49 protein-coding genes and 2 tRNA genes are annotated in these 57,671 nt (G+C 56.6%); 28 read left to right on the top strand and 23 right to left on the bottom strand.

Annotation, left to right across the window (positions count from 1 at the left end; genetic code table 11):
- Position 1 precedes the first annotated feature (1 nt).
- From ACOTZP_RS19510 to xylR, 3 genes are read left to right on the top strand one after another with little or no spacing between them, the layout of a single operon-like run.
- Positions 2 to 1,543 (top strand): xylose ABC transporter ATP-binding protein, encoded by a 1,542-nt coding sequence (locus ACOTZP_RS19510; RefSeq protein WP_045622145.1) that lies wholly within the window; start codon positions 2 to 4, stop codon positions 1,541 to 1,543.
- A complete protein-coding gene (gene xylH / locus ACOTZP_RS19505; protein ID WP_023307163.1) occupies positions 1,521 to 2,702 on the top strand; it encodes a xylose ABC transporter permease XylH in 1,182 nt (393 codons plus the stop codon). Before ACOTZP_RS19510 ends, xylH begins: the two co-directional genes overlap by 23 nt.
- 34 nt (positions 2,703 to 2,736) lie before the next feature.
- Positions 2,737 to 3,915 carry a D-xylose utilization transcriptional activator XylR gene (gene xylR, locus ACOTZP_RS19500; protein WP_038416899.1) on the top strand — a complete coding sequence of 393 codons (1,179 nt, stop codon included), beginning with the start codon at positions 2,737 to 2,739 and terminating at the stop codon, positions 3,913 to 3,915.
- Positions 3,916 to 3,950: 35 nt separating this feature from the next.
- On the opposite strand, the gene ACOTZP_RS19495 is transcribed toward xylR, so the two are convergent.
- Positions 3,951 to 4,775: a protein bax gene (locus tag ACOTZP_RS19495; RefSeq protein ID WP_022649749.1), complete on the bottom strand. Its 825-nt coding sequence runs from the start codon at positions 4,773 to 4,775 to the stop codon at positions 3,951 to 3,953.
- Between the two features lie 313 nt (positions 4,776 to 5,088).
- Between ACOTZP_RS19495 and ACOTZP_RS19490 the strand changes: the two genes are divergently transcribed.
- Positions 5,089 to 7,119: an alpha-amylase gene (locus ACOTZP_RS19490; protein ID WP_063152811.1), complete on the top strand. Its 2,031-nt coding sequence runs from the start codon at positions 5,089 to 5,091 to the stop codon at positions 7,117 to 7,119.
- Between the two features lie 241 nt (positions 7,120 to 7,360).
- Complete coding sequence (gene avtA, locus ACOTZP_RS19485; RefSeq protein ID WP_023298856.1) at positions 7,361 to 8,614, top strand: valine--pyruvate transaminase; 1,254 nt, start codon at positions 7,361 to 7,363, stop codon at positions 8,612 to 8,614.
- A gap of 7 nt (positions 8,615 to 8,621) precedes the next feature.
- Here avtA and ACOTZP_RS19480 read toward each other — a convergent pair whose 3' ends face one another.
- Together ACOTZP_RS19480 and yiaJ are read right to left on the bottom strand one after the other, a co-directional pair.
- A complete protein-coding gene (locus ACOTZP_RS19480) occupies positions 8,622 to 9,077 on the bottom strand; it encodes a 4Fe-4S dicluster domain-containing protein (protein WP_155019671.1) in 456 nt (151 codons plus the stop codon).
- A 3-nt stretch (positions 9,078 to 9,080) separates the two neighbouring features.
- The gene (gene yiaJ / locus ACOTZP_RS19475; protein ID WP_015572751.1) at positions 9,081 to 9,899 is read right to left on the bottom strand and encodes an IclR family transcriptional regulator YiaJ; all 819 of its coding nucleotides are present in this window, start codon (positions 9,897 to 9,899) and stop codon (positions 9,081 to 9,083) included.
- Positions 9,900 to 10,123: 224 nt separating this feature from the next.
- Between yiaJ and yiaK the strand changes: the two genes are divergently transcribed.
- The 8 genes from yiaK (at position 10,124) to araD (ending at position 17,702) form a co-directional block, all read left to right on the top strand.
- Positions 10,124 to 11,122, top strand: coding sequence for a 3-dehydro-L-gulonate 2-dehydrogenase (gene yiaK / locus ACOTZP_RS19470; RefSeq protein WP_421633769.1), 999 nt, complete (start codon positions 10,124 to 10,126; stop codon positions 11,120 to 11,122).
- Positions 11,123 to 11,132: 10 nt separating this feature from the next.
- Positions 11,133 to 11,600, top strand: a complete 468-nt coding sequence (locus tag ACOTZP_RS19465; RefSeq protein WP_045308999.1) for a YhcH/YjgK/YiaL family protein — start codon at positions 11,133 to 11,135, stop codon at positions 11,598 to 11,600.
- 26 nt (positions 11,601 to 11,626) lie between these two features.
- Positions 11,627 to 12,553 (top strand): DUF4862 family protein, encoded by a 927-nt coding sequence (locus tag ACOTZP_RS19460; RefSeq protein WP_023298859.1) that lies wholly within the window; start codon positions 11,627 to 11,629, stop codon positions 12,551 to 12,553.
- A gap of 45 nt (positions 12,554 to 12,598) precedes the next feature.
- Positions 12,599 to 13,918, top strand: a complete 1,320-nt coding sequence (locus tag ACOTZP_RS19455; RefSeq protein ID WP_038416906.1) for an MFS transporter — start codon at positions 12,599 to 12,601, stop codon at positions 13,916 to 13,918.
- Between the two features lie 76 nt (positions 13,919 to 13,994).
- Positions 13,995 to 15,500: an FGGY-family carbohydrate kinase gene (locus tag ACOTZP_RS19450; RefSeq protein WP_421633768.1), complete on the top strand. Its 1,506-nt coding sequence runs from the start codon at positions 13,995 to 13,997 to the stop codon at positions 15,498 to 15,500.
- Positions 15,497 to 16,150 (top strand): 3-keto-L-gulonate-6-phosphate decarboxylase UlaD, encoded by a 654-nt coding sequence (gene ulaD / locus ACOTZP_RS19445; RefSeq protein ID WP_023298862.1) that lies wholly within the window; start codon positions 15,497 to 15,499, stop codon positions 16,148 to 16,150. The genes ACOTZP_RS19450 and ulaD overlap by 4 nt, the downstream gene beginning before the upstream one ends.
- Before the next feature lie 2 nt (positions 16,151 to 16,152).
- A complete protein-coding gene (locus tag ACOTZP_RS19440; RefSeq protein WP_271074891.1) occupies positions 16,153 to 17,013 on the top strand; it encodes an L-ribulose-5-phosphate 3-epimerase in 861 nt (286 codons plus the stop codon).
- The gene (gene araD / locus ACOTZP_RS19435; protein ID WP_038416909.1) at positions 17,007 to 17,702 is read left to right on the top strand and encodes an L-ribulose-5-phosphate 4-epimerase; all 696 of its coding nucleotides are present in this window, start codon (positions 17,007 to 17,009) and stop codon (positions 17,700 to 17,702) included. The genes ACOTZP_RS19440 and araD overlap by 7 nt, the downstream gene beginning before the upstream one ends.
- On the opposite strand, the gene ACOTZP_RS19430 is transcribed toward araD, so the two are convergent.
- Positions 17,703 to 18,521, bottom strand: coding sequence for an AraC family transcriptional regulator (locus ACOTZP_RS19430; protein ID WP_038416910.1), 819 nt, complete (start codon positions 18,519 to 18,521; stop codon positions 17,703 to 17,705).
- Positions 18,522 to 18,746: 225 nt separating this feature from the next.
- On the opposite strand from ACOTZP_RS19430, the gene ACOTZP_RS19425 reads away from it, so the two are divergent.
- Positions 18,747 to 20,147 (top strand): MFS transporter, encoded by a 1,401-nt coding sequence (locus ACOTZP_RS19425; RefSeq protein WP_022649754.1) that lies wholly within the window; start codon positions 18,747 to 18,749, stop codon positions 20,145 to 20,147.
- 10 nt (positions 20,148 to 20,157) lie between these two features.
- Positions 20,158 to 22,107 carry a glycoside hydrolase family 127 protein gene (locus tag ACOTZP_RS19420; protein WP_023298866.1) on the top strand — a complete coding sequence of 650 codons (1,950 nt, stop codon included), beginning with the start codon at positions 20,158 to 20,160 and terminating at the stop codon, positions 22,105 to 22,107.
- Positions 22,108 to 22,239: 132 nt separating this feature from the next.
- Here the strand turns inward: ACOTZP_RS19420 and aldB are convergent, their stop codons facing one another.
- Positions 22,240 to 23,778 carry an aldehyde dehydrogenase AldB gene (aldB, locus tag ACOTZP_RS19415; protein WP_023307168.1) on the bottom strand — a complete coding sequence of 513 codons (1,539 nt, stop codon included), beginning with the start codon at positions 23,776 to 23,778 and terminating at the stop codon, positions 22,240 to 22,242.
- Between the two features lie 166 nt (positions 23,779 to 23,944).
- Between aldB and ACOTZP_RS19410 the strand changes: the two genes are divergently transcribed.
- Complete coding sequence (locus ACOTZP_RS19410) at positions 23,945 to 24,829, top strand: ROK family protein (protein WP_023298868.1); 885 nt, start codon at positions 23,945 to 23,947, stop codon at positions 24,827 to 24,829.
- Positions 24,830 to 24,832: 3 nt separating this feature from the next.
- On the opposite strand, the gene selB is transcribed toward ACOTZP_RS19410, so the two are convergent.
- The 3 genes from selB to ACOTZP_RS19395 all read right to left on the bottom strand — a co-directional run bounded on the left by selB (position 24,833) and on the right by ACOTZP_RS19395 (position 28,765).
- Positions 24,833 to 26,671, bottom strand: a complete 1,839-nt coding sequence (selB, locus tag ACOTZP_RS19405) for a selenocysteine-specific translation elongation factor (RefSeq protein ID WP_271074890.1) — start codon at positions 26,669 to 26,671, stop codon at positions 24,833 to 24,835.
- Positions 26,668 to 28,053 carry an L-seryl-tRNA(Sec) selenium transferase gene (gene selA, locus ACOTZP_RS19400; protein ID WP_193131662.1) on the bottom strand — a complete coding sequence of 462 codons (1,386 nt, stop codon included), beginning with the start codon at positions 28,051 to 28,053 and terminating at the stop codon, positions 26,668 to 26,670. Before selA ends, selB begins: the two co-directional genes overlap by 4 nt.
- A 103-nt stretch (positions 28,054 to 28,156) precedes the next feature.
- Positions 28,157 to 28,765, bottom strand: a complete 609-nt coding sequence (locus ACOTZP_RS19395) for a glutathione S-transferase (protein WP_063148427.1) — start codon at positions 28,763 to 28,765, stop codon at positions 28,157 to 28,159.
- 436 nt (positions 28,766 to 29,201) lie between these two features.
- Here ACOTZP_RS19395 and ACOTZP_RS19390 point away from each other — a divergent pair, with 436 nt between their 5' ends.
- The 4 genes from ACOTZP_RS19390 to ACOTZP_RS19375 all read left to right on the top strand — a co-directional run bounded on the left by ACOTZP_RS19390 (position 29,202) and on the right by ACOTZP_RS19375 (position 33,369).
- On the top strand, positions 29,202 to 31,109 hold the full coding sequence (locus tag ACOTZP_RS19390) for a PTS mannitol transporter subunit IICBA (protein WP_022649761.1): 1,908 nt from the start codon (positions 29,202 to 29,204) through the stop codon (positions 31,107 to 31,109).
- Positions 31,110 to 31,212: 103 nt separating this feature from the next.
- Complete coding sequence (mtlD, locus tag ACOTZP_RS19385) at positions 31,213 to 32,361, top strand: mannitol-1-phosphate 5-dehydrogenase (protein WP_421633767.1); 1,149 nt, start codon at positions 31,213 to 31,215, stop codon at positions 32,359 to 32,361.
- Entirely contained in the window at positions 32,358 to 32,948 is a 591-nt protein-coding gene (mtlR, locus tag ACOTZP_RS19380; RefSeq protein WP_023307172.1) for a mannitol operon repressor MtlR, read from the top strand. Before mtlD ends, mtlR begins: the two co-directional genes overlap by 4 nt.
- A 58-nt stretch (positions 32,949 to 33,006) precedes the next feature.
- Complete coding sequence (locus ACOTZP_RS19375; protein ID WP_022649764.1) at positions 33,007 to 33,369, top strand: YibL family ribosome-associated protein; 363 nt, start codon at positions 33,007 to 33,009, stop codon at positions 33,367 to 33,369.
- Between the two features lie 31 nt (positions 33,370 to 33,400).
- Here the strand turns inward: ACOTZP_RS19375 and ACOTZP_RS19370 are convergent, their stop codons facing one another.
- Genes ACOTZP_RS19370 through ACOTZP_RS19355 form a run of 4 tightly spaced genes read right to left on the bottom strand, consistent with a single transcriptional unit; the run spans position 33,401 to position 38,276 of the window.
- Complete coding sequence (locus ACOTZP_RS19370; protein WP_023307173.1) at positions 33,401 to 34,495, bottom strand: fimbrial protein; 1,095 nt, start codon at positions 34,493 to 34,495, stop codon at positions 33,401 to 33,403.
- A gap of 9 nt (positions 34,496 to 34,504) precedes the next feature.
- On the bottom strand, positions 34,505 to 37,033 hold the full coding sequence (locus ACOTZP_RS19365; RefSeq protein ID WP_225648659.1) for a fimbria/pilus outer membrane usher protein: 2,529 nt from the start codon (positions 37,031 to 37,033) through the stop codon (positions 34,505 to 34,507).
- Positions 36,990 to 37,664 carry a fimbrial biogenesis chaperone gene (locus tag ACOTZP_RS19360; protein WP_022649767.1) on the bottom strand — a complete coding sequence of 225 codons (675 nt, stop codon included), beginning with the start codon at positions 37,662 to 37,664 and terminating at the stop codon, positions 36,990 to 36,992. Before ACOTZP_RS19360 ends, ACOTZP_RS19365 begins: the two co-directional genes overlap by 44 nt.
- Positions 37,665 to 37,694: 30 nt before the next feature.
- Positions 37,695 to 38,276, bottom strand: a complete 582-nt coding sequence (locus tag ACOTZP_RS19355) for a fimbrial protein (RefSeq protein ID WP_271074889.1) — start codon at positions 38,274 to 38,276, stop codon at positions 37,695 to 37,697.
- Positions 38,277 to 39,375: 1,099 nt separating this feature from the next.
- On the opposite strand from ACOTZP_RS19355, the gene lldP reads away from it, so the two are divergent.
- The 5 genes from lldP to trmL all read left to right on the top strand — a co-directional run bounded on the left by lldP (position 39,376) and on the right by trmL (position 45,025).
- Complete coding sequence (gene lldP / locus ACOTZP_RS19350; protein WP_003860175.1) at positions 39,376 to 41,031, top strand: L-lactate permease; 1,656 nt, start codon at positions 39,376 to 39,378, stop codon at positions 41,029 to 41,031.
- A complete protein-coding gene (lldR, locus tag ACOTZP_RS19345; protein WP_023298877.1) occupies positions 41,028 to 41,801 on the top strand; it encodes a transcriptional regulator LldR in 774 nt (257 codons plus the stop codon). Before lldP ends, lldR begins: the two co-directional genes overlap by 4 nt.
- Positions 41,798 to 42,985: an FMN-dependent L-lactate dehydrogenase LldD gene (gene lldD, locus ACOTZP_RS19340; RefSeq protein WP_022649770.1), complete on the top strand. Its 1,188-nt coding sequence runs from the start codon at positions 41,798 to 41,800 to the stop codon at positions 42,983 to 42,985. The genes lldR and lldD overlap by 4 nt, the downstream gene beginning before the upstream one ends.
- Before the next feature lie 179 nt (positions 42,986 to 43,164).
- Positions 43,165 to 44,505 (top strand): MFS transporter, encoded by a 1,341-nt coding sequence (locus ACOTZP_RS19335; protein WP_063163869.1) that lies wholly within the window; start codon positions 43,165 to 43,167, stop codon positions 44,503 to 44,505.
- A gap of 46 nt (positions 44,506 to 44,551) precedes the next feature.
- On the top strand, positions 44,552 to 45,025 hold the full coding sequence (gene trmL, locus ACOTZP_RS19330) for a tRNA (uridine(34)/cytosine(34)/5-carboxymethylaminomethyluridine(34)-2'-O)-methyltransferase TrmL (RefSeq protein WP_022649772.1): 474 nt from the start codon (positions 44,552 to 44,554) through the stop codon (positions 45,023 to 45,025).
- A 36-nt stretch (positions 45,026 to 45,061) separates the two neighbouring features.
- Here trmL and ilvC read toward each other — a convergent pair whose 3' ends face one another.
- On the bottom strand, positions 45,062 to 46,537 hold the full coding sequence (gene ilvC, locus ACOTZP_RS19325) for a ketol-acid reductoisomerase (RefSeq protein WP_022649773.1): 1,476 nt from the start codon (positions 46,535 to 46,537) through the stop codon (positions 45,062 to 45,064).
- Positions 46,538 to 46,689: 152 nt separating this feature from the next.
- Here ilvC and ilvY point away from each other — a divergent pair, with 152 nt between their 5' ends.
- Positions 46,690 to 47,580 (top strand): HTH-type transcriptional activator IlvY, encoded by an 891-nt coding sequence (gene ilvY, locus ACOTZP_RS19320; protein WP_271074887.1) that lies wholly within the window; start codon positions 46,690 to 46,692, stop codon positions 47,578 to 47,580.
- Between the two features lie 45 nt (positions 47,581 to 47,625).
- Here ilvY and ilvA read toward each other — a convergent pair whose 3' ends face one another.
- The 7 genes from ilvA to ilvL all read right to left on the bottom strand — a co-directional run bounded on the left by ilvA (position 47,626) and on the right by ilvL (position 54,176).
- Positions 47,626 to 49,170: a threonine ammonia-lyase, biosynthetic gene (gene ilvA / locus ACOTZP_RS19315; RefSeq protein WP_120773521.1), complete on the bottom strand. Its 1,545-nt coding sequence runs from the start codon at positions 49,168 to 49,170 to the stop codon at positions 47,626 to 47,628.
- 2 nt (positions 49,171 to 49,172) lie between these two features.
- Entirely contained in the window at positions 49,173 to 51,023 is a 1,851-nt protein-coding gene (ilvD, locus tag ACOTZP_RS19310) for a dihydroxy-acid dehydratase (protein ID WP_022649775.1), read from the bottom strand.
- A 60-nt stretch (positions 51,024 to 51,083) separates the two neighbouring features.
- On the bottom strand, positions 51,084 to 52,013 hold the full coding sequence (ilvE, locus tag ACOTZP_RS19305; protein ID WP_003860182.1) for a branched-chain-amino-acid transaminase: 930 nt from the start codon (positions 52,011 to 52,013) through the stop codon (positions 51,084 to 51,086).
- A gap of 18 nt (positions 52,014 to 52,031) precedes the next feature.
- Positions 52,032 to 52,295 carry an acetolactate synthase 2 small subunit gene (ilvM, locus tag ACOTZP_RS19300; protein WP_063147041.1) on the bottom strand — a complete coding sequence of 88 codons (264 nt, stop codon included), beginning with the start codon at positions 52,293 to 52,295 and terminating at the stop codon, positions 52,032 to 52,034.
- Positions 52,292 to 53,938, bottom strand: a complete 1,647-nt coding sequence (gene ilvG, locus ACOTZP_RS19295) for an acetolactate synthase 2 catalytic subunit (protein ID WP_271074886.1) — start codon at positions 53,936 to 53,938, stop codon at positions 52,292 to 52,294. The genes ilvM and ilvG overlap by 4 nt, the downstream gene beginning before the upstream one ends.
- A gap of 2 nt (positions 53,939 to 53,940) precedes the next feature.
- On the bottom strand, positions 53,941 to 53,991 hold the full coding sequence (gene ilvX / locus ACOTZP_RS19290; protein WP_193941730.1) for a peptide IlvX: 51 nt from the start codon (positions 53,989 to 53,991) through the stop codon (positions 53,941 to 53,943).
- A gap of 86 nt (positions 53,992 to 54,077) precedes the next feature.
- The gene (gene ilvL, locus ACOTZP_RS19285) at positions 54,078 to 54,176 is read right to left on the bottom strand and encodes an ilv operon leader peptide (RefSeq protein ID WP_001311244.1); all 99 of its coding nucleotides are present in this window, start codon (positions 54,174 to 54,176) and stop codon (positions 54,078 to 54,080) included.
- 340 nt (positions 54,177 to 54,516) lie between these two features.
- Here ilvL and ACOTZP_RS19280 point away from each other — a divergent pair, with 340 nt between their 5' ends.
- On the top strand, positions 54,517 to 56,037 hold the full coding sequence (locus ACOTZP_RS19280; protein WP_032626968.1) for a YifB family Mg chelatase-like AAA ATPase: 1,521 nt from the start codon (positions 54,517 to 54,519) through the stop codon (positions 56,035 to 56,037).
- A 27-nt stretch (positions 56,038 to 56,064) separates the two neighbouring features.
- Here the strand turns inward: ACOTZP_RS19280 and ACOTZP_RS19275 are convergent, their stop codons facing one another.
- Entirely contained in the window at positions 56,065 to 56,403 is a 339-nt protein-coding gene (locus ACOTZP_RS19275) for a DUF413 domain-containing protein (protein ID WP_006808641.1), read from the bottom strand.
- 118 nt (positions 56,404 to 56,521) lie between these two features.
- On the opposite strand from ACOTZP_RS19275, the gene hdfR reads away from it, so the two are divergent.
- Positions 56,522 to 57,343 carry an HTH-type transcriptional regulator HdfR gene (hdfR, locus tag ACOTZP_RS19270; RefSeq protein WP_271074885.1) on the top strand — a complete coding sequence of 274 codons (822 nt, stop codon included), beginning with the start codon at positions 56,522 to 56,524 and terminating at the stop codon, positions 57,341 to 57,343.
- Positions 57,344 to 57,443: 100 nt separating this feature from the next.
- On the opposite strand, the gene ACOTZP_RS19265 is transcribed toward hdfR, so the two are convergent.
- A tRNA-Trp gene (locus tag ACOTZP_RS19265) sits at positions 57,444 to 57,519 on the bottom strand.
- A gap of 53 nt (positions 57,520 to 57,572) precedes the next feature.
- Positions 57,573 to 57,649, bottom strand: a tRNA-Asp gene (locus tag ACOTZP_RS19260).
- Between the last annotated feature and the right edge of the window lie 22 nt (positions 57,650 to 57,671).

Here is a 57,671-nt window from a genome sequence, read left to right as displayed (position 1 = left end):
TATGTCTTATTTACTTGAAATGAAAAGCATCACCAAAGCCTTCGGGGCGGTGAAAGCGGTCGACAACGTAAGCCTGCGGCTGAACCCCGGCGAAGTGATGTCGCTGTGCGGCGAAAACGGCTCGGGGAAATCCACGCTGATGAAGGTGCTGTGCGGGATCTATCCGCACGGCAGCTACGAGGGCGAAATCGTCTTTGCCGGTGAGGTGCTTCAGGCCACGCACATTCGTGATACCGAACGCAAAGGCATCGCTATCATTCACCAGGAGCTGGCGCTGGTGAAGCACCTTACCGTGCTGGAAAATATCTTTCTTGGGGCCGAACTCTCGCGCCACGGCGTACTGGATTACGACACCATGACGCTGCGCTGCGAAAAACTGCTGGCCCAGGTGAGTCTCGCTATCTCACCGGATACGCGCGTGGGCGACTTAGGTTTGGGCCAGCAGCAACTGGTGGAGATCGCCAAGGCGCTAAATAAACAGGTACGCCTGCTGATCCTCGACGAGCCAACCGCCTCGCTCACCGAACAGGAAACCGCCGTTCTGCTCCATATCATCCGCGACCTGCAAAACCACGGTATCGCCTGCATCTATATTTCGCACAAGCTCAATGAGGTGAAAGCTATTTCCGACACCATCTGCGTCATCCGCGACGGGCAGCACATTGGCACGCGTGAAGCAGAAGGCATGAGCGAAGATGACATCATCACCATGATGGTGGGTCGCGAGCTCACCGCACTGTATCCCAACGAACCACACACCATAGGCGAAGAACTCCTGCGCGTGGAAAACCTGACGGCGTGGCATCCCGTTAACCGCCACATCAAGCGCGTGGATAACCTCTCCTTCTCGCTGCACCGCGGCGAAATTCTCGGTATTGCGGGTTTAGTGGGTGCCGGAAGAACCGAGGCCGTGCAGTGTCTGTTTGGCGTCTGGCCGGGGCGCTGGGAAGGCAAAATTTATATCGACGGTCAGCCGGTAAAAATCGACAACTGCCAGCAGGCCATTGCCAAAGGCATTGCTATGGTGCCCGAAGACCGCAAAAAAGACGGCATCGTGCCGGTCATGGCGGTGGGAAAAAATATCACGCTGGCGGCGCTCAGCCAGTTTTCCGGCGCGCTGAGCAGCCTGGATGATGCCGCAGAACAGCAGTGTATTCTTCAGTCACTTGCCAGGCTCAAGGTGAAAACCTCCTCGCCGGAACTGGCGATAGGTCGCCTGAGCGGCGGCAACCAGCAGAAAGCGATTCTGGCACGCTGCCTGTTGCTTAATCCGCGCATTTTAATTCTGGACGAACCCACGCGCGGGATCGATATCGGCGCGAAGTATGAAATCTACAAGCTGATCAACCAGCTTGTGCAGCAAGGGATTGCCGTCATTGTTATCTCGTCCGAATTGCCTGAAGTGCTGGGGCTGAGCGACCGCGTGCTGGTCATGCATGAAGGGAAACTCAAAGCCAACCTGAACAACCAGAACCTGACGCAAGAGCAGGTGATGGAAGCTGCCTTAAGGAGCGAACGCCATGTCGAAAAGCAACCCGTCTGATATCAAAGTCGCTGTTCCGACGCCCGGTGCGTTCGCAGGACTTAAATCGCTGAATCTGCAAGTTTTTGTAATGATTGCCGCCATTATCGTCATCATGTTGTTCTTTACCTGGATGACCGATGGCTCCTATTTGAGCGCACGTAACGTCTCTAACCTGCTGCGTCAGACCGCCATCACCGGGATCCTGGCGGTGGGGATGGTCTTTGTGATTATCTCAGCGGAAATTGACCTGTCGGTAGGGTCGATGATGGGTCTGCTCGGCGGCGTGGCGGCAATTTTTGACGTCTGGCTCGGCTGGCCGTTGCCGCTGACGATTGTGGTCACGCTGGTACTGGGTCTGCTGCTGGGTGCGTGGAACGGCTGGTGGGTGGCCTACCGTAAAGTCCCGTCGTTTATTGTCACCTTAGCAGGGATGCTGGCCTTCCGCGGTATTCTGATTGGGATCACCAACGGCACTACCGTCTCCCCGACCAGCGCCTCGATGTCCCAGATTGGCCAAAGCTACCTCTCTGATGGCGTCGGTTTTACGATCGGTGTGGTTGGGCTGATGGCGTTTGTCGCGTGGCAATGGCGAGGACGCATGCGTCGCCAGGCGCTGGGGCTGGCCTCGCCTGCCTCAACCTCGGTTGTCGGCCGTCAGGCGCTTACAGCGGTGATTGTGCTGGGGGCCATCTGGCTGCTAAACGATTATCGCGGTGTCCCAACGCCCGTTCTGCTGCTGGCGCTGTTGCTGTTAGGTGGGATGTTTATGGCCACACGTACCGCATTCGGTCGCCGTATTTATGCTATCGGCGGCAATCTTGAAGCCGCGCGTTTATCTGGTATCAACGTCGAGCGCACCAAACTCGCCGTCTTTGCCATCAACGGCCTGATGGTAGCCATCGCGGGGCTGATCCTCAGCTCACGTCTGGGTGCGGGTTCCCCGTCTGCCGGTAATATTGCCGAGCTGGACGCCATCGCCGCCTGCGTGATTGGCGGGACCAGCCTCGCCGGAGGCATTGGCAGCGTGGCGGGGGCGGTGATGGGCGCATTTATTATGGCTTCGCTGGATAACGGGATGAGTATGATGGACGTGCCGACGTTTTGGCAGTATATCGTCAAAGGGGCCATTCTTTTGCTGGCAGTCTGGATGGACTCTGCCACCAAGCGGCGCGCCTGAGAACCGTATCGTGACTAATTTGGGAAAGTGAGCCATGTTTGAAAAGCGTCACCGCATTACGTTGTTATTCAATGCCAACAAAGCCTATGACCGTCAGGTGGTTGAGGGGGTTGGTGAATATTTGCAGGCGTCGCAATCCGAATGGGATATTTTCATCGAAGAAGATTTCCGTACCCGTCTGGAGAACATCAAAGACTGGCTGGGAGACGGGGTTATCGCTGACTTTGACGACCCCGTGATTGAACAGTTGCTGAGTGGTGTCGACGTACCTATCGTGGGCGTTGGCGGCTCTTACCATTCAGCGGAACATTACCCCCCCGTTCACTACATCGCCACGGATAACCATGCCCTGGTTGAGACCGCCTTCCTCCATTTAAAGGAGAAAGGCGTCCATCGTTTTGCGTTTTACGGATTGCCCGCCACCAGCGGAAAGCGCTGGGCGATGGAGCGTGAGTATGCCTTCTGCCAGCTGGTTGCCCAGGAGAAGTATCGCGGCGTCGTTTATCAGGGGCTGGAAACCGCGCCAGAAAACTGGCAGCACGCACAGAATCGCCTGGCTGACTGGCTGCAAACGCTGCCGCCCCAGACAGGGATTATCGCCGTGACGGACGCCCGCGCCCGCCACGTATTACAGGTGTGCGAACATTTGCATATTCCTGTGCCTGAAAAGCTGTGCGTGATTGGTATTGATAACGAAGAGCTTACGCGCTATCTGTCGCGCGTGGCGCTCTCATCCGTGGCGCAGGGTACCCGTCAGATGGGCTATCAGGCCGCGAAGCTGCTGCACCGACTGTTAGACAACGAATCCCTGCCGCTCCAGCGTCTGCTGGTTCCGCCCGTTCGCGTGGTCGAGCGTCGCTCAACAGACTACCGCTCCCTAAACGATCCGGCCGTGATTCAGGCGATGCACTACATTCGCAATCATGCCTGCAAAGGGATCAAGGTCGATCAGGTGCTGGATTCGGTCGGCATTTCACGTTCGAATCTGGAGAAGCGGTTTAAAGAGGAAGTCGGTGAGACGATCCACGCCGTGATCCATGCGGAAAAGCTGGAGAAAGCGCGAAGTCTGCTGATCTCCACCTCGCTGTCGATCAACGAGATTTCACAGATGTGCGGCTATCCGTCGCTTCAGTATTTCTATTCGGTGTTCAGGAAAGAGTATGACACCACGCCGAAGGAGTACCGGGAACGGTACAGTGAAGTCCTGCTCTAGAAAAAAGAACGCCTTCCAGTGGAAGGCGTTTTTTATTACATATGTGCGGCAATCAGACGCTGGTTATCCTGGTACATGGAGAACAGGTAGTTGTTGTAGCGCTGTCCCTGGGTGGAATAACCTTTCAGCTTGTGGATCATCGCCGTGGCCGTCACTTCCTGATCCGCCTTACGCAGCTGCGCGCGTGACTTACGGAACGAAGAGTAGGCCGGGTGGGTGTTCAGATTCACCACATAGGCATTCACGGAATCTTTCACCGATTCAAACTGTGAATAGCCCTTCACCTTGCCGGGTGCATTAGTACAACGACCTTTTGCGCATTTCATGCCAAACAGATTGTTGTTGTTGCGCGCCAGCTTCGAGGTGCCCCAACCGCTTTCGGCGGCGGCCATTGTCGCGACCATACTGCCTGGAATAATGTCCACACGCTCTAACAGAGTGTTCCACGGCACACGACGCGTGTTCCCGCTCCACTTCACTTTATAGCGTTTGGCGATGTCTTTCAGGCGAGTGCGCTCAGACGGCGACCAGCGGCTATCGTACTGTTTGGCGATCAGCCAGTTACGATCCGCAGTAATCGCGGCATTTTGACTTTTAATGTAAGGCATTACCGTCCGGAGAAACGCTTTTTTCCTTGGTGTCCCGGAAGGGTATTTTCGCAAATCAGGAAGTGAACTACTCTTTGCACTATTGCGAGAATACTCTTGTTTACTGCTAACCTTACTGCTTGTCGTCTTTATTACGTGGGCTTTCTTACTCGTTGTATCCGTGTGCGTCTTTGCAAGCACCTCACCTGAAAATGCCATGGTGAGTAACATGAGTATCGCGGCCCCATATCGTCGAATGGGAGTCGATATCATTAGGTCTCCTGGTCGGATATAAGCATTCCAACACCTTATTTTCTTCAAAATTTGAGAGCGGAATCTCAAATCGTACCAAAAATAGTCTTCAAGAGCACGTCTATAAATAGTCCAATTCCGAAACTATGTCATCCGGAACATGCTCATTAAAGCACCAACACTGGAAAAATGTGCGCGATATCGCAGATAACTGCCTAATTTTGCGCGGGATCACTCATCCCTACGCGTCCTCCCGGCAGAAAGCCTCAGAGGAGGAGTTTTTCCCCTGAGCCGAATGGCACACTGGTCAAAAATGCCGCGACAGGAAAATGGAATGAAACGCACTGCATTAGCTGTTCTGATGTTACCCGCATTCGCGCATGCCGACTGGTCATCGCCGGGATTTGACGCATTCAACGCTGAAGGTACCGGCGTCTTTACCAGCCAGGCAACGCTTGCGAAGGGTACCCGTCCACTGACGTTGAGTCTTGACAACGCGTGCTGGCAGCCGACAAAGGCCATTAAGCTCAACGAGATGCTGTCGCTCAAACCGTGCGAAGGCACGCCACCGCAGTGGCGATTATTCCGTGACGGCGTTTATCAGATGCGTATTGATACGCGCTCTGGAACGCCGACGCTGATGCTGACGGTACAAAGTGCGGCGCCACAGCCTGTCGCAAACGTTACCCGCCAGTGCCCGAAGTGGGACGGCAAACCGCTCACGATCGACGTCGTTAACACGTTCCCGGAAGGCACGGTGGTGCGTGATTTTTACAGCAAACAGACCGCGACCGTTCAAAATGGCAAAGTGACTCTTCAGCCAGCCGCCAACAGCAATGGCCTGCTGCTGCTTGAGCGCGCCGAAACGGACAAACCCGCGCCGTTCAGCTGGCAAAACGCCACAGTCTATTTCGTGCTGACCGATCGCTTCGTGAATGGCGACCCCACCAACGACAACAGCTATGGCCGCCATAAAGATGGTATGCAGGAGATAGGTACTTTCCACGGCGGCGATCTGAAAGGGCTTACCAGCAAACTGGATTACCTTCAGCAACTGGGCGTGAATGCGCTCTGGATAAGCTCCCCGCTGGAGCAGATCCACGGCTGGGTTGGCGGCGGCACCAAAGGGGATTTCCCCCACTACGCGTATCACGGTTATTACACCCAGGACTGGACGAAACTCGACGCCAACATGGGCAACGAAGATGATTTACGCCAGCTTGTCGACGACGCGCACAGGCGCGGTATCCGCGTCCTGTTTGACGTTGTCATGAACCACGCGGGCTATGCGACGCTTGCAGATATGCAGGAATATCAGTTTGGCGCACTCTATTTACAGGGAGATGAGCTGAAAAAAACGCTCGGCGAACGCTGGACTGACTGGAAGCCAGGCGCGGGTCAAAGCTGGCACAGCTTCAACGATTACATCAACTTCAGTGACAAAGCCGCATGGGAAAAATGGTGGGGTAAAAAATGGATCCGTACCGATATCGGTGATTACGACAACCCGGGCTTTGACGACTTGACCATGTCCCTGGCCTTCCTGCCGGATCTGAAAACGGAATCAAAAACCCCGTCAGGTTTGCCGAACTTTTATCAACACAAGCCCGACACCAACGCGAAAGTGATGACGAATTTCACGCCGCGAGATTACCTGACCCACTGGCTTAGCCAGTGGGTGCGTGACTACGGCATCGACGGTTTCCGGGTCGATACCGCCAAACACGTTGAGCATGAAGCCTGGCAGCAACTGAAAGACCAGGCCAGCCAGGCGCTGGCCGCGTGGAAGGCCGCCAACCCGGACAAAAAACTCGACGATGCGCCGTTCTGGATGACCGGTGAATCCTGGGGCCACGGCGTGATGCAGAGCGATTATTACCGCCACGGCTTCGATGCGATGATCAACTTTGACTATCAGGAGCAGGCGGCGAAAGCAGTGGACTGTCTGGCAGATATGGATTTGACCTGGCAGCAAATGGCAGAAAAGCTGCAAAGTTTTAATGTGCTGAGCTATCTCTCCTCCCACGATACGCGTCTGTTCCGTGAAGGGGGCCAGCGCGCCGCTGAGTTACTGCTGCTGGCGCCGGGAAGCGTGCAGATCTATTACGGCGATGAATCAGAGCGTCCATTTGGTCCGACGGGCTCCGATCCGCTACAGGGAACCCGTTCGGATATGAACTGGCAGGACGTCACGGGTAAACAGGCGTTAACTGTCGCCCACTGGCAGCTTCTGGGGCAGTTCCGCGCCCGTCATCCGGCTGTGGGTGAAGGCAAGCAAACAACGCTGTCAATGAAAGAAGGCTACGGCTTTGTGCGCGAGCACAAGGGCGATAAGGTGATGGTGGTGTGGGCGGGTAATCAGTAGAACAGCCCCCTCACCCTAATCCTCTCCCCTAAGGGGCAAGGGGATTGCAAGGTGCGGTCTTTCACCCTCCCCCCTTTGGGGAGAGGGCCGGGGTGAGGAGACATTCATCAGAACGATTCACTGCAATAATCCCTCTCCACCATACAAAACAACAAATCCGACCACATCCGCCGATTTGCACCAACACGGTGCTGGCGTTATGGTTACTGCCTTTCATATTAAGCCCGACAGATCACCTGCTATGACGTTTTCACAATTCGGCGACAAATTTACCCGCCATTCAGGCATTACCCGCCTGATGGAGGACCTCAACGACGGGCTGCGCACCCCAGGCGCTATCATGCTTGGCGGCGGAAACCCGGCTCAAATTCCGGAGATGAACACCTACTTCCAGACGCTGCTGGCAGACATGCTGGAAAACGGTAAAGCAACCGATGCGCTATGTAATTACGACGGCCCTCAGGGTAAAACAGAACTACTGACGCTTCTGGCGGCAATGCTGCGGGAAGCGCTGGGTTGGGATATCGAACCACAGAACATTGCACTGACAAACGGCAGTCAGAGCGCGTTTTTCTACTTATTCAATCTGTTCGCCGGACGCCGCGCCGACGGCACCACGAAAAAAGTGCTGTTCCCGCTGGCTCCGGAGTATATCGGCTATGCCGATGCCGGCCTCGAAGAAGACTTGTTTGTTTCCGCACGTCCGAATATCGAGTTGTTGCCAGAGGGTCAGTTCAAATATCACGTCGATTTTGAACATCTGCATATCGGTGAAGAGACGGGCATGATCTGCGTATCTCGTCCCACCAACCCGACGGGGAACGTGATCACCGACGACGAGCTGATGAAGCTGGATGCGCTGGCGAATCAGCACGGCATCCCGCTGGTGATCGATAACGCCTATGGCGTACCGTTCCCGGGGATCATCTTCAGCGAAGCGCGTCCGCTGTGGAACCCGAACATCATCCTCTGCATGAGCCTCTCCAAGCTGGGCCTGCCGGGCAGCCGCTGCGGCATTATCATTGCTAACGAGAAAATCATCACCGCCATTACCAACATGAACGGCATTATCAGCCTTTCCCCTGGCGGCATCGGCCCGGCGATGATGTGCGAGATGATCAGGCGTAACGACCTGCTGCGTCTGTCGAATGAGGTGATCAAGCCGTTTTACTCTCAGCGCGTTCAGGAAACTATCGCCATCCTTCGCCGCTACTTACCGGAGGAACGCTGCCTGATCCATAAACCGGAAGGGGCAATTTTCCTGTGGCTGTGGTTTAAGGATCTGCCCATTACGACAGAGCTGCTTTATCAGCGTCTGAAAAAGCGTGGCGTGCTGATGGTCCCGGGGGATTACTTCTTCCCGGGTCTGGATAAGCCGTGGCCGCATACGCACCAGTGCATGCGCATGAACTACGTCCCGGACCCGGAAAAAATCGAAGCGGGTGTGAAAATTCTCGCCGAAGAGATTGAGAACGCCTGGCGCGAGGCCGGTTAATAAAACCTCAGGCCAGATTACGCAGCCGTTCCGCGCGTAGTCTGGCGGGGTCTATGCAGCGCAGCGCGTGGGTGGGACAGGCTTCGACGCAGGCGGGACCGCCCTCGCGATGCATGCACAAATCACATTTCAGCGCCTGAACGCGATCTCCCACAACCCGAACCTGCATTGCCCCGAACGGGCACGCCACCATACAGCTTTTGCAGCCGATACAGCGAGCCTGCTCAACGAGCCAGGCTCCCGCAGCACGGTGAATGGCCCCCGTCGGGCAGACATTCGCGCAGGGCGCATCTTCACACTGGTGGCAGCCCACGGCCGTGGTGAAGGTTCCCCCCTTAACCACGCGGATACGTGACGTAAACGCTTCTGGCGTGGCGCTGCTTTGATGCGACATCATGCACGCCACCTCACAGGTGCGGCACCCGATACATTTTTCAGGATCCGTCAGAATAAATCGGTTCATCAGTTACGCCTCGCGCACGTTAAACCCCAGTTCTTTCGAGATAGCTTCCGCCGTGTCACGCAGCGGTTTTAACAAGTTTTTCTCGCCCACCTGCTTCATGCGCGACGTCGACAGCGAAATGGAGATGGCATAGGGCACGCGCCCGTGAATATCAAAGACCGGCACAGCGATACATGACACACCCAGCTCGTTCTCTTCTTTATCCATCGCCATACTGTGATCGCGAATTTCCGCCAGCTCATCATACATCGCGCTCAGTTCGGTGATGGTGTTGCGGGTCAAAGGTTGGATCTGTTCCTGGTGGCTTTCCCAGTAGCTCGCCACGTAATCCTGATGACCAAACGCCATATAGATTTTGCCCATCGCAGAACAATAGAGCGGCATATGCTGGCCGATATATGCGCGCGTGCGCAGCATACCGGTTGTCGGCTCAAGCTTATAAATCAGGATCGCATGATCATCTTCACGGCTGGAGAAGTTGACCGTTTCGCCGGTGGCAATGTTCAGCGCCTCGAGGTGCGGCGCCGCCACGTGAATAATATTGAGCGATGAAAGCGCCTTTTGCCCGACGGCGATAAATTTGGTGGTCAGACGATAGCTCCCTGCCGCCGGCGCCGGCGTCACGTACCCGCACGACTGCAACCCCTGCAATAACCGGTGCACGGTGCTTTTATTCAGCCCCGCCAGTTCTGATAAATGCGCAAGCGGACACCCGTTTGGATAGTTACTGAGGATTTCAATCAGCATCAGGCCGCGAAACAAGCTCTGGCTACCTGCTGGCCTCTCTTTTTCTTGCGTCATTTCGCTCTCTTTTATGCTCATCAAATGGCTCCTGTTTATCGCGCCCTGATGGTAGCGCAAAGTGTGGTTTAGTTCACGATCTCAACAGAAAAAACACAACCATTTGATTTTAATCGATTTTGAAAAACGTGAATGTCGTTGATCTGACAAAATTTGATCGCTATATTTGAAATCAGATTTCGCATAGTGAAATTTAGCGATAAAAAAGCACTCGCACTTGCCCCTAAAAAAACAGGAGAACAGGGATGAAAGTGACCTTCGAAGAGTTGAAAGCGGCGTTCAATCGGGTTCTGCTCGATCGCGGTGTAAAAGCGGATACCGCAGACGCCTGCGCCGAGATGTTCGCCCGCACCACGGAGTCCGGCGTTTATTCACACGGCGTCAACCGCTTCCCGCGATTTATTCAGCAGCTTGACGCAGGCGACATCCTCCCTGACGCCCAGCCGAAACGCGTAACGACATTAGGCGCCATCGAACAGTGGGATGCGCAGCGTTCCATCGGCAACCTGACGGCGAAGAAGATGATGGACCGTGCTACCGAGCTGGCGTCCGATCACGGGATCGGCGTGGTGGCGCTGCGTAATGCTAACCACTGGATGCGCGGCGGTAGCTACGGCTGGCAGGCGGCGGAGAAAGGCTATATCGGCATCTGCTGGACCAACTCTATTGCCGTGATGCCCGCGTGGGGATCAAAAGAATGCTGCATCGGCACAAACCCCCTGATCGTTGCCATTCCGTCGAATCCAATCACCATGGTCGATATGTCGATGTCGATGTTCTCCTACGGCATGCTGGAGGTGAATCGCCTGGCCGGACGCGAATTACCGGTCGACGGCGGCTTTGACGATGAGGGCAATCTAACCAGAGAGCCGGGCGTGATTGAGAAAAACCGCCGCATTCTGCCCATGGGCTACTGGAAAGGTTCTGGCTTATCGATTGTGCTCGACATGATCGCCACCTTGCTCTCTGACGGCGCATCCGTTGCGGAAGTGACCCAGGACAACAGCGACGAATACGGCGTATCGCAGATCTTTATCGCCATCGAAGTGAATCGCCTGATCGACGGCCCAACCCGCGATGCCAAACTACAGCGCATCATGGACTTCATCACCACCGCAGAACGCGCTGATGAAAACGTCGCCGTCCGTCTGCCAGGCCATGAGTTCACACGCCTGCTGGAGGAGAACCGCCGCAACGGCATCACGATTGACGACATCGTGTGGGCGAAAATCCAGTCTCTGTAAGGAGTGGGTCATGATATTCGGACATATTACACAGCCAAATCCATGTCGCCTGCCGCTGGCGATTGAAAAGGCGCTTAATTTTCTGCGTACCACGGATTTCACCACCCTGGCGCCGGGCGTGATCGAAATTGAAGGCCGCAACATTTTTGCCCAGGTTCTCGACCTCACCACAAAGGAACAGCACGAGAACCGCCCTGAAGTCCATCGCCGCTATCTGGATATCCAGTTTTTGGCCTGGGGCGAAGAAAAAATCGGTATTGCTATTGATACCGGGAATAACAAAATCAGCGAATCATTGCTGGAGCAACGGGATATTATTTTTTATCACGACAGCGAACACGAGTCGTTTATCGAAATGATCCCTGGCAGTTACGCCATATTTTTCCCGCAGGATGTTCACCGTCCTGCCTGTATTAAAAACAAGGGATCCGCAATTCGTAAAATTGTGGTGAAAGTGGCCATCAGCGAATTAGATTAATTTTCTGATAAATACAGGAATGCGAAATGACCAACACCGGTTTTATTATTGGTGCGTACCCCTGCGCACCCTCGTTTCACCAGAAAGGGGAGCAGGAAGAACACGCCTTCTGGCGGGAACTTTCCGACACGCCAAATATTCGCGGGCTGGAACAACCTTGCCTTGAAAATCTCCATCCGTTTGGTGATGAATGGCTGTTTCGTCATACGCCGGGCAACTGGCAGATCGTTGTCACAGCCGTTATGGAAACCATGCGCCGCCGCGGCAGCAACGGCGCGTTTGGCCTGGCGTCCGCGGACGAAGAACAACGTAAAGCGTGCATTGAATATTACCGCCATCTGCATCAAAAGATTGATGCCGTTAACACCCGCTTTCCCGGGAAAGTGGTCGCTCTGGAAATGCAGGCCGCACCACAGGCGGGTAATGATTCTGTCGAGCAAGCGACAGAAGCATTCTCCCGCTCGGTAAGGGAAATCGCGAGCTGGGACTGGGGCTGCGATCTGGTGCTGGAACACTGTGATGCGATGAATAGCCCGGCGCCGCGTAAAGGGTTCTTGCCCTTAGAGCAGGTGCTGGAGGTAGTGAGAGAGACCGATATCAGCGTCTGTATCAACTGGGCACGTTCGGCCATCGAAGGTCGCAACACCGCCCTTCCGCTGGAACATGTTCAGGCGGCACTCGCTGCCGGGAAACTGGGGGCGCTGATGTTTTCGGGCACGACCCCTCGCGGTGAGTACGGAGAATGGCAGGATCTGCACGCGCCGTTTTCTTCGTTCTGCGCCGACAGTCTCATGTCCACTGAACATGTAAAAACGCTGTTTACTGCGGCGAGCGCCGCAACATTGAAATTCTCCGGTATTAAATTACTGGAAATAAATGCTAATGCTGACGTCAGCCATCGCATCGCTATTTTGCGCGACGGCATTAGCGCTATGAATAAAGCATCACAATAAAAATAAAGAATACATTTTCCGGTTACCTTCACTGAGATATTAACTATGAATATTTCTTCTAATGCTCTACACGCGGACATTCCGCGCCAGCGCTGGCTAAGGATCATTCCCCCTATTCTTATCGCCTGCATTATTTCCTATATGGACCGCGTTAATATAGCTTTTGCGATGCCCGGCGGTATGGACGAAGAACTGGGCATTTCCGCCACGATGGCGGGCCTGGCGGGGGGGATCTTTTTTATTGGCTATTTGTTCCTGCAAGTTCCCGGCGGCAAAATTGCCGTGCACGGCAGCGGTAAGAAGTTTATCGGCTGGTCGCTGGTTGCCTGGGCGGTGATCTCGGTTCTGACCGGGCTTGTAACCAACCAGTATCAGCTGCTGGTGCTGCGCTTCTTACTCGGCGTGGCGGAAGGCGGGATGCTGCCCGTTGTGCTCACGATGATCAGTAACTGGTTTCCGGATGCCGAGCGCGGCCGCGCCAACGCGATTGTGATCATGTTCGTGCCCATCGCCGGGATCATCACCGCCCCACTGTCGGGCTGGATTATCACCGCTCTCGACTGGCGTTGGCTGTTCATTATTGAAGGTCTGATGTCCGTTGTTGTGCTGGTGCTGTGGGCGTTCACCGTCTACGACCGGCCGCAGGAAGCGCGCTGGATCTCTGAGGCCGAGAAAAACTACCTGGTACAAACACTGGCGGCAGAGCAGCAGGCCATTGCGGGTAAAGAGGTGAAAAACGCCTCGCTCAGCGCAGTGCTGTCTGACAAAACCATGTGGCAGCTGATCGCCCTCAACTTCTTCTACCAGACCGGCATTTACGGTTACACCCTCTGGCTGCCCACCATTCTGAAAGAACTGACGCACACCAGCATCGGCCAGGTGGGAATGCTCGCCATTCTGCCTTACATCGGCGCCATTGCCGGCATGTTCCTGTTCTCTACGCTCTCTGACCGCACCGGCAAGCGCAAGCTGTTTGTTTCCCTGCCATTGATTGGCTTTGCGCTCTGCATGTTCCTCTCCGTGGCGCTGAAAGAGCACACCTGGCTGGCCTATGCCGCGCTGGTGGGCTGTGGCTTCTTCCTGCAATCCGCAGCGGGCGTGTTCTGGACCATCCCGGCGCGTCTGTTCAGCGCTGAGATGGCGGGTGGCGCACGCGGCGTGATTAATGCCCTGGGCAACCTCGGCGGGTTCTGCGGTCCTTATGCGGTAGGCGTACTGATCACCCTATACAGCAAAGACGCAGGCGTTTACTGCCTGGCGGTTTCGCTGGCGCTGGCATCGCTGCTGGCCCTGATGTTACCGGCGAAATGCGATGCCGGAGCAGAGCCCAACCCCACGGTGAACTCGCATAAGCGTGCGGCCTGAGGCCCTCACCTGATTCACTAAACCAAACCGTAGGCCGGGTAAGCGAAGCGCCACCCGGCAATTAAGCGAGAAGAAGATGAGTGAAAAAGAGCCCTTCTGGCTGGGTATCGATTGTGGCGGTACTTATCTGAAAGCCGGTTTATACAACAGCCAGGGCAAAGAAGTCTGTATTGAACGCCGCTCAGTGGCCACGCTCAGCCCACGCGCTGGCTACGCCGAGCGGGATATGCACCAGCTCTGGCAGCACTGCCACAAAACCCTCGCCCTGCTGCTTAAAAATTCAGGCGCTGACGGCGGTCAGATTAAAGGCGTTGGCATTTCAGCCCAGGGCAAGGGGCTATTTTTGCTCGATAAACAGGATCGCCCCCTGGGTAACGCCATACTCTCCTCCGATCGCCGTGCGCTGGAGATCGTGCAACGCTGGCAGCAGGACGGTATACCCGAAAAGCTCTATCCGCATACTCGCCAGACGCTGTGGACGGGGCATCCGGCCTCACTCCTGCGCTGGGTTAAAGAGAACGAGCCGCAGCGGTATCAGCAAATCGGCAGCGTGATGATGGCGCACGATTACCTGCGCTGGTGTCTGACCGGAGTCAAAGGCTGCGAAGAGAGCAACATCTCGGAATCCAATCTCTACAACATGAATACCGGGCAGTACGATCAGCAGCTCACGCGCTGGCTCGGCATCAGCGACATTGACGGTGCCCTGCCGCCTATTATCGGTTCAGCAGAAATTTGCGGGGAAATCACCGCTCAGGCAGCCGCACTGACCGGTCTCACGGCGGGTACTCCCGTCGTTGGTGGACTGTTTGATGTGGTTTCCACCGCGATCTGCGCCGGGCTGCATGACGAAAATACGCTGAATGCCGTAATGGGGACCTGGGCCGTGACCAGTGGGATTGCCCACGGCATCCGCGACAACGAGCCGTTCCCCTACGTCTATGGCCGCTATGTCCATCCGCAGCAGTTCATCGTTCACGAAGCCAGCCCCACCTCGTCCGGCAACCTGGAATGGCTGACGGCCCAATGGGGCGAAATGTCATTCGATGAGATTAACCACGCCGTGGCCAGCCTGCCAAAAGCTGAAAGCGATGTGTTCTTCCTGCCTTTCCTCTACGGCAGCAACGCCGGACTGGAGATGACCAGCGGCTTCTATGGTTTGCAGGCGCTGCATACCCGCGCGCACCTCCTCCAGGCGGTTTATGAAGGGGTGGTATTCAGCCACATGACCCACCTCAACCGTATGCTCGAACGCTTTCCCCACGTGCAGACCCTGCGCGTGACGGGCGGCCCCACCCATTCGGACGTGTGGATGCAGATGCTCGCGGACGTCAGCGGCCTGGCGATTGAACTCCCGCAGGTGGAAGAGACCGGCTGTTCCGGTGCGGCGCTGGCCGCGCTCGTCGGTACAGGTCTCTATCCCGATTTTTACGCCGCTCAGCGCGCCCTCAGGCATGACATCCGGATGATTGAACCTGACATGCGTGCCCATGCCGCCTACCAGCGCAAATATCACCGTTACCAGCTACTGATTTCAGCATTACAGGGCTATCACGCCCGTGTTAAGGAGTACGACCTATGAGCCGACCATTATTGCAGCTGGCGCTCGACCACACCTCACTTCAGGCCGCGCAGCGGGATGTCGCGACGCTTTCCGATCACGTCGACATCGTCGAAGCCGGCACCATCCTGTGTCTGACCGAAGGGCTAAACGCCGTTCGCGCCCTGCGCGCTCAGTGTCCGGATAAAATTATTGTGGCGGACTGGAAAGTCGCCGATGCCGGAGAAACGCTGGCTGAGCAGGCGTTTGGCGCAGGCGCAAACTGGATGACCATCATCTGTGCCGCCCCGCTGGCCACCGTTGAACGTGGCCACGAGGTCGCACTGCGCGGCGGCGGCGAGATCCAGATGGAGCTGTTTGGCAACTGGACGCTGGACGACGCGCGCGCGTGGCACCGCATCGGGGTGAAGCAGGCGATATACCACCGTGGACGCGACGCACAGGCCAGCGGCCAGCAGTGGGGCGAGGCGGATCTCAGCAAAATGAAGGCGTTGTCCGATATCGGGCTACAGCTTTCCATCACTGGCGGTATCACCCCCGCTGACCTGCCGCTGTTTAAGCAGATCAACGTCAAAGCCTTCATTGCCGGGCGCGCGCTGGCAGGCGCCGCCAATCCGCCGCAGGTGGCACAAGCATTCCATTCGCAAATCCGCGACATCTGGGGAGAGTAACCATGCGTCAGCATCCGTTAGGCATTTACGAAAAAGCGCTGCCAAAAGATCTCTCCTGGCCGGAGCGCCTGGTTCTGGCAAAAAGCTGCGGCTTCGATTTTGTGGAGATGTCGGTGGATGAGACCGACGAGCGTTTATCGCGCCTTGAATGGAGTACCACGCAGCGCGCCTCTCTGGTGGAAGCGATGCTGGAGACCGGCGTGGCCATCCCGTCGATGTGCTTGTCTGCCCATCGTCGCTTCCCGTTTGGCAGCCGCGATGACACCGTGCGCGAACGCGCCCGCGAGATCATGACCAAAGCCATCCGGCTGGCCCGTGATTTGGGTATTCGCACCATCCAGCTTGCGGGTTATGACGTGTACTACGAGGAGCATGACGAGGGCACGCAACAGCGCTTTGCCGAAGGGCTGGCGTGGGCCGTAGAGCAGGCCGCTTCCGCGCAGGTAATGCTGGCGGTAGAGATCATGGACACCGCGTTTATGAACTCCATCAGCAAGTGGAAAAAGTGGGACGACATGCTCGCCTCGCCGTGGTTCAGCGTTTACCCGGACGTCGGCAACCTGAGCGCGTGGGGCAACGACGTCACCGCCGAGCTGACGCTGGGCATTGACCGCATCGCCGCTATCCATCTGAAAGACACCCGGCCCGTAACCGAAAAAAGCCCCGGCCAGTTCCGCGATGTGCCGTTTGGCGAGGGCTGCGTCGATTTCGTTGGCGTGTTTAACACGCTAAATCAACTTAACTATCGCGGCGCATTTCTGATTGAAATGTGGACCGAGAAAGCCAAAGAGCCGGTACTGGAGATCATCCTGGCGCGCCGCTGGATTGAAGCCCGAATGCAGGAAGGAGGCATGACATGTTAGAACAACTCAAAGCCGAGGTGCTGGCGGCAAATCTCGCCCTGCCCGCCCACCAGCTGGTGACGTTCACCTGGGGCAACGTCAGCGCGGTTGACCGTGACAGCGGCATGATGGTGATCAAACCATCCGGCGTGGAGTACGACGTGATGACCGCAGAAGATATGGTGGTGGTAAATATCGCCACGGGTAAAGTGGTCGAGGGGAGTAAAAAACCCTCCTCCGACACCCCGACCCATCTCGCGCTGTATCGTCGTTACCCGGAAATTGGCGGCATTGTGCATACCCATTCCCGCCACGCCACCATCTGGTCGCAGGCGGGGCAGGATTTACCCGCATGGGGCACGACGCACGCGGACTATTTCTACGGTGCGATCCCCTGCACGCGGCTGATGACCACGGCTGAAATCGCGGGTGAATATGAATACCAGACGGGGGAAGTCATTATCAAAACCTTCGAGGAGCGCGACATAAGCCCGATGCAGGTCCCGGCGGTGCTGGTACACTCTCACGGCCCGTTTGCCTGGGGCAAAGACGCTGCCGATGCGGTACACAATGCCGTGGTGCTGGAAGAGTGCGCCTATATGGGGCTTTTCTCGCGCCAGCTTGCACCACAGCTTCCGGTTATGCAGCAGGAATTGCTGGATAAGCATTACCTGCGCAAGCATGGCGCAAATGCCTATTACGGCCAGTAATCATCCGGAATTAATATGCTCTTTACAGTACCGCCGTTTCCAGACGGCGGGCGTTAACCCGGTATGTTTCGAGAATATCTGCCGGAAATAACCCACGTCATTAAAACCGCACCGGGTGGCCACTTCAGTTAATGAGGCCGCATCGTTCAGCAACAATTTTTCAGCGGCCCTGACGCGCTGGCGGTGTATTGCCTCCGTCAGGGTTAAATGAAACGTCCGGCGAAATACTCGCCCCAGGTAATCTGCGTTGCAGTGCAGCTCTTTCGCCAGCTGTGAAGTGGATATGGGCAAATGAAAGTGAGTGCGGATAAGCTGTTTGGCCTTCCACGCCATTGCTGCGCCCGCATCATCCGCTTTATCTTCATATCCCGGCGAGAGCGATATCTGCTGCAAAATTAACAGCAAAATTATCTCCAGCGCCTGGCTACGCTGTAATTTTTCCTGCTCGCTTAAAAACTGACGGAATAACGCAATAACATATTGCGGATCCCGCACGCTACAGTGTTGCTCAATCGACAGTGGCGTCGCACCTGGCAACACAGGCAAGCCTTCATCCACCTCAAAATGCAGCCAGTAAAATTTGAGATCGCCCGGAAAATCTTCCACACCGACATGCCGCCGCTTCGGCCAAAGTAATAAACTCTCGCCGGCGTTTACCTCAAACAGCGTATTTTCCTCCTGGATCGTTAATGTCCCTTTTTCGACAAAGATTATCTCCCACGAAGATAATTTTCGTGCGGGATGACGACCCACGCCCCGGGAGATAAATAACCCGCCATTTTGAACCTTAATCGGAAGTGCTATGGATAATTCAAGCATGGATATTCAATTTCCCGCTTTTATGGTGGCTAATATTGCGTTTATTGTTTGATTATTAATAAATATCAGCAGAACAGCTCGATCAAACTCACAGTTTTACCATCAGGTCGGAATCGTCATCTTTTTATACTTTTCCCTTCCCTTGTTGGACTGCCCGTTGAATGCAGAATAAATGGGGTACCTTGCACAAATACGATAAAAAATCGTTTATCGAGGAGTTACCCCATGACTTCCACACCGATTACAGACGCAGAAGTTGCAAAACAGGCAGCCGATGACCGGCTGTCAGTCCGCGAGAAAATTGGCTACGGCCTGGGCGACGCGGGCGGCACGGTAATTACCTGCCTGATCATGAACTTCCTGACCTTTTTCTATACCGATGTATTTGGCCTGACGCCCGCGCTGGTGGGCACGCTGTTTATTGCCCTTCGGGTATTTGACGCGATTTCCGATCCGGTGATGGGCGTGATTGCCGACCGCACGCAGAGCCGCTGGGGGCGTTTTCGTCCGTGGCAGCTGTGGGTCGCGCTTCCCATCGGGATCGTCGGCGTGCTGACCTTCACCGTCCCGGACGCCAGCATGGGCGTGAAAATCGCCTGGGCGTTCGGCACCTATTTGCTGTTGTCCGTAGGCTATACCGCCATCAACGTGCCGTATTGCGCGCTGATCAACACCATGACCACCCGCCACAACGAGGTAATATCCTGCCAGTCCTGGCGCTTCGTACTGTGCGGCGTGGCGGGCTTTCTGGTCTCCGTTGGCCTGCCGTGGCTGGTGTCAGAGCTGGGACAGGGCAATACCGCCCGGGGTTATCAGCTGGGCGTCGGCGTGCTGTGCGCCATCGCTGTGGTGATGTTCTTGTGCTGCTTCTTCTGGGTGCGCGAGCGCGTCCCGCTTGCGCTGATGGGGAAATTCACCCTGCGCGAGCACCTGGCAGGCCTGCGTAAAAACGATCAGCTGCTGCTGATGCTGGTGATGTCGTTTCTGCTGATCAACGTCTTCAACATTCGCGGCGGCGGGTACATGTACTTCATCACCTACGTGCTTCAGGGCAGCACGGCGTACACCTCGCTGTTTTTCACCATGGTGACCTTTGCCGCCATTCTGGGCGCGGTGATCGTCAACCCGCTGTCGCGGCGTATTGATACCGTCAAACTCTACTACTACACCAACCTGGTACTCGCTGCGCTTGCTATGGGAATGTGGTTCCTGCCAGGTGGCCCGGCGCACCAGACGCTCTGGCTTATCGTGATTTTAAGTAACGGCGTGATCCTGGGCTTCACCCTGCCGCTTCACTTCTCGCTAATGGCCTTTGCCGATGACTACGGCGAATGGAAAACCGGCGTGCGCTCCTCGGGGATGAATTTCGCCTTCAATCTATTTTTCATCAAGCTCGCGTGGGCATCCAGCGCCGGGATCATCAGCCTGGTGTTTATTGCCGTGGCCTATCAGCCAGGCGCGGGCAACCAGACACCCGCCTCATTGCAGGGCATCACCGCCATGGAGACGCTGCTCCCTGCCCTTTTCCACCTGCTGCTGGCGGTCGCTATCCGCTGGTGCAGGCTTAACAATCCCGTGATGTCGCGCATTGCCACCGATTTGCGCCAGCGTCATGTACAGTCCTGAGGAGAACGATATGACCATAATGGAAGCCGACCTGCATCAGCTGAAAATCAACGACCCGTTTCTTGGTCAGTACCAACGGCTGGTCCGTGATGTGGTGATCCCCTACCAGTGGGATGCGCTTAACGATCGCGTGGCGGAGGCTGAACCCAGCCACGCCATCGCCAACTTCCGTATCGCGGCCGGTCTGGAACAGGGGGCGTTTTACGGGATGGTCTTTCAGGACAGCGACGTGGCGAAATGGCTCGAAGCCGTGGCGTGGTCGCTGTGCCAGAAGCCGGATGCCGAACTGGAAAAAACCGCCGACGAGGTGATCGAGCTGGTCGCAGCGGCGCAGTGTGAAGATGGCTATCTCAATACCTATTTCACGGTGAAAGCACCGGCCGAGCGCTGGACCAATCTGGCCGAGTGCCACGAACTGTACTGCGCCGGGCATATGATTGAAGCGGGTGTGGCGTATTTCCAGGGAACCGGAAAGCGCCGCCTGCTGGACGTGGTGTGCAGGCTGGCGGATCATATCGACAGCGTGTTTGGCCCGGGCGAAAACCAGCTGCACGGCTATCCGGGCCACCCGGAAATCGAGCTGGCGCTGATGCGGCTGTACGACGTCACGCAGGAGCCACGCTATCTCAATCTGGTGAAATACTTTATTGAGGAACGCGGCACACAGCCTCACTTCTACGATATCGAATATGAGAAGCGCGGCAGAACGTCATACTGGAACACCTATGGCCCGGCGTGGATGGTCAAGGACAAAGCCTACAGCCAGGCGCATCAGCCCCTTGCCGAACAACAAACGGCCATCGGCCATGCCGTGCGTTTCGTCTACCTGATGGCGGGCATGGCGCATCTGGCGCGCCTGAGCAACGACGAAGGGAAACGTCAGGATTGCCTGCGGCTGTGGAACAACATGGCACAGCGCCAGCTGTACATCACCGGCGGGATTGGCTCGCAAAGCAGCGGCGAGGCATTCAGCAGCGATTACGATCTGCCCAACGATACGGTCTATGCCGAAAGCTGCGCCTCCATCGGCCTGATGATGTTTGCCCGCCGGATGCTGGAGATGGAGGCGGACGGCCACTACGCCGACGTGATGGAGCGCGCACTATACAACACGGTGCTGGGTGGCATGGCGCTGGACGGTAAGCATTTCTTTTATGTAAATCCGCTGGAAGTGCACCCGAAAACACTGGCCTTTAACCATATCTATGACCACGTGAAACCGGTGCGCCAGCGCTGGTTCGGCTGCGCCTGTTGCCCGCCGAATATTGCGCGCGTGCTGACCTCGCTGGGGCACTATATTTATACCGTTCGCCCGGACGCGCTGTTGATCAACCTGTACGTGGGGAACGACGTCGCCATTCCGGTGGGGGAAAACACCCTCCAGCTGCGGATTAGCGGAAACTATCCGTGGCATGAGCAGGTGAAAATCGAGATAACCTCACCAGTTCCGGTGACTCACACGCTGGCCCTGAGGCTGCCGGACTGGTGTGCGGAACCGGCTGTTTCGCTCAATGGTCAAGCCATTACAGGCGAGGTCTCCCGTGGATACTTATACCTCAACCGCAACTGGCAGGAAGGCGACACGCTGACGCTGACGTTACCGATGCCGGTCCGCCGCGTGTACGGCAACCCGCAGGTGCGCCAGCAGGCGGGGAAAGTCGCATTGCAGCGTGGGCCGCTGGTTTACTGCCTGGAAGAAGCCGATAACGGCGCAAATCTGCATAACCTTTCTTTGCCGCAAGACAGCGCGTTTCGGGTATTTGAAGGCAAAGGCATTTTCGCGCACAAGATGCTGATACAGGCGGAAGGGATTGGGTGTCAGGCGAAGGACACTGATGCCCTGTGGCAGTACGACCACTCGCCGGTAGAACGTCAGCCCCAGACGCTGACCTTTATTCCGTGGTTCAGCTGGGCAAACCGGGGAGAAGGGGAAATGCGGATATGGGTGGATGAAGGCTGAATAACTGCGGCCTGTTGCCCTCACCCCAGCCCTCTCCCACGGGAGAGGGAGTAAAAAGTAGGCCGGGTAAGGCGAAGCCGCCACCCGGCTTTAACCCGGCTCAGGCCGCCCGGGACGGCCTGAGCCGGGAGATTAAAACAGCCCCAGCGGTTTATCGGAGTAGCTGACTAACAGACATTTCGTTTGCTGGTAGTGCTCCAGCATCATTTTATGGGTTTCGCGCCCGATGCCCGACTGTTTGTAGCCGCCAAACGCCGCATGAGCCGGATAGGCGTGATAGCAGTTTGTCCATACGCGTCCGGCCTGAATGCCGCGGCCCATTTTATAGGCAAGGTTACCGTTACGGCTCCAGACGCCCGCCCCCAGGCCATACTGCGTGTCGTTAGCGAGCTCCAGCGCCTCGTCCATGGTTTTAAACGTGGTGACGGCCAGCACCGGTCCAAAAATTTCCTCCTGGAAAACGCGCATGTTGTTCTTACCGAACAGGATAGTCGGCTCAAGGTAGTAGCCCTCCTGCAAATCGCCGCCCAGCACCTTACGACGACCGCCGGTCAACACATCGGCCCCCTCTTTTTTACCGATATCAATATAGTTGAGGATGGTTTCCAGCTGGCCATGCGATACCTGCGCCCCCATCTGGGTAACGTTATCCAGCGGATTACCGCTGCGAATCGACTCCACGCGCCGGATCGCCCGCTCCATAAAGCGCTCATAAATGGATTCCTGCACCAGCGCGCGGCTCGGACAGGTGCAGACTTCGCCCTGGTTAAACGCGAACAGCGCAAACCCTTCCAGCGCTTTGTCGAAGAAGGCGTCCTCTTCATCCATCACGTCGGCAAAGAAGATGTTCGGCGATTTCCCGCCCAACTCCAGGGTGACCGGAATGATGTTCTGGGTCGCGTACTGCATAATCTGCTGACCCACTTCCGTTGAGCCGGTAAACGCCACTTTGGCGATACGCTTTGAAGTAGCCAGATATTCGCCGATCTCTCCCCCGGCCCCGTTGACCACGTTAATGACCCCCGGCGGCAACAGGTCGCCAATTACCTCCATCAGCAGCAGTACCGAAAGCGGCGTTAAGCGTGCAGGTTTCAGCACAACGCAGTTACCCGCCGCCAGCGCGGGCGCCATTTTCCAGCTCGCCATCAGCAGCGGGAAGTTCCACGGAATAATTTGCCCCACCACGCCGAGCGGCTCGTGGAAGTGATACGCCACGGTATCTTTGTCAACTTCACTTATTCCCCCCTCCTGGGCACGGATGCAGGACGCAAAATAGCGGAAATGGTCGATCGCCAGCGGCACGTCCGCCGCCATGGTTTCGCGGATCGGCTTGCCGTTGTCCCACGTTTCTGCGGTCGCCAGCAGCTCCAGATTCTGCTCCATCCGATCGGCGATTTTGAACAAAATGGCCGCTCTGTCCTGAACGGACATTTGCCCCCACTTATCTTTCGCCTTATGCGCCGCATCCAGCGCTAAATCGATATCCCGTTTGCCCGAACTGGCAATTTCACACAGCGGCTGGCCGGTAACGGGCGTCAGGTTGGAATAGTATTCACCGTCGACGGGCGCCACCCAGTCGCCGCCGATAAAGTTGTCATAGCGGGGCTTCAGCTTAAGGGGAAAACCATACTCGCCAGGCTGGATACGCGATGAGGGAGGATTGTTTGTCATGACCGTCTCCTTGCTGTTGTTGTACAACAAGGGTAGTTCCGGCTGGTGATTTTCTCGCCAGCGGGTAGCGGGTTTACGAGCCGCATCACGGATTACCGTACTTTACGTTTCGTTTCTGCCGCCGCAGCCATACTTAATAGCTCAAGGGCTCATGAGGAATGATGCAATGCAGCTATTTATCGGCTTTGACGTGGGTGGAACCCACATCAAACACGGCGTAATTAATGAAAACGGCGAAGAACTGACATCCGATGAATATGATACGCCGGACGATGAAAGCACCTTCAAAGAGAAGTGGAAAGCGGTAGTGGATAAGTACTGCCAGGAGCACGAGATCGCCAGTATTGGCGTGAGTTTTCCGGGACATATCAATCACCATACCGGCGAAGCGGCCAAAGCCGGGGCGCTGGACTATCTTGACGGCGAAAACCTGTGCGAACTGTTCGCACAGCTGACCGATCTCCCCGTGACAATCGAAAACGATGCCAATTGCGCGGCGCTGGGCGAGCGCTGGCAGGGCGCGGGCAAGGACTATGAGCATTTCGTCTGCATCACCATCGGCACCGGCATCGGCGGCGGTATCGTCATGGAGGGCGATCTCTACCGCGGGTCGCACTACCGGGCGGGTGAGTTTGGCGTGCTGCCCGTAGGCAATGAGGGCGAGCCGATGCATGAAGTGGCGTCCGCCAGTGGCCTGATGAAAGCCTGCCGCCGCGCGCTGGCCGTGTCGGAAGATGAGATGCCTGATGGTGAGGAGCTGTTTAAACGCATGGACAGCGACGTGCATCTGCGCGAGGCCATTGAAGCGTGGGCGCATTGTCTGTCGCGCGGTATTTACAGCGTGATCTCTATGTTTGATCCGCAGGCGGTGCTGATTGGCGGCGGCATTAGTGAGCAGGAGAAAATCTATCTCCTGCTGGATAAATATTTACAGCGATTCGAGGAGTGGGAAGCGCTCCGGGTGCCCATCCTTCCCTGCGAGCTGGGTAACCAGGCGGGAAGGCTGGGCGCGGTCTGGCTGGCTAAGCAGAAGCAGGCGCGCAGCGCTTAACGCTTACGGAAATAACTGCGCGTCGCGTAGCACATGGTCATTGCCACGACGACGCGTAAACCCGATGCGGTTGAAATACTCCAGGATCTGAATCGCCAGTTTGCGTCCTACGTTCAGCCGATCGCGGAAGTCTGCGGCGCAGGTTGATCCGCGCGCCTGATCCAGCTCCCGGATCAGGTTCGCAAACGCAACGATCCGATCGTTGCGGTAATAACGATCTTTCACGATCGCCACAATCATGCCCTGCTGCGCCGCATGCCGCAGTACCTGACGCATCAGCTGCTCATCGGTATTGGTTTCACGCGCCAGATCGCGCACCCACCAGGGTTCATCGCCAAACAGCGCCGCCACTTTTTGCCAGACCGCGTCCTGCTCGGCGGTAAAACCCGCCTTGTGTTCCGGCAGATGCAGCCAGCCGTGATGGCTTGCGATCGCGCCGCTGGCGCGCATGTTTTCAATCAGCAGCAGCACCAGTGCGTCGTCTTCCATGGGCAACGCCATGCGCCGCAGACGTTCACGGCCCGGGCCTGGCTCATCCTGATGCTGTTCATGGTAGGTCGCCAGCGTGCTCAGCACTTTACGCTGCCAGCGCGCCGCCACCGGCGCGTTCAGCAGGCTGTTGCCAGCCTGAATAAAACCCGGCTCCTGCGTCAGAAGACGCAATCCTTCACCGCTGAGCTGGCGCGCCCAGGCGAACGCAGCCAGATCCACCGCACCACGCTCAAGGTGGATATCTAACGCAGACTTGTCGTCACGGGCCTGGGCCAGCGAGGCCAGCCACGCTAAATACTCGGGCTTACGCTTGCCGCGACGGGGCGGATTCAGCATCACCACGCGGGCGCCCGCCAGGGTTTCGCGCGCGGAGATGTCGCGCAGAACCAGGCGGTCGTTATCCGCCAGCCAGAGCGGGGAGTCGAACACCAGTTCGGCGAGATCGTTTTCCAGCAGCGACACGCGTCCGGTGATGTGGCTGGCCGCGTGATGGATATGCAGCGGCTGCCACTGGGTCAGCGGCGTGTGGGTCTGGAGAGAAACGATAATCCGTTCAGAAGGCTCCGGCGGCGCGTCGGCCAGCAGCCAGTCGCCGCGGTTAAGCTGGTCTTTTTCGGCATCACCAGCAATATTCAGCGCGATACGCTGCCCGGCATGGGCCTGTTCCACCGGCTGGTTTTGCGCGTGAAGCCCGCGCACGCGCATCGGTTTGTTCACGCCCGTCAGCCACAGGGTATCGCCCACGTTAACTTCGCCACTCAGCGCGGTACCGGTCACCACCAGCCCAGCCCCTTTCACGGTAAACGCCCTGTCGATCGCCAGACGGAAGCGGTGATGGCTGGCATGTTCACGAGACGGGATCTGCTGCAAATGGTCGCGAAGAGCGTCGATACCGCGGCCTTCTGTCGCCACAGTGACAAACAGAGCGGCATCCTTAAAACCATATTCACTCAGCGCCGCCAGCACCTCTTCACGCACCTCGTTGATACGCACCTCATCCACACGGTCCGCTTTGGTGAGGGCGACGGTCAACTGCGGGTTTCCCGTCAGTTGGAGGATCGCCAGATGCTCGCGCGTTTGCGCCATCACCCCGTCATCGCACGCGACAACCAGCAGAGCGTGATCGATCCCGCCCACGCCCGAGAGCATATTGGAAAGAAACTTCTCGTGGCCGGGCACGTCGATAAAGCCCAGCACGCGACCGTCGGGCTGTGGCCAGTAGGCGTAACCCAGGTCAATGGTCATGCCGCGCTTTTTCTCTTCCGGCAGGCGATCGGCATTCACGCCCGTAATGGCCTGCAATAACGTGGTTTTGCCGTGGTCAACGTGACCGGCGGTGGCAATAATCATTTCAACATCATCTCCAGAAACCGCCCTTCATCTTCCAGGCAGCGTAAATCCAGCCACATACGACCATCACCGATCCGGCCAATCACTGGCGTCGGTAATGCACGCCAGCGCGCCGACAGCGCCTCAAGCTGGCTTCCGCGTCCGTCGCGCGGGGTGAACGTCAGCGCTTCGCTCGGTAACCTGTCCACGGGCAGCGAGCCGCTGCCAATTTGCGACAGGCAAGGCTCGATACGAACTTCAAACTCAGGGTAATGAGGAGCAATCTGCGGCAGTAGCGCTTCCGCCCGCGCGCGAACAGAGGCTTCATCACGGCTCAGCAAACGCAACGTGGGCAGGCGGTCAGCCAGTTTCTCCGGGTGGAGATAGAGCCGCAGCGTGGCTTCCAGCGCGGCCAGCGTCATTTTATCGGCACGCAGGGCACGCTTCAGTGGGTGCTGCTGTAGCTGCGCAATCAGCTCGCGCTTGCCGACAATAATCCCCGCCTGCGGCCCGCCCAGCAGTTTATCGCCGGAGAAACTGACCAGGCTTACGCCCGCAGCAACCATTTCCTGCACCATTGGCTCTTTCGGCAGACCGTACTGGCGCATATCCACCAGCGACCCGCTGCCGAGATCGGCAATCACCGGCACGTTTAGCTCGCGCCCGATGGCGGCCAGTTCGGCCTCTTCCACCGTTTTGGTGAACCCCTCAATGTGGTAATTACTGGTATGCACTTTCATCAGCAGGGCGGTGTTTTCATTTACCGCAGCGCGATAATCTTTTGCATGGGTACGGTTGGTTGTGCCCACTTCATGCAGCGTGCAGCCCGCCTGGCGCATGACATCCGGAATACGAAACGCCCCGCCGATCTCCACCAGCTCGCCGCGAGAGACGACAACCTCTTTTCCACTCGCGGTGGCCGCCAGCATTAACAGCACCGCCGCCGCGTTGTTATTCACAATGCAGGCATCTTCCGCGCCGGTGATCTGGCAGAGAAGATCCGCCAGTGCGCGATCGCGATGCCCGCGCCCGGCGCCGTCCAGATCGTACTCCAGCGTCACCGGCGAGCGCATGGCCCGGGTGACGGCCTCTATCGCTTCTTCTGCCTGCTGTGCCCGGCCCAGATTGGTGTGCAGAACCGTGCCTGTCAGGTTAATAACCGGGCGCAACGCGCTTTGCGCGTGCTTGCTCAGCCTGCGTTCAACTTCCTGCGCCCATGCCTCGCACCAGCCGGGTAGCGCGTTTTCAGCCTGAATATGGCGACGCGCATCGTCCTGAAGCTGGCGTAGCATGTCGACCGTTGCAGTATGGCCAAACTGCTCCAGCACCGCAGTGATGCGCGGATCACGAAGCAGACGATCGGTAGCGGGGATCTGGCTGTAGAGGGAATGATGAGTAGTCATGAATGCGCCTGGCGAGTAAATATCTTCCCCCCTCCCGACGGGAGAGGGAGTTAACATGTGGGGGGATTGTACCGTCTCCCGCCAGGAAGTGTTATAACCCGCATCAAGCCTTTGGTGGTTCAGTCCGGGCGAAACTTTCGCGCTGGAAGAGCGTCTCCGCCAGTTTGACCAGCAGCGGACGATCCACGCACCAGCCCGGCGAGACGCGGCGGAAATTAAGGTAGCCAATGGCGCAGGCGATGGCGATCGTCGCCAGATTCAGGCTATCGCTCTGAATTTTCCCCTCGCGGATCAGCTGTTCGCACATATCCAGGCTGCGGCTGATTTTTTCGCGCTGGCGCAGCAGCTCATTTTCTGACTGCTGGGCGGCGGGCCTTGCCTGCTCGCGTACGGACGTTAATGCCGCATCCATAATGCCATCCGCCAGGGCTTCAATTTGCTTCATCGCCAGCGCCGCTTTTGGATCCGCCGGCAGCATGGCTGGCGCAACGCCAAGCAGCTCGATGTACTCCGCAATGATCGGGGAATCAAACCAGTAGTCGCCCTCGTCCGTTACCAGCGCCGGGACTTTCCCCAGCGGGTTGTACTGCGCAACGCCGTTCTCTGCGTTGTACGGTTGTTCATTTACGAATTCAAATTCAATCCCTTTCTCCAGCAGGAGAATCGAAATCTTACGCACGAAAGGACTGGTATAACTGCCGATGAGTTTCATTGCTTATCCTTAATGCCCATAAAGAGGTCAGTATGGATCAAGCCGAGAAAAAAGGCAGGTGTACGTATCGCATTCCTGCCGTGAGGGGATACGGGAGAAATCTGCATAAAAATATTTTGTGAATCAAATCACAATCTGGAAACAAACAGCCAACTTAACATTGTGATATTAATCACAAAATAGCCCTCATTTTGGCGTAATTCTGAGCAATGTATTTTTTTTACACACTCATTATGTGATCGCGATCACTTCATTAATATCCTCACCCCCTACATTCATGTGATTCAGATCACACAAAATTCCGCTGTCTGGACAGTTGAACGATTCAGTGCCAGATTTCACAGCATCAGAACAGGGCCAGGCTACCTCTGCCGCCGCACATTAACGATAAACCTCGGGCCACAAGCCTAAGCGTAAACATAAGAAGGGGTGTTTTATGTCATCCGATTTCAAGATCAAAGTGCAAAGCTTTGGTCGTTTCCTCAGCAACATGGTGATGCCAAATATCGGCGCGTTTATCGCGTGGGGTATTATCACCGCATTATTTATTCCGACAGGGTGGTTGCCTAACGAAACGCTGGCGAAACTTGTTGGCCCAATGATTACGTACCTGCTGCCGCTGCTCATCGGTTATACCGGTGGTCGTCTGGTGGGCGGTGACCGTGGTGGTGTCGTGGGTGCCATCACAACCATGGGGGTGATTGTCGGTGCGGATATGCCGATGTTCCTCGGTGCGATGATTGCCGGTCCTCTGGGCGGCTGGGCGATCAAGAAATTTGACGTCTGGGTTGATGGCAAGATCAAATCCGGCTTCGAAATGCTGGTGAACAACTTCTCCGCGGGCATCATCGGGATGATCCTCGCGATTCTGGCGTTCCTCGGCATTGGCCCTGCGGTTGAAGTGCTCTCCAAGCTGCTGGCGGCGGGCGTTAACTTCATGGTGGCGCACGACATGCTGCCGCTGGCGTCTATCTTCGTTGAACCGGCGAAAATCCTGTTCCTGAACAACGCCATCAACCACGGTATCTTCTCACCGCTGGGTATCCAGCAGTCACACGATCTCGGCAAGTCCATCTTCTTCCTGATTGAAGCGAACCCGGGTCCGGGTATGGGCGTTCTGCTGGCGTACATGTTCTTTGGTCGCGGCAGCGCGAAACAGTCTGCTGGCGGCGCGGCGATCATTCACTTCCTGGGCGGTATTCACGAAATTTACTTCCCGTATGTGCTGATGAACCCACGTCTGATCCTGGCCGTTATCCTTGGCGGTATGACCGGCGTGTTCACCCTGAGCGTACTGGGCGGTGGTCTGGTGTCTCCTGCTTCTCCAGGCTCTATTCTGGCGGTGCTGGCGATGACCCCGAAAGGCGCCTACTTCGCGAACATCGCGGCGATCTGTGCGGCCATGGCCGTCTCCTTCGTGGTCTCCGCTATCCTGCTGAAAACCAGCAAGGTGAAAGAAGACGACGATATCGAAGCGGCAACCCGTCGTATGCATGACATGAAAGCCGAATCCAAAGGCGCAACGCCGCTGGCGGCGGGTGATGTCTCTAACGACCTGAGCCACGTGCGTAAAATTATCGTGGCCTGTGATGCCGGTATGGGTTCCAGCGCAATGGGTGCGGGCGTGCTGCGTAAGAAAGTGCAGGATGCGGGTCTGACCAACATCTCCGTGACCAACAGCGCGATTAACAACCTGCCGCCGGACGTTGACCTGGTGATCACGCACCGCGATCTGACCGAGCGCGCCATGCGTCAGGTGCCGCAGGCGCAGCACATTTCCCTGACCAACTTCCTCGACAGCGGCCTGTACACCAGCCTGACCGAACGTCTGGTTGCGGCCCAGCGCCATGAAGATAACGAAGTGAAAGTGCGCACCAGCCTGCAAGACAGCTTCGACGAGAGCAACGCGCATCTGTTCAAACTGGGCGCAGAAAATATCTTCCTTGGCCGCACGGCGACCAATAAAGAAGAGGCCATTCGCTTCGCCGGTGAGCAGCTTGTGAAAGGCGGCTACGTTCAGCCTGAGTACGTTGAGGCGATGCTGGAGCGTGAAAAGCTGACCCCAACCTACCTGGGTGAATCCATCGCGGTTCCGCACGGTACGGTTGAAGCGAAAGACCGCGTGCTGAAAACCGGCGTGGTGTTCTGTCAGTATCCTGACGGCGTGCGCTTCGGTGAAGAAGAGGACGACATCGCCCGTCTGGTGATTGGTATCGCCGCTCGCAATAACGAGCATATCCAGGTGATTACCAGCCTGACCAACGCGCTGGATGACGAAACGGTTATTGAGCGTCTGGCCAATACCACCAGCGTTGAAGAAGTTCTGGCTCTGCTTAACAAGTAACAGCGCCTCTTCCCTCTCCCCCCCGGGGAGAGGGCTAGGGTGAGGGGGAAAACGTTCCTCACCCCAGCCCTCTCGGGTAAAAACATTGATGAAGGTTAACACTATGAAAGCATTACATTTTGGCGCAGGTAATATCGGACGTGGCTTTATCGGTAAACTGCTGGCAGACGCAGGCATTACCCTGACATTCGCCGATGTGAATCAGGTGGTTCTGGATGCCCTGAATGCCCGTCATAGCTATCAGGTTCACGTGGTGGGTGAAAACGAACAGGTTGAAACGGTCTCTGGCGTCAACGCGGTAAGCAGCATTGGCGACGACGTGATTGACCTCATCGCAAGCGTTGATCTGGTCACCACAGCCGTGGGTCCGGTGGTGCTTGAGCGTATCGCCCCGGCGGTCGCGAAAGGCCTGGCGAAGCGTAAAGCACAAGGCGTTGAAACGCCGCTGAACATCATCGCCTGTGAAAACATGGTGCGCGGCACCACGCAGCTGAAAGGCCACGTTCTGGCCTCTGTGGCTGATGAAGATAAAGCCTGGGTTGAAGCGCACGTTGGTTTTGTGGATTCCGCCGTTGACCGCATCGTTCCGCCATCAGAATCCGCCACCAACGACCCGCTGGAAGTGACGGTGGAAACCTTCAGCGAGTGGATCGTTGATAAAACTCAGTTTAAAGGCGCGCTGCCGTCCATTCCGGGAATGGAATTAACCGATAATCTGATGGCATTTGTCGAACGTAAACTCTTCACGCTGAACACCGGGCATGCTATAACCGCGTACCTCGGGAAATTGGCCGGTCATCAGACGATTCGTGACGCGATCCTCGATGAGAACATCCGTGCGGTGGTCAAAGGGGCAATGGAAGAGAGCGGCGCGGTGCTGATCAAACGCTACGGTTTTGATGCTGATAAACACGCAGCATACATCCAGAAAATCCTCGGTCGTTTTGAAAACCCGTATCTGAAAGATGACGTTGAGCGCGTGGGTCGTCAACCGCTGCGTAAACTGAGCGCGGGTGACCGCCTGATTAAACCGCTGCTGGGCACGCTGGAATACGGTCTGCCGCACGCTAACCTGGTGAAAGGGATTGCTGCCGCAATGCATTACCGCAGCGAGCAGGACCCGCAGGCGATTGAGCTGGCTCAGCTGATTGATGACAAAGGCGCACAGGCTGCGCTGGCGCAGATTTCCGGTCTGGATGCCAACAGTGACGTGGTTGCGGAGGCGGTCAGCGCATACAACGCAACCAAATGATGCAGAGTCCGGCGCAGGTTAGCCTGCGCCCGAATAACAGATTGTCAGATATGCAGGCAATAATGGAACAAACCCAGGCCTTTGAAAATCGTGTGCTTGAGCGTCTGAATGCTGGCAAAACCGTACGAAGTTTCCTGATCGCCGCCGTCGAGCTGTTAACCGAGGCGGTGAACATTCTGGTGCTTCAGGTGTTTCGCAAAGACGACTACGCGGTAAAGTATGCTGTAGAACCGTTACTGGACGGAGACGGACCGCTGGGCGATTTATCGGTACGGCTGAAGCTGATCTACGGTCTTGGCGTGCTCAACCGTCAGGAGTATGAAGACGCCGAGCTGTTAATGGCGCTGCGCGAAGAGCTCAATCATGACGGCAATGAGTACACCTTCACCGATGATGAGATACTCGGGCCCTTCGGCGAACTGCACTGCGTATCCGCGCTCCCTCCCGCACCTCAGTTTGATGACAGCGACCCTGAGCTGTACATGATGCAAAAGCTGCGTTATCAACAAGTTGTCCGCTCCACCATGGTACTTTCCCTGACTGAGCTGATTTCTAAAATCAGCTTAAAAAAAGCGTTTCAGAAGTAAGCCCGCACACATTGGTGTATCCTTCCCTGTAAATTCCCCGTTTTCAGAGTTATTTGTCATGAAAGAAGTCGAAAAGAACGAAATTAAACGCCTGAGCGACCGTCTGGATCTGATCCGCCATCAGATGGCTGGCCTCTCCCTTGTTGATTCCGCCGAGAAATATGCCGAGCTGGAAAAAGAGTCCGTGAAGCTGGAGGCGGAAATTGAGCGCCTGCGCGATGTGAAAGGCCAGAAGCTGAGTAAAGAGGCGCAGAAGCTGATGAACATGCCGCATCGCCGCGCGATCACCAAAAAAGAGCAGGCCGACATGGGCAAGCTGAAGAAAAGCGTCCGTGGCCTGGTGGTGGTGCACCCGATGACTGAGCTTGGCCGCGAAATGGGCCTGAAAGAGATGACGGGTTTTAGTAAGACCGCGTTCTGATCGCTCTCCCCTGCCGCTGCGCAGGGGAAACTCAGTTGTAAATCAGGTTAAACGTGGCCATCGCATCTGCTTTTCCCGCCGTTACGTTCTCTTCCGTCTGAATGTAATGCGCATCAAACCAGAAGGTCTGCGTCTGGTTATCCCCCACCTGGCCAAGCGCTGACACCTGAGGGGTGTTCCACGATACCACCTGCCCCTGAACCGAACCGGTATTGTCACCGTAAAGCAGTTCGATCCCGACACCGCTGGCGCTATCCTCCTGCTTCGTCAACGCCAGCGCCCGATCGTTGCCCGGCGTGGTATCGCCAAAGAAACCCATCTTAACCGCCGTGTTATTTTCACAGGTCACCGGAATGCTGAAGCGTCCGCCTCCGGCGCGGGAGCCGATGCCGTGAAATTCACGCTGGCTCACGCTCCCCATGGGAACAAGAATGCTGCGAGAGCCCACTGAGCAGCTGGTACGCCTGACGGTGAAGCTGGCGAGATGGATCTGTACCGGTGTCGCCACGTTGGTGGCGCTGGCTTGATTTTCTCCCGCCTGCAATATCAGCGAGCCGACATTTTGCTCCTGGGAATTGGCGTTATCGTCAGGCATGGCGCTGGTCGTCGGGATTTTGTAAAACACCACCCAGAACTGCATTTTGTACGTTGAGGCGCTGGCAAAGGCGGGGTTTTGCGATGCGTCGCAAATGCGCCGGGACTCATTGCCATTCACCTGACTTGTGCCGTCAATATAGCGTATCGCATCGGCGCCGCAGTACTGCTGCTCGCGAAACCCGAGCGCGTAGCCGATGCCGTCAATCTGGGTTTTGTAGACGTGCCGCGACGCACCGTCTTCACCCACCACGGTGCCGACGGGGTTATCCACGTCGACAAAGCCGATACTACGCCAGGCATCATTCCCGCCATCACAGCTGTAGAAATCTGCCCCGGTAGACTGTATCGGCGCAGATATCGGCGTCCAGTCAGCCGTGCCGGGCGCATACCCAATGGCATAAGGCACCTGAACGACCCACTGATCGCGCGTGGTGCGGCAAGGTGAAGTCTGAGCATGGGCATGAAAACTCAGCATGCCAAAAAGCGAAAGAAGGCTCAGATAGAAAAACCAGTGAATAAAACGACGCATGATATTCCTCTAATGGCACTCAACGGACAGCGTGGCGATACCGGGGGCCATATGAGCTTTCCCCAGTCTGAAAGGTGTCTGGCATTGCTGCTGCTCCCCGTTTTCATACCAGGTGACGCGCAGGGTGCCGCGCTCTGGTACCCCGCTCAGGTAGGCCTGACCGCCGTCAGCGACCATGCTTCGGTTTGCAGAATGGCGGTTCTGCTCCACCACTTCAGCCTGCGCGCCAAACGGCAACGGTTCGCCGTGGTAGCGCAGGGAAAACAGAACGCGATAACCAATGTGGGTTGTGTAATTGGCCAGCACCACCGCGCCGCTGGTGGGAATGAGCGTCAGACCGCTTTGCTCAATGTCGACGTTCTCACCCAGCGTCGCCGTATCAAGGCTGACGGTATTTTTGCGATACGCCGAGAGCGTTGGCATGACCGCATAGCCGCGGCTGTCGGTATGGATCCCGTTGTAGCCCTCCGGCTCAACGTTCGCCGCGCCGGGCACGCGCAGCAGGGCGACGGTATCGCCCAGCGGCTGGCTAAGCGTGACGCCATACTGCGTGGCGATAACGCCTCCGGCGAGTCCAAGACTCGCGTTGCTACCGTTTCGGCTGTGGTCATAACCGAGGCTGACGTTGCCGTAGCCACCGTTGTATTGCAGCGCCAGGCTGGTGCTGTCGGCCTCTCCCTCACTGGTCTTACTCTGCTGAACGCTGTAATTCAGGTTGCGGTTCGCCAGCGCGCTGCCGTTGAGTGACACCTGCTGCGTGGTCATCCCACGATTGTTGTGGTTGGCGTAGTAACTGACCGAACTGCCCGGCAGCCAGTTGCCAAGCGGAACATTGACGTTAAACGATACGGTGCGATCGGGATGCTGCTCAAGCGCTGAGTCGGTGTAGTCATACCCCGCGCCCCAGGAAATACCCCGCCAGCTGGTGTACCAGCCAATGTGGATGGTTTTATCCTGCCCGGACGTATGCCAGTAATCCTGCATCCATGCCGAGACGCTGAGGCTGCCGAACTGACCCAGCGTCTGTGAAAAAGTGACCTGCGAGCGGCTACGGCGATTATTGAGTTGCAGCTGTTGGCTGTCAGACTGATTCAGTTCACTAAATTCGTAGTAATTGCGCGAGGCATAGCGATAGCTCGCCAGGTTGAAGGCGGTGCCGGTAGCGCTGAAATCTTTCTGGTACTGAATGCGCCACGCCTGTCCCATCGCGCTTTTGCCGTCGGGTAAACGGCTTTTTGCCAGCGTATCGTCAATACCCAGCGAGCCAAATGCGCCAAACCCTCTGCCTACGCCAATTGCACCGGCCTGATAGTTGCTCGCCGTACGAAAGCCGCCATACACCGTCATCCTGGAGAGCAGACCGTAGAAGAAAGCGCCTTCAACAAATTCGGGCGAACGCGCATCACCGGAGCCGGAGTGAAATCGTCCTGCATTGAGACTGTATTTCAGGCTGCCCTGGCGTCGCATAAACGGCACCGCAGAATAGGGCTGGGTAAAGACGCGCGTTGAGCCGTCACTTTCCGTGACCGTAACCTGTAGATCGCCACTTTGTGCGCCCGGGAACAGATCGTTAATGATAAATGGCCCGGCGGCCACCCAGGTTTCATAGATCACATAGCCATTTTGCGAAACGGAGACTTTAGCGAAGCTGTGTGCGACGCCGCGGATGGTTGGTGCGAAGCCGCGCTGGCTGTCTGGCAACATGCTTTCGCTTGATGAGAGCTGTACCCCGCGAAACGCCACGCTATCGAAGACGTCGCCTGCGGTCCAGGCATCACCGATCCGTAGCTGGCTGTTAAGACGGCGAATATCCCGGGTCAGCCAGCTACTTTGCGACTGAAAATGGTCGCCGCCCGCGTCGCTGTAGCTCCAGGCCGAGGTGTTACGCAGCCGCCACGCCCCCAGATTGATGCCGTTACGCAGGCTCAGATAGCTGGATGTCGTGACCCCGCTCTGATGACGGGCCTGACCGCCCGACAGACTGTAATCAGTAAATGCCGCCGGGATACCATCGTCCCACTGCGACTGCGGCACATAGCCACGGCTGCGGTGTTTCATTGCCGCCTGCGGCAGGCTGAGAAAGAGACGCTGCTGGTTGAAATCATAAGAAGTTCGCGCTGCCGGAATAAAATCCTCGAGGTGCGTGAACGTTTCTCCCTCCTGCAACCGGGAGAATGCAGGAATGGCCCCTACATTTACGCCAAGCGCTTCCAGCAGCGATACGCTAAAAACGGGTTGCAGGCTGCCTTTCTCATTGACGAAGGTGATCTCCTGATGCCGCTCCTCGCGTCCGTTAATCTCCAGCGTCACGAGCCAGGTGCCTGGCATCTGCCCGCCCTTTTCAGAGAAATAGTGCAGATCCGCCGTTTTCTGTTCAGTAGAGGAAAGCTCCAGCGCGGCGGGATCAAAGTAATCCTCGGCCATCCCCGTGCGGCTGAAGCTAAGCAGCAACACCGAAAGCGGCGCGTAACGAAACAGGCGAAAACGCATGGTCTTAAAGAGGCTGGGTGTGGGTGGCGGTGATGGCACCAAAATCATTAATAGCCGACCAGCTTACGCCCCCGGAGGCGGACACAGGCCATTCCCGGGTTTCCCCTGGACCGATCATGCCCGGCTGCTCAATTTTATGCCCGCCAACGGTCAGCCGATAAAAAGAGACGTAGTATGGCGTCGGGTTAGCGGCCTTAAGCCCTTTTCCCGTTCGCGAAAACGTTATTTTCTGCCAGGCCGTGGCGGCGTCCCCTTTCAGGTTGTCCGGGCGGTAGAAGATTTTAAATTTCGATTTGACGTTTACCTGTAATTCGTTGCTGCTCTCTTTTGGCTTTGGCGCTATCGCTTTAATATCGAGCCAGAATACAGATTCACGATCTGTGGGCAGCGGAGCGCCGGTATATTGAATACGCAGCGTGTTGGTCTGCTCCGGATCAAGTCTGAACAGAGGTGGTGTGACAATAAATGGCGCAGCGTTATTTTTATCCGGCCCATCGCCTTCAACCCACGACTGAATAAGATAGGGAACCGCACTTTCCATATTAGAAACAGAAAATGCCACCTCCTTGCTGTTTTGCGGGTATACGATCCGTGTTCCCCCCATTACAACGCCAGCGGAAACTGACGCAGAACTAACCATTAATGCAGTGAGCATAATATACGATAAACGTTTCATCATTATTATCTCTGGAGGTGGCTGACAGTGAAATCAGTTATAAACCATCAGGAAGTTGGATACGGCGTTAACATCGCCGGCGTTGATTTCCGTGCCATCTTTGTCAAGTGCGGCATAGAAAGTTAATTCAGCATTGCCTTCATCATCCGGTGCGGTTGTTTCAGATACCGTACCCGGTTTAATCGCCGTGCTGCGATCGCTGTTATAAAGCTTCACGCCGACACCCGTCGCCATACCTTCACCTGGCGTAACCTGAAGCAGTGTGTCATTCACCGTATCTTTGGTTCCGTCAAACAGTACCGCAACCGATTCAACCGTCTCCGGGCAGTTTTCCACGTTGATTTTGAACTCGCGCGGCGTCGTTTCGTTGTGATCGTCAAAGTAGCTTTTTGCCCACGCCCCAAGGTCTACCGTTTTGTTTTTAGAGGTCGGAGTAATATCACAGGAAATAAGGGTAATCTTCCCGGTAAAATTGATCACCCCGCCCGTACTTTGCGAACCCGCACCGGTATCCAGAGAAGCATTAACGCCAGAATCACTGCTTGCCAGTACTGATTGAGAAGATAACAGCAGCCCCGCCGCGGCAATCGCCAGCGCCACATTTTTGATTTTCATTTGGAACACTTTCCTCTCTGTAAATTAAACAGATATAGACTTGTTGTACCAGGTACAATAACCGCTATAAGGATTTAAAAACGCCACCGAAAGGTTTTTAGCAGAATGGGTGACGCGACCTTATAGAATAAAGCAGGGTCCATCCCATGGTGATAATCCGTATATTTTCAGAAGGCCATACACAGATATCCTTCAACTGAGGAATGACTTCTGGCCGAAAATAACACTGAATACGTTGTGGTTAGTAATAAATTTAAAATCTTCTGTTACGTTGCTTCTGAATAAATAGTAAATCAAATGCCTTTTAACGTCTACGCATTGAAAAGCAATATGCCGCGTCTGTAAACACTCAGAAATTAACACTCAGCTAACAAATTTAACCCCTTTCGATTGCCCTAATAATTATTAATCTGCTTTTAATACCGCAACTAAATTACTAGAGAGTTAACTGATCATTGTTTGATCAATTTATTTCAGAATATTATTAGCCAAAAAATGTCTGTTCAGCGCAAAATTCTTACCCTTTATCCTGAAAAACCGCAATTGAACAGGATATTTCCTTATCGATCATCAATTGATCGTTTGTAATACACTGTTAAAATCTATATGTGAAATTTACCTTAATTAAAATTTTTTGCTACAGCTTAGATTTCGCATTTTTAACCAAAAAAAATTTTTATTTATAGGAAATATATCACTCTGCTCACACATATACAGCTTCTCAAAAACACAAATAAAACAAACAAACCTCATTAAATTCACGAAACATTATCACCTCTCCTTTTTATATAACCTCTTTTACGCGCCGTATCTGCTTAAAAGGCGAATGTAAGGCTCTCCACCTGACCACCGCTCCCAACGCACACGGTGATTTGATTTTGCGGGTTTGGTCCTACCAATCACGCACAAAGCTATCCATCGTTCACAATTTCGATGCTCCACTTCACAAAACAATTGCTGAATAGCAACACTTGGTTAACCATTTGTTGTCATTAACCCTACATCACAATATTGGAAGGACCACTTTTACACTAAGTGTGACGCAGAGATGAGCAGAGACTCACCCGACGAACACCTGTGTGGTCCTCAGGAGACCTGCATGAGCCTCTGGCAACAAAACTACGATCCGGCCGGAAATATCTGGCTGTCGAGCCTGATCGCATCGCTACCGATCCTGTTTTTCTTCTTTGCGCTGATTAAGCTCAAGCTGAAGGGCTACCTCGCCGCGACGTATACCGTTGCCATCGCCCTGCTTGTGGCGCTGTTTTTCTACAAAATGCCGGTCGATCGCGCGCTGGCCTCCGTCGTCTATGGCTTCTTCTACGGCCTGTGGCCGATTGCGTGGATCATCATCGCCGCCGTCTTTGTCTACAAAATCTCGGTCAAAACCGGGCAGTTCGACATTATTCGCTCGTCGATTCTCTCCATCACGCCGGACCAGCGTTTGCAGATGCTGATCGTCGGCTTCTCCTTCGGAGCATTTCTGGAAGGGGCGGCAGGATTCGGCGCACCGGTGGCCATCACCGCCGCCCTGCTGGTCGGTCTGGGCTTTAACCCGCTGTATGCCGCTGGCCTGTGCCTGATTGTGAATACCGCCCCGGTGGCGTTTGGCGCGATGGGCATTCCTATTCTGGTGGCGGGCCAGGTGACCGGGCTGGACAGCTTCGAGATCGGCCAGATGGTGGGCCGCCAGCTGCCGTTCCTGACCATTATCGTGCTGTTCTGGATCATGGCGATTATGGACGGCTGGCGCGGCGTGAAGGAGACCTGGCCTGCGGTGATGGTAGCGGGCGGTTCGTTCGCCATTGCCCAGTATCTCAGCTCCAACTTCCTCGGCCCGGAACTGCCGGACATCATCTCTTCCCTGGTGTCGCTGGTCTGTCTGACGCTGTTCCTGAAACGCTGGCAGCCGGTACGTATCTTCCGCTTTGCTGACATGGGCGCATCACACGTGGATCAGACGCTGGCGCGCACCGGCTATACCGCCGGACAGATTGTGCGCGCGTGGTCACCGTTCCTGTTCCTGACCGCCACCGTGACGCTGTGGAGCATTCCGCCGTTTAAAGCCCTGTTCGCCCCGGGCGGCGCGCTGTACGACATGGTGATTAATATCTCCGTGCCGTTCCTCGACAAAATGGTCGCCCGTATGCCGCCGGTGGTACACGACGCCACGCCGTATGCGGCAGTGTTTAAGTTCGACTGGTTCTCAGCCACCGGCACGGCCATCCTGTTTGCCGCTATCCTTTCCGTAGTGTGGCTGCGCATGAAGCCTGCCGCCGCGGTGCAGACCTTTGCGGCGACGATTAAAGAGCTGATGCTGCCGATTTACTCCATCGGCATGGTGCTGGCGTTCGCGTTTATTTCGAACTACTCCGGCCTGTCGTCGACGCTGGCGTTAGCGCTGGCGCATACCGGCCACGCGTTTACCTTCTTCTCGCCGTTCCTCGGCTGGCTGGGGGTGTTCCTGACCGGTTCAGATACGTCATCTAACGCCCTGTTTGCCGCCCTACAGGCCACAGCCGCGCAGCAGATTGGCGTCTCGGACGTGCTGCTGGTCGCCGCGAACACCACCGGCGGCGTGACCGGGAAGATGATCTCACCGCAGTCCATCGCCATTGCCTGTGCCGCGGTGGGGCTGGTAGGCAAAGAGTCGGATCTGTTCCGCTTTACCGTTAAACACAGCCTGATATTTACCTGCATGGTGGGCGTGATCACCACATTGCAGGCCTATGTCTTAACCTGGATGATTCCATGATAGTGATGCCCAGACGCCTGTCCGACGAGATTGCCACTCGCGTACGGGCGCTGATAGAAGAACAACAGCTGGAAGCGGGCATGAGATTGCCCGCCGAGCGTCAGCTTGCCGCCCAGCTTGGCGTGTCGCGCAATTCACTGCGCGAGGCGCTGGCGACGCTGGTCAGCGAAGGGGTGCTGCTGAGCCGTCGAGGCGGCGGCACCTTCGTGCGCTGGCAGCATGACGACTGGTCCGAACAAAACATCGTGCAGCCGCTTAAGACGCTGATGGAAAACGACCCGGACTACAGCTTTGACATCCTCGAAGCGCGTCACGCCATCGAAACCAGCACCGCGTGGCATGCGGCGATGCGGGCAACCGAGGCCGACAAAGAGAAGCTCAAAGCCTGCTTTGAGGCCACGCAAAGCAGCGACCCGGACATCGCCTCCCAGGCGGACGTGCGTTTTCACCTCGCGATTGCCGAGGCCTCGCACAACGTGGTTCTGCTGCAAACCATGCGCGGGTTCTTCGACCTGCTGCAATCCTCCGTGAAGCAGAGCCGCCAGCGCATGTATCTGGTGCCGCCGGTATTTGCCCAACTGACCGAACAGCACGAGGCGGTGCTCAACGCCATTCTGGCCGGTGATGCCGAGGCCGCGCGCAAGGCGATGATGGCGCATCTCGGCTTCGTGCATACCACCATTAAACGATTCGATGAAGATCAGGCCCGACAGGCGCGTATTACCCGTCTGCCTGGCGAGAGTGATATTTCCAGGGAGAACAAAGCATGATTATTTCCGCAGCCAGTGACTATCGCGCCGCGGCACAGCGCATTTTGCCGCCATTCCTGTTCCACTACATTGACGGCGGGGCGTACGCCGAATATACCCTGCGCCGCAACGTGGAGGACCTGTCGGAAGTGGCCCTGCGCCAGCGCGTGCTGAAGAATATGTCTGACCTGAGCCTTGAGACGAAGCTGTTTAACGAGACGCTCTCCATGCCGGTGGCGCTTGCGCCCGTCGGCTTATGCGGCATGTATGCCCGCCGGGGCGAAGTGCAGGCCGCCGCCGCAGCAGATGCCAAAGGCATTCCGTTTACCCTTTCCACCGTGTCCGTCTGCCCGATTGAAGAGGTCGCCCCGACCATCAAGCGCCCGATGTGGTTCCAGCTGTACGTCCTGCGCGATCGCGGTTTTATGCGTAACGCCCTTGAGCGCGCCAAAGCGGCGGGCTGCTCTACGCTGGTCTTTACCGTCGATATGCCGACGCCCGGCGCACGCTACCGTGATGCGCACTCCGGCATGAGCGGTCCGAACGCCGCGATGCGCCGCTACTGGCAGGCGGTGACGCACCCGCAGTGGGCGTGGGATGTCGGCGTGAATGGCCGTCCGCACGATCTGGGCAATATTTCGGCCTACCTGGGTAAACCGACCGGGCTGGAAGATTACATCGGCTGGCTGGCGAACAACTTCGATCCATCCATCTCCTGGAAAGACCTGGAGTGGATCCGCGAATTCTGGGACGGCCCGATGGTGATCAAAGGGATCCTCGATCCGGAAGATGCGCGCGACGCGGTGCGTTTTGGTGCCGATGGGATCGTGGTCTCTAACCATGGTGGCCGCCAGCTTGACGGGGTGCTCTCCTCCGCCCGCGCCCTGCCAGCCATTGCCGATGCGGTGAAAGGCGATATTGCGATTCTGGCCGACAGCGGCATCCGTAACGGGCTGGACGTGGTACGCATGATTGCCCTGGGCGCAGACAGTGTGCTGCTGGGCCGTGCTTACCTGTACGCGCTGGCCACCAGCGGCCAGGCGGGCGTGGCGAATCTGCTGAACCTGATCGAGAAAGAGATGAAGGTGGCGATGACCCTTACCGGTGCGAAAACAATCGGTGAAATCAGCAAAGACTCTCTGGTGCAGGAGCTCAGTAAGCTGCCTGCGGCGCTGGCCCCCCTTTCTCAGGGAAACGCGGCCTGATATCCCCCGGTTAGCCTCCCCTTCTTCCGCGCCCGGCTTTACCCTCGGGCGCTTTTTTTGTTGAAAATAACACTTGCGTAACATTCTGGATAAGAAAATTTGACACAACCCGCCCTCCGCAATTGTATAGACAAGCAAATACAAGAACACAAAAACAACATCACATCGGAGGGGAACGTATGACGTATTCAGGTCGGGTGGATATTCAGCAGGTGATCGATGAGAGTCCTTTTTCAGGGTTTCACTGGCTTCTTATTGTGCTGGGCTTTCTGGTGCTGGCGATCGATGGTTTCGATACCGCAGCGATGGGTTACATTGCGCCTACGCTGTCGGCGGAGTGGGGAATACATAAACAGGATCTGGGGCCGGTGTTGAGTGCGGCGCTACTGGGGCTGTCGCTGGGAGCTCTTATTGCAGGTCCGGTATCGGACCGTATGGGACGCAAGCGCGTACTGGTCTTTTCATGCCTGTTCTTCGGCCTGGCGAGCCTGGGCACGGCCTGGGCGCAAAGTCTGAATACCCTGACGCTGTGGCGATTTCTGACCGGTCTCGGGCTGGGCGCCGCGATGCCTAACGCCATCACGCTGATCTCAGAGTTTGCCCCCCAGCGCTGCCGCGCCATGGCAATTAACACGATGTACTGCGGCTTTCCGCTGGGTGCGGCGGGCGGCGGGGCTATCTCGTCCTGGCTTATCCCTCACCATGGCTGGCGAAGCGTACTGCTGACCGGCGCGATTGCGCCGCTGATTTTAACGGTGCTGCTGGCGCTGCTGTTGCCGGAGTCGGTGAAGTTTCTGGTGCAGCGCGGGAAAGACGTCGCGCAGGTTCGCCGCATCGCCAGCCAGTTCGCCCGCAGCACGCTGGATAGCGTCACGGGCTTTTTCCTGGCGGAGGAGAAGGTCGCGTCGAAAAAAGGCAGCGTGTCGCAGCTGTTTTCCATGCCCTGGCTGCCCGGCACCCTGATGCTGTGGGTCACCTACTTTATGGGACTGGTGATTTATTACGTCCTGCTGAGCTGGATGCCAACGCTGATGCAGGGGATGGGGTATGCGCTGGCGGAATCCGCCTGGCTCACCTCGCTGTTCACCTTCGGCGGCACCGCTGGCATTCTGCTCGCGGGCTGGATGATGGACCGCTGGGAAGCGCACAAGGTGGTCGCGTGTGGTTTCGTGCTGACGATGGGCCTGATTCTTTTACTCGGCATTGAGCATAATCATATCGCCCTGTTTGGCGGGTTAATCTTCCTGATGGGGATCGCGATGAATGGCGCGCAGTCGGGGATGCAGACCCTGGCCGCCACCTTTTACCCTACCGAGTGCCGTGCGACGGGTATCGCCTGGATGCAGGGGATCGGCCGCTTCGGCGGCGTGGCGGGCACCATGACCAGCGCCCAGCTTCTTTCCATGCAGTGGCAGGCGGACAGTATTTTGATGATCCTCAGCGTGCCTGCTCTCGTGGCCGCGGCGGCAACCGTCTACAAAATGCTGTATAGCCGCTCGCAGGAGCCGGGCGTCGCCTAGTCCCTCTCTTTTCTGCTATTCTGCCCCCCGCAATTAAGGGGGCAGCATGCTTAACATCGTCTTATTCGAACCAGAAATCCCACCCAATACCGGCAATATCATCCGCCTGTGCGCCAACACCGGTTTTCGTCTGCACATCATTGAGCCGATGGGCTTTACGTGGGACGACAAACGTCTGCGCCGCGCGGGGCTGGACTACCATGAGTTTACTGCCGTCGTTCGTCATCACGATTACGCCGCGTTTCTGGACGCAGAGAAGCCGCAGCGCATGTTCGCCCTGACCACCAAAGGCACGCCAGCGCACAGTGCCGTAAGCTATCAGGACGGGGATTATCTGATGTTTGGTCCGGAAACCCGCGGCCTGCCGGCCACCATTCTGGATGCCTTGCCCGCTGAGCAAAAAATTCGTATTCCGATGATGCCGGACAGCCGCAGCATGAACCTGTCGAATGCGGTGTCGGTGGTGGTGTATGAGGCGTGGCGCCAGCTGGGTTATCCCGGCGCGATACTGCGTAGCTAAAACAGTTCGGGTGGCTTGCGCCACCCGATTGTCTTTTTAGTCTGCTACTGCGATACGTTTCATATCGGTCATGTAGCCACGCAGTTTCTGGCCCACTTTCTCGATTTCGTGGCTGCGAATCGCTTCGTTTACGTCACGCAGCTGCGCGTTATCAACCGCACCTTCCGCAATCGCTTTACCCAGATCGCCTGCTTGCAGGGTAGTCATGAACTCTTTCAGCAGCGGTACGCAGGCGTAAGAGAACAGATAGTTACCGTACTCGGCGGTATCGGAGATCACCACGTTCATCTCATACAGACGCTTACGGGCGATGGTGTTTGCGATCAGCGGCAGCTCGTGCAGCGATTCATAGTACGCAGATTCTTCAATGATGCCGGAATCCACCATGGTTTCGAACGCCAGCTCAACGCCCGCTTTCACCATCGCGATCATCAGTACGCCTTTATCGAAGTACTCCTGCTCGCTGATTTTACCCTCGAACTGTGGTGCCGTTTCGAACGCGGTTTTACCGGTCTCTTCGCGCCAGGTCAGCAGTTTCTTATCGTCATTCGCCCAGTCCGCCATCATGCCGGAAGAGAACTCGCCGGAGATGATGTCGTCCATGTGTTTCTGGAACAGCGGTGCCATGATGGTTTTCAGCTGTTCAGAGAGTGCGAACGCGCGCAGTTTTGCCGGATTGGACAGACGGTCCATCATCAGCGTAATACCGCCCTGCTTCAGCGCTTCGGTGATGGTTTCCCAGCCGAACTGAATCAGTTTTTCCGCGTATGCCGGGTCGGTGCCCTCTTCCACCAGCTTGTCGAAGCACAGCAGGGAGCCAGCCTGGAGCATGCCGCACAGAATGGTCTGCTCGCCCATCAGGTCAGATTTCACTTCCGCAACGAAGGAAGATTCCAGTACGCCCGCACGATGGCCGCCGGTGGCCGCTGCCCAGGCTTTGGCAATCGCCATGCCTTCGCCTTTCGGATCGTTTTCCGGGTGAACGGCGATCAGCGTCGGTACGCCGAAACCACGTTTGTACTCTTCGCGCACTTCGGTGCCCGGGCACTTCGGTGCCACCATCACTACGGTGATGTCTTTACGGATCTGCTCGCCCACTTCAACGATGTTGAAGCCGTGGGAGTAACCCAGCGCAGCGCCGTCTTTCATCAGCGGCTGTACGGAACGCACAACGTCTGAGTGTTGCTTGTCTGGCGTCAGGTTAACCACCAGGTCCGCCTGCGGGATCAGCTCTTCGTAGGTACCTACTTTGAAGCCGTTTTCGGTCGCTTTACGCCAGGAAGCGCGCTTTTCAGCAATCGCTTCTTTGCGCAGGGCGTAGGAGATATCCAGCCCGGAGTCACGCATGTTCAGGCCCTGGTTCAGACCCTGTGCGCCACAGCCAACAATGACCACTTTTTTACCCTGAAGGTAGCTCGCGCCATCGGCAAATTCATCGCGCGCCATGAAGCGGCATTTGCCCAGCTGCGCCAGCTGCTGGCGCAAGTTCAGTGTATTAAAGTAGTTAGCCATGGGTGATACCTCGTGATGTTGTGTGTCTTATTGTTCGGTTCGCGTTTCAGCGAGAATGTACCCACATTACAACAGGAAATTTATTGCGGAAATTGATATATTCACAACGTCACATTGCAATTTATGCAATGTAAAAAGAGGGAGTGGAATCGGTGGATTTACGCGATCTGAAAATGTTCCTGCATCTGGCGGAAAGCCGTCACTTTGGCCGCAGCGCCCGGGCGATGCACGTCAGCCCTTCCACGCTGTCGCGCCAGATCCAGCGCCTTGAGGAAGACCTCGGCCAGCCGCTGTTCGTGCGCGATAACCGCACCGTCACCCTCACGGAAGCCGGTGAAGAGCTGTGCATCTTTGCCCAGCAAACCTTGTTGCAGTACCAGCAGCTGCGGCACACCATCGACCAGCAGGGGCCGTCGCTTTCCGGCGAGCTGCATATTTTCTGCTCCGTGACCGCCGCCTACAGCCATCTTCCCCCCATTCTCGACCGCTTCCGCGCGGAACATCCGTCGGTTGAAATTAAGCTCACCACCGGCGATGCCGCCGACGCGATGGAAAAAGTGGTCACGGGCGAAGCGGATCTCGCGATTGCCGGGAAGCCGGAAACCCTGCCGGGCGCGGTAGCGTTCTCAATGCTGGAGAATCTGGCGGTAGTACTGATTGCCCCGGCGCTGCCCTGCCCGGTGCGCAACCAGGTCTCGGTGGAGAAACCGGACTGGTCGACGGTGCCGTTTATCATGGCCGATCAGGGGCCGGTGCGCCGCCGCATTGAGCTGTGGTTCCGCCGCCAGAAAATCAGCAACCCGTCGATTTACGCCACGGTCGGCGGCCATGAGGCGATGGTGTCGATGGTGGCGCTCGGCTGCGGCGTGGCGCTGCTGCCAGAAGTGGTGCTGGAAAACAGCCCGGAGCCAGTGCGCAATCGCGTGATGATTTTAGAACGCAGCGACGAAAAAACGCCGTTCGAGCTTGGCGTGTGCGCACAAAAAAAGCGGCTGCATGAGCCGCTTATTGATGCGTTCTGGAAGATATTGCCGAACCACTAAAGCCGGGTGGCGCTGCGCTTACCCGGCCTACACGCAGCTCAACCCTTAGCCCGCGAGGAAGAAGCGGAACGCCGGGTTGTGGGTTTCGTCATGGCACTCATAGCCCAGCTCGTTCAGGCGCGTTTCGAAATCCGGCTCGTGCTCGCCCAGCTCGAACGCCGCCAGCACGCGGCCGTAGTCGGTGCCGTGGCTGCGGTAGTGGAACAGAGAAATGTTCCAGTGGGTGCCCAGCGTGTGCAGGAACTTGAGCAGCGCGCCCGGCGATTCCGGGAACTCGAAGCTGAACAGGCGTTCCTTGAGCGGCTTGGATGGACGGCCGCCGACCATGTAACGCACGTGCAGCTTCGCCATTTCGTCGTCGGAGAGATCGACCACGCTGTAGCCGCCGTCATGCAGCAGGCTGAGGATCTCTTTGCGCTCCTCCACGCCACGGCTCAGACGCACGCCGACAAAAATGCACGCATCTTTGGCATCGGCAAAGCGGTAGTTGAACTCCGTTACCGAACGGCCGCCCAGCAGCTGGCAAAACTTCAGGAAGCTGCCCTTCTCTTCCGGAATGGTCACCGCCAGCAGGGCTTCACGCTGCTCGCCCAGCTCACAGCGTTCGGACACGTAGCGCAGGCCGTGGAAGTTCACATTGGCGCCGGAAAGCACGTGCGCCAGACGCTCGCCGCGAATGTTGTGCTGGGCGATGTATTTCTTCATCCCCGCCAGCGCCAGCGCACCGGACGGCTCCGCCACCGCACGCACATCCTCGAAGAGATCTTTCATCGCCGCGCAAATAGCGTCGCTGTCGACGGTGACGATATCGTCGAGATACTCCTGGCACAGACGGAACGTTTCATCGCCAATGCGCTTCACCGCCACGCCCTCGGCGAACAGCCCGACGCGCGGCAGATCCACCGGATGTCCGGCGTCCAGCGCCGCCTTCAGGCAAGCGGAGTCTTCCGCTTCAACCGCAATCACTTTGATCTGCGGCATTAGCTGTTTGATCAGCACCGCCACACCAGCGGCTAAGCCACCGCCGCCCACCGGAACGAAAACGCGGTCGAGATGGGCATCCTGCTGCAACAGTTCCAGCGCCAGCGTACCCTGCCCGGCAATCACCATCGGGTGATCGAACGGCGGGACCCAGGTGAAGCCCTGCTGCTGCGCCAGCTCAATCGCTTTGGCTTTCGCTTCGTCAAAATTCGCGCCGTGGAGCAGCACTTCCCCGCCAAAACCGCGCACCGCGTCGACTTTGATATCCGCCGTGGCAACCGGCATCACGATCAGCGCTTTCAGCCCTAAACGGGCCGCGGAGAACGCCACGCCCTGCGCGTGGTTGCCCGCCGACGCGGTAATGACGCCGCGCGCTTTCTCCTCATCCGTCAGCCCGGCCATCATCGCGTAGGCGCCGCGCAGCTTGAAGCTGTGCACCGGCTGCCTGTCTTCGCGCTTCACCAGAATGACGTTGTCGAGGCGCGAGGAGAGTTTGTCCATTTTTTGCAGGGGCGTGACCTGCACGGCTTCATAGACCGGCGCGCGCAGCACCGCTCTCAGGTATTCCGCCCCCTCGGGGGCGGCGGATAAGGGTTGTGACTCGGCCATCATTAGCCCCCAAGTTTAGATTTATCGCGCACCGCGCCTTTATCTGCACTGGTGGCAAGACTCGCGTAAGCGCGCAGGGCGAAGGAGACTTCGCGCTGGCGGTCTTTCGGCGTCCAGGCTTTGTCGCCGCGGGCTTCCTGCGCTTCACGACGGGCCGCAATCTCCTGGTCACTCAGCTTCAGCTGAATGCCGCGGTTCGGAATGTCGATTTCGATCAGGTCGCCATCTTCGATGATCGCGATATTGCCGCCGCTTGCCGCTTCCGGGGAGACGTGGCCAATGGAGAGGCCTGACGTGCCGCCAGAGAAACGACCGTCGGTGATCAGCGCGCAGGCTTTGCCGAGGCCCATCGATTTCAGGAAGGTAGTCGGGTAGAGCATCTCCTGCATGCCCGGACCGCCTTTCGGCCCTTCGTAGCGAATGACCACCACGTCGCCTTCCACCACTTTGCCACCGAGGATAGCGTCTACCGCCTCGTCCTGACTTTCATACACTTTTGCCGGACCGGTGAATTTGAGAATGCTGTCGTCCACGCCTGCGGTTTTCACGATGCAGCCGTTTTCCGCAAAGTTACCGTACAGCACGGCCAGACCGCCGTCTTTGCTGTAGGCATGTTCCAGCGAGCGGATGCAGCCTTCGGCGCGATCGTCATCCAGCGTGTCCCAGCGGCAATCCTGCGAGAACGCCTGCGTGGTGCGAATACCTGCCGGACCGGCGCGGAACATCTTTTTCACCGCGTCGTCTTTGGTCAGCATCACGTCGTACTGGTCCAGCGACTCCGGCAGCGTCAGGCCGAGCACATTTTTCACGTTGCGGTTCAGCAGCCCTGCGCGATCCAGCTCGCCGAGGATACCGATGACACCACCAGCACGATGCACGTCTTCCATATGGTACTTCTGGGTACTCGGCGCGACTTTACACAGCTGCGGCACTTTGCGGGAGAGCTTGTCGATGTCGCTCATGGTGAAGTCGATTTCGGCTTCCTGCGCGGCGGCCAGCAGGTGCAGAACGGTGTTGGTGGAACCGCCCATGGCGATATCCAGCGTCATGGCGTTTTCGAACGCCGCTTTACTGGCGATGTTGCGCGGCAGCGCGCTGGCGTCGTCCTGCTCGTAGTAGCGTTTGGTCAGCTCAACGATGCGCTTGCCCGCGTTAAGGAACAGCTGCTTACGGTCGGCGTGGGTCGCCAGCAGCGAGCCGTTACCCGGCTGAGAAAGGCCCAGCGCTTCGGTCAGGCAGTTCATGGAGTTGGCGGTGAACATCCCGGAACAGGAGCCGCAGGTCGGACACGCGGAGCGTTCCACCTGGTCGCTCTGCTCGTCAGAGACTTTCGGGTCCGCGCCCTGGATCATGGCATCGACCAGGTCGAGCTTGATGATTTTGTCGGAAAGCTTGGTTTTACCCGCTTCCATCGGGCCGCCGGAAACGAAGATCACCGGAATGTTCAGGCGCAGGGAGGCCATCAGCATCCCCGGGGTGATTTTGTCGCAGTTGGAGATACAGACCATCGCATCGGCGCAGTGGGCGTTAACCATGTACTCCACCGAGTCGGCGATCAGCTCGCGCGACGGTAGTGAATAGAGCATCCCCCCGTGGCCCATTGCGATACCGTCATCCACCGCAATGGTGTTGAACTCTTTCGCCACGCCGCCGGAGGCTTCGATTTGCTCGGCAACCAGCTTACCGAGATCGCGCAGGTGCACGTGGCCCGGCACAAACTGGGTGAAGGAGTTCACCACGGCGATAATTGGCTTGCCGAAATCGGCGTCGGTCATTCCGGTGGCGCGCCACAGTGCGCGGGCACCCGCCATATTACGGCCGTGGGTGGTGGTGGCTGAACGATACTTAGGCATGCTTTATTTACTCCCGTCTGACTATTAAATGGGACGGTGCGTGCCGTCCCAAATTTATATTTAGTGATTAACCTGATCCAACCAGCCGTATTTGTCTTCTGTTTCGCCGGTGAACAGGCCGAAGAAGGCTTGCTGAATGCGTTTGGTGACCGGACCACAGCGGCCTTCGCCCACCTGAATGCCGTCGACGCTACGCACCGGTGTAATTTCAGCCGCGGTACCGGACATGAACACTTCGTCAGCCAGGTACAGGGATTCGCGGGACAGCACCTGCTCGCGTACTTCGATACCCAGATCTTTTGCCAGCTTGATGATGGCGTCGCGGGTGATGCCCGGCAGCGCGGACGAGGTAAACGGCGGGGTGAACAGAATGCCGTCTTTCACTTCAAACAGGTTTTCGCCCGCACCTTCGGAGATGTAGCCATTTACATCGAGCGCGATACCTTCCTGGTAACCGTGACGGCGCGCTTCGCTGCCAACCAGCAGTGAGGAGAGGTAGTTACCGCCCGCTTTAGCCGCGGTCGGGATAGTGTTTGGTGCCACGCGGTTCCAGGAAGAAACCATTGCGTCGATCCCCTGATCCAGTGCTTCCGCGCCCAGGTAGGCGCCCCACGGGAACGCAGCAATGATCACATCGGTGTTATAGCCAGCGGGCGGATTGACACCCATGCCGACATCACCCACGAAGACCAGCGGACGAATATAGGCACTGGTCAGTTTGTTCTGGCGGATCACCTCGCGGCAGGCTTCCATCAGCTCATCAACGCTTTGGGAGACCGGGAAACGATAAATTTTGGCTGAGTCATGCAGACGCTGCATGTGTTCGCGATGGCGGAACACCACTGGTCCTTTGTGAGAATCGTAGCAACGGATGCCTTCAAACACGGAGGTGCCGTAGTGCAGCGCGTGGGACATCACGTGAACTTTCGCGTCTTCCCAGCGAACCATCTCACCATTGAACCAAATGTAATCAGCTTTTTTTGTCGTCATTTTTTCGTCCTGTCACGCTTAAGCGCGGATTTGTTGTGATGTGGTTGTGCTCTGGCAGATGGCAACATGGGCAACGTCTACCAGTTTTGATAACTGACTAAACAGTAAGTCGACCGGCCGCGGGCTGGCAACGGTTAATTCGATACTGATATTTTGTGCATCCGTGGCCGTTTCCATATTCATAGAGCAAACCTGAAAACCACGGTGACGGACCACACGCAATACGCGTTCTAACGTTTCCGGGTTGAAGCGAGCCTGCACGGCAACCTGATGTTGCATCATGATAATTTCTCCAGCATTTGTGAGTTACTGGCACCGGGCGGTACCAACGGCCAGACGTTCTCAAGCTCGTCGATTGAGACATGAAGCAGGTATGGCCCTTCGCTTGACAGCATGGTGTCGAGTGCCGCTTCAACCTGGTCTTTACGGGTGATGTGCTGGCCAGGAATGCCGAAGGCGCTGGCCAGGGTGAGGAAATCGGGGTTGTCGGTCAGGGTCGTTTCGCTGTAACGCTCCTGGAAGAACAGCTGCTGCCACTGGCGAACCATTCCCAAACGCTGGTTATCGAGCAAAACGATTTTCAGCGGTAACTGCTTACGCTTCACGGTGCCGAGCTCCTGGACGTTCATCATGAAGGAGCCGTCACCGGAGATACAGATAACGGTATCGTTCGGGCGGGCAACCTGTGCGCCCACGGCAGCGGGCAGGCCGAAGCCCATCGTGCCTAAGCCGCTCGAGGTGATGAAGTTCTCCGGGCGGGTGTAGGTCATGTGCTGGGCTGACCACATCTGATGCTGGCCGACATCCGTCGTCACCACGCTGTCTGCGGGTTTGCGGTCGGACAACTGTTTCAACAATAGCGGCGCATAGATGGCCTCGCCGGGGTGGTCGTAACGCCAGGCGTGTTCAGCGCGCATATCGGCGGTGTGCTGACGCCATGGGTTGATATCCAGCGGCTGCTCCAGCGAAGGTAACAGCGCGTTGAGATCGCCCTGCAACGCGACATGCGCCTGACGCAGTTTGTTCATCTCCGCCGGGTCGATGTCCATATGGATCACTTTGGCGTTCGGCGCAAAGGTGTTCAGCTTGCCGGTGACGCGGTCGTCAAAACGGGCGCCGACGGCGATGAGCAGGTCACACTCCTGCACCGCCAGGTTTGCCGCTTTGGTGCCGTGCATCCCTAACATGCCCAAATAGTATGGATAGTCCGCGTCGACCGCGCCCAATCCTTTCAGCGTGCAGGTGGCGGGCATTTGCGTTACTGCGATAAATTCGCGCAGGGCAGGAACAGCCTGCGCCATGCCCACGCCGCCGCCTACATACAGCATCGGCTGTTTCGCCTGCGCCAGCATCTGGCGAGCCTCTTCAACCTCCGTATGGGGAAACACGTTGTCGCTTTCAACGGTGGAGAAGTGCGGTTCCAGATCGCCGAGTGCAACCTGAATATCTTTCGGGATATCTACCAGAACCGGGCCAGGACGGCCAGAGCTGGCAACCTCGAACGCTTCGGCCATCACGCGCGGCAGCTCTTCGAGAGACTGAACGAGGAAGCTGTGTTTGGTGCAGGCAAGCGATAAACCGAGCACATCCACTTCCTGGAAAGCATCGGTGCCGATGAACGGAGAGGCCACCTGGCCGGTGATCGCCACCACGGGTACGGAATCGAGCAGCGCGTCAGCCAGGCCGGTGATCAGGTTCGTTGCGCCCGGACCGGAGGTGGCCATACAGACGCCGGTTTTACCGGTCGCACGGGCATAACCGATGGCGGCCATCGCTGCGCCCTGCTCGTGTCGGCACAAGAGGTGTTCCACGCCGCCGTCATACAGTGCATCGTAAATCGGCATAATTGCGCCACCCGGATAACCGAATACGGTTTCGACTCCCTGCGCGCGCAACGCATGTACTACCCATTGTGCCCCATTCATAGTTAGTTCCCCGTCATAAATCTGGAGAAACAGAATTTTGTGCTAGCCGTCATTCTCTGCTCCTCATTTAAGTTTTTTAGTCATAAAAAAACCCCCGGACCTTTCGGTGCGGGGGTCTTAGTTCGTTAAGGCTTGATTTCTAAGCCTTTCCTCGTCCAAGTGCAGCCCCGCACGGTGGGATAATAATCACCACCACGCTAATCACGACCAGGCTAATCACTCGTAGAAGGGCTGTCATTTTCAGTTCTTTTTGCATCTTGTTCGAAGGAATACCTAAAGAGTTACCACAGATATTTCATCTGACACAAGATTTTTTTATGACCCATTTCTGTAGCAGGCGAACTATTTCTTTCAAAATCGTTGTTTTATATAGGAAAAAAATAGAAATGAAGATTTTTCATTTTTTTGTCCTGTTTCATCAGGCAAGGCGCGCATGATTTCTTTTCTGCGAGGCCGATTCCACCGACATGTAATGATTACATTTAGGCGCTAAAAGGCTGGAACGAGCGCCGTAATTCAGTGAATTAGCGCTAAACAGGAAAAAATGATGCTGGCATAGTTACCGCCAAGGAGGGCTTATGTCACTGTCAGTTGTTTATACACGCGCGGCCATCGGCGTGAAGGCACCGCTTATTTCTGTAGAGGTTCATTTAAGTAATGGACTGCCCGGACTGACGCTGGTCGGCTTACCCGAAACGACCGTTAAGGAGGCCAGGGATCGCGTGCGCAGCGCAATTATTAATAGCGGTTATGCTTTTCCGGCGAAGAAGATCACCATCAACCTTGCGCCCGCCGATTTGCCAAAGGAGGGAGGGCGATATGATTTACCTATTGCTATAGCGCTTCTCGCGGCTTCTGAACAGCTCAATACGCCAGGGTTAAGCTCGTGCGAGTTCGTGGGTGAATTAGCGCTTACAGGCGCGTTAAGAGGCGTTCCCGGAGCAATCTCGGGTGCGCTTGAAGCCATACGCGCGGGAAGGCAAATCATTGTGGCCAATGAAAATGCCTCTGAAGTCAGCCTTATCGCCGAAAAGGGGTGTCTTGTCGCGGGACATTTGCAGGAGGTTTGCGCCTGGCTGGAAGGCCGACACGAGCTTGCCGAGCCGCAGGAGAATGAGGAGGTAGTGGCAGATTCACCCGATGACCTCAGCGATATTATGGGTCAGGAACAGGGTAAGCGGGCGTTAGAAATAACGGCCGCGGGTGGGCATAACCTGCTACTGATAGGTCCGCCAGGCACGGGGAAAACGATGCTGGCGAGCAGGTTGAGCGGCCTGCTGCCCCCCCTCAATAATCACGAAGCGCTGGAAAGCGCCGCGATATTTAGCCTGGTCAGTTCAATATCGCTGCATAAACAGTGGCGCCGCCGTCCTTTCCGCTCGCCACACCACAGTGCGTCTCTTACCGCGATGGTGGGCGGGGGCTCAATTCCCGGACCGGGTGAAATCTCACTGGCACACAACGGCATTCTGTTCCTGGATGAATTGCCAGAGTTTGAACGCCGCGTGCTGGATGCGTTGCGGGAGCCGATTGAATCCGGCGAAATCCATCTGTCTCGTACACGCGCCAAAATAAGCTACCCTGCGCAGTTTCAGCTGGTCGCCGCGATGAACCCTAGCCCAACGGGCCATTATCAGGGCAACCATAACCGCTGTACGCCGGAGCAGACGCTGCGCTATCTGAGTAAGCTGTCCGGCCCCTTCCTCGACCGTTTTGATTTATCTCTCGAGATCCCCCTGCCACCGCCCGGTCTGCTGAGGCAAACCGGTATCAAAGGCGAAAGCTCAGCAGCGGTGCGAGAACGGGTTATTGCGGCTCAGGCGCGGCAGTATGCTCGTCAGAACAGGCTGAATGCCCGGCTGGATAACAGCGGGATCCGACAGTTTTGCTCTCTCAACGCCGAAGATGCAGGCTGGCTGGAAGAGACACTGACGCGGTTTGGGCTATCCATTCGCGCGTGGCAGCGTTTGTTGAAAGTTGCGCGCACGGTCGCTGACGTGGAGGGCTGCCCCGGAATAGAGAGGCGACATTTGCAAGAGGCATTAAGCTACCGTGCGATCGATCGGCTGCTGTTGCATCTGCAAAAAATGCTGGCATAAAAAAAGGGGCCGTAGCCCCTTCTCTTCTTAATCGTCAGACTCGGTGTAGTCTTCTGCACCTTCCATCTGCGGCTTGCCGCCAGACAGCGTATGGAAACGCTTAGGACGCTTAATGCGAGCCATATACTTGATCCATACACGTTCTGCATCAGACTGCGGCTCACGCTCACCACGACAAACAGAGACAAACTGTTTTTCATCTTCGGTTGCCGGTTCGCGCTTACCCAGATCCAGCTCGTTAAAGGCATAACCATGGCGCTCAAGAAGCTGAGCTTCTTTGATAGTGAAATCGCCGTGACGAGAGAACCCGCGCGGATAATGTTTATTATCGAAAAAACGATTAGTCGTCGTAAAGCTTTCCGCCATCCTACACGCTCCTAATTCTTTGGCCGAGCTATTTATGGCGCGGAGTATTAGTTACGCTTGACAGAGTGTAAAACAAAACATTTAAATCATAACGACAAATAATTTTGTGGAGAAAGATGTGGATACGGAATTGCTAAAAACTTTCCTCGAAGTGAGCAGAACGCGACACTTTGGGCGAGCAGCTGAAGCCCTCTACCTGACGCAGTCAGCAGTCAGTTTTCGTATTCGACAGCTGGAAAATCAACTGGGTGTGAACCTTTTTACCCGCCATCGCAACAATATTCGTCTAACCCCGGCCGGTGAAAAGCTATTGCCTTATGCAGAAACCCTGATGAATACCTGGCAGGCAGCGCGAAAGGAGGTTGCGCACACCTCCCGGCATAATGAATTCTCGATCGGTGCCAGCGCTTCACTATGGGAATGCATGCTCAGCCAGTGGCTTATGCGGCTATATCGCACACACAATCATCTGCAATTTGAGGCGAGGATTGCGCAACGCCAGTCGCTGGTTAAGCAACTCCACGAGCGGCAGCTTGATCTGCTGATCACAACAGAAGCCCCCAAGATGGATGAATTTAGCAGCCAGATTGTTGGACAGTTTAGCTTGGCGCTCTATGCATCCGAGCCTGCAATGATGAAGGCCGACCTGAATTATTTACGCCTGGAATGGGGGCCTGATTTTCAGCAGCACGAGACGGGGTTAATTGCCAGCGATGATATCCCGCAACTCACGACAAGCTCTGCGGAGATCGCATGCCAGCATCTTCCCACACTGAAAGGCTGTACCTGGTTACCTGTTCGCTGGGCGGATAATAAACCCGCACTCCACGTTGTCACCGATTCAACAAAGCTCTCCAGGCCGCTGTATGCCATTTGGCTGCAAAACAGCGATAAGCAGTCGCAGATAAAAGATCTGTTAAAAACCAGCATACTGGATTAACGCAAAAGCCTGCGGAAACGCAGGCTGCTTATTCTTCAGGAAGGTGTTGAGCCGTTTTACAGGCAAAAAAAAATCCTTTGCCGAAGCAAAGGATTCTATATGGCAGGGGCGGAGAGACTCGAACTCGCGACACCCGGTTTTGGAGACCGGTGCTCTACCAACTGAGCTACGCCCCTAAATTTTTTTGCCATTAAGCCTGCCCTTTGGGCAGGCTTAATGTCTTAATAAGTGGCGGAACGGACGGGACTCGAACCCGCGACCCCCTGCGTGACAGGCAGGTATTCTAACCGACTGAACTACCGCTCCACCGAATACTTCTGTAACCACC

Origin of the sequence: Enterobacter cloacae complex sp. SYL001 (assembly GCF_049237025.1) — a bacterium.
Lineage (GTDB): Bacteria > Pseudomonadota > Gammaproteobacteria > Enterobacterales > Enterobacteriaceae > Enterobacter > Enterobacter intestinihominis.
This window is presented reverse-complemented; position numbering and strand designations above follow the sequence as displayed.

Bases quoted from the DNA above. Each gene is read 5' to 3' on its own strand.
- yiaK (WP_421633769.1), top strand. From the start codon at position 10,124: ATGAAAGTGACCTTCGAAGAGTTGAAAGCGGCGTTCAATCGGGTTCTG.
- lldP (WP_003860175.1), top strand. From the start codon at position 39,376: ATGAGCCTCTGGCAACAAAACTACGATCCGGCCGGAAATATCTGGCTG.
- ACOTZP_RS19335 (WP_063163869.1), top strand. From the start codon at position 43,165: ATGACGTATTCAGGTCGGGTGGATATTCAGCAGGTGATCGATGAGAGT.
- ilvE (WP_003860182.1), bottom strand. From the start codon at position 52,013: ATGACGACAAAAAAAGCTGATTACATTTGGTTCAATGGTGAGATGGTT.
- ACOTZP_RS19390 (WP_022649761.1), top strand. From the start codon at position 29,202: ATGTCATCCGATTTCAAGATCAAAGTGCAAAGCTTTGGTCGTTTCCTC.
- ilvL (WP_001311244.1), bottom strand. From the start codon at position 54,176: ATGACAGCCCTTCTACGAGTGATTAGCCTGGTCGTGATTAGCGTGGTG.
- mtlD (WP_421633767.1), top strand. From the start codon at position 31,213: ATGAAAGCATTACATTTTGGCGCAGGTAATATCGGACGTGGCTTTATC.
- ACOTZP_RS19430 (WP_038416910.1), bottom strand. From the start codon at position 18,521: ATGCTTGAATTATCCATAGCACTTCCGATTAAGGTTCAAAATGGCGGG.
- selA (WP_193131662.1), bottom strand. From the start codon at position 28,053: ATGACTACTCATCATTCCCTCTACAGCCAGATCCCCGCTACCGATCGT.
- araD (WP_038416909.1), top strand. From the start codon at position 17,007: ATGTTAGAACAACTCAAAGCCGAGGTGCTGGCGGCAAATCTCGCCCTG.
- ilvM (WP_063147041.1), bottom strand. From the start codon at position 52,295: ATGATGCAACATCAGGTTGCCGTGCAGGCTCGCTTCAACCCGGAAACG.
- ACOTZP_RS19370 (WP_023307173.1), bottom strand. From the start codon at position 34,495: ATGCGTCGTTTTATTCACTGGTTTTTCTATCTGAGCCTTCTTTCGCTT.
- ilvA (WP_120773521.1), bottom strand. From the start codon at position 49,170: ATGGCCGAGTCACAACCCTTATCCGCCGCCCCCGAGGGGGCGGAATAC.
- ilvC (WP_022649773.1), bottom strand. From the start codon at position 46,537: ATGGCTAACTACTTTAATACACTGAACTTGCGCCAGCAGCTGGCGCAG.
- ACOTZP_RS19465 (WP_045308999.1), top strand. From the start codon at position 11,133: ATGATATTCGGACATATTACACAGCCAAATCCATGTCGCCTGCCGCTG.
- xylR (WP_038416899.1), top strand. From the start codon at position 2,737: ATGTTTGAAAAGCGTCACCGCATTACGTTGTTATTCAATGCCAACAAA.
- trmL (WP_022649772.1), top strand. From the start codon at position 44,552: ATGCTTAACATCGTCTTATTCGAACCAGAAATCCCACCCAATACCGGC.
- ulaD (WP_023298862.1), top strand. From the start codon at position 15,497: ATGAGCCGACCATTATTGCAGCTGGCGCTCGACCACACCTCACTTCAG.
- ACOTZP_RS19280 (WP_032626968.1), top strand. From the start codon at position 54,517: ATGTCACTGTCAGTTGTTTATACACGCGCGGCCATCGGCGTGAAGGCA.
- ACOTZP_RS19460 (WP_023298859.1), top strand. From the start codon at position 11,627: ATGACCAACACCGGTTTTATTATTGGTGCGTACCCCTGCGCACCCTCG.
- ACOTZP_RS19510 (WP_045622145.1), top strand. From the start codon at position 2: ATGTCTTATTTACTTGAAATGAAAAGCATCACCAAAGCCTTCGGGGCG.
- ACOTZP_RS19480 (WP_155019671.1), bottom strand. From the start codon at position 9,077: ATGAACCGATTTATTCTGACGGATCCTGAAAAATGTATCGGGTGCCGC.
- ACOTZP_RS19495 (WP_022649749.1), bottom strand. From the start codon at position 4,775: ATGATATCGACTCCCATTCGACGATATGGGGCCGCGATACTCATGTTA.
- ACOTZP_RS19395 (WP_063148427.1), bottom strand. From the start codon at position 28,765: ATGAAACTCATCGGCAGTTATACCAGTCCTTTCGTGCGTAAGATTTCG.
- ACOTZP_RS19410 (WP_023298868.1), top strand. From the start codon at position 23,945: ATGCAGCTATTTATCGGCTTTGACGTGGGTGGAACCCACATCAAACAC.
- ACOTZP_RS19425 (WP_022649754.1), top strand. From the start codon at position 18,747: ATGACTTCCACACCGATTACAGACGCAGAAGTTGCAAAACAGGCAGCC.
- lldD (WP_022649770.1), top strand. From the start codon at position 41,798: ATGATTATTTCCGCAGCCAGTGACTATCGCGCCGCGGCACAGCGCATT.
- ilvG (WP_271074886.1), bottom strand. From the start codon at position 53,938: ATGAATGGGGCACAATGGGTAGTACATGCGTTGCGCGCGCAGGGAGTC.
- ACOTZP_RS19360 (WP_022649767.1), bottom strand. From the start codon at position 37,664: ATGATGAAACGTTTATCGTATATTATGCTCACTGCATTAATGGTTAGT.
- ACOTZP_RS19450 (WP_421633768.1), top strand. From the start codon at position 13,995: ATGAGTGAAAAAGAGCCCTTCTGGCTGGGTATCGATTGTGGCGGTACT.
- ACOTZP_RS19440 (WP_271074891.1), top strand. From the start codon at position 16,153: ATGCGTCAGCATCCGTTAGGCATTTACGAAAAAGCGCTGCCAAAAGAT.
- lldR (WP_023298877.1), top strand. From the start codon at position 41,028: ATGATAGTGATGCCCAGACGCCTGTCCGACGAGATTGCCACTCGCGTA.
- mtlR (WP_023307172.1), top strand. From the start codon at position 32,358: ATGATGCAGAGTCCGGCGCAGGTTAGCCTGCGCCCGAATAACAGATTG.
- ACOTZP_RS19275 (WP_006808641.1), bottom strand. From the start codon at position 56,403: ATGGCGGAAAGCTTTACGACGACTAATCGTTTTTTCGATAATAAACAT.
- ACOTZP_RS19420 (WP_023298866.1), top strand. From the start codon at position 20,158: ATGACCATAATGGAAGCCGACCTGCATCAGCTGAAAATCAACGACCCG.
- ACOTZP_RS19375 (WP_022649764.1), top strand. From the start codon at position 33,007: ATGAAAGAAGTCGAAAAGAACGAAATTAAACGCCTGAGCGACCGTCTG.
- ACOTZP_RS19490 (WP_063152811.1), top strand. From the start codon at position 5,089: ATGAAACGCACTGCATTAGCTGTTCTGATGTTACCCGCATTCGCGCAT.
- ACOTZP_RS19455 (WP_038416906.1), top strand. From the start codon at position 12,599: ATGAATATTTCTTCTAATGCTCTACACGCGGACATTCCGCGCCAGCGC.
- selB (WP_271074890.1), bottom strand. From the start codon at position 26,671: ATGATTATTGCCACCGCCGGTCACGTTGACCACGGCAAAACCACGTTA.
- aldB (WP_023307168.1), bottom strand. From the start codon at position 23,778: ATGACAAACAATCCTCCCTCATCGCGTATCCAGCCTGGCGAGTATGGT.
- yiaJ (WP_015572751.1), bottom strand. From the start codon at position 9,899: ATGAGCATAAAAGAGAGCGAAATGACGCAAGAAAAAGAGAGGCCAGCA.
- avtA (WP_023298856.1), top strand. From the start codon at position 7,361: ATGACGTTTTCACAATTCGGCGACAAATTTACCCGCCATTCAGGCATT.
- ilvD (WP_022649775.1), bottom strand. From the start codon at position 51,023: ATGCCTAAGTATCGTTCAGCCACCACCACCCACGGCCGTAATATGGCG.
- ACOTZP_RS19365 (WP_225648659.1), bottom strand. From the start codon at position 37,033: ATGATTTTGGTGCCATCACCGCCACCCACACCCAGCCTCTTTAAGACC.
- ACOTZP_RS19355 (WP_271074889.1), bottom strand. From the start codon at position 38,276: ATGAAAATCAAAAATGTGGCGCTGGCGATTGCCGCGGCGGGGCTGCTG.
- xylH (WP_023307163.1), top strand. From the start codon at position 1,521: ATGTCGAAAAGCAACCCGTCTGATATCAAAGTCGCTGTTCCGACGCCC.